The organism is Nonomuraea sp. NPDC050556 (assembly GCF_044457355.1).
In the GTDB taxonomy this organism is placed as follows: Bacteria; Actinomycetota; Actinomycetes; order Streptosporangiales; family Streptosporangiaceae; genus Nonomuraea.
This window is the reverse complement of sequence record NZ_JBITGU010000001.1, coordinates 2,660,950-2,716,643: the sequence shown is the minus strand read 5'-3', so window position 1 is coordinate 2,716,643 and position 55,694 is coordinate 2,660,950. Positions and strand designations below refer to the sequence as shown.

The 55,694-nt window shown below is 70.0% G+C and carries 51 protein-coding genes, 2 pseudogenes and 1 riboswitch (1 of these 54 running past the window's edge); of the genes and pseudogenes, 24 read left to right on the top strand and 29 right to left on the bottom strand.

From position 1 onward, the window contains the following. The 5 genes from ACIBG8_RS13150 to ACIBG8_RS13130 form a co-directional block, all read right to left on the bottom strand. Positions 1-470, bottom strand: the beginning of a protein-coding gene (locus ACIBG8_RS13150) for a LacI family DNA-binding transcriptional regulator (RefSeq protein ID WP_397342912.1). 529 nt of this gene lie to the left of the window's left edge; 470 of the gene's 999 nt are visible here — the first part of the coding sequence; its start codon is at positions 468-470; its stop codon lies beyond the left edge, outside the window. Beyond that, positions 451-1,827, bottom strand: a complete 1,377-nt coding sequence (locus ACIBG8_RS13145) for a GH1 family beta-glucosidase (protein WP_397342911.1) — start codon at positions 1,825-1,827, stop codon at positions 451-453. The genes ACIBG8_RS13150 and ACIBG8_RS13145 overlap by 20 nt, the downstream gene beginning before the upstream one ends. Then, positions 1,824-2,654, bottom strand: coding sequence for a carbohydrate ABC transporter permease (locus ACIBG8_RS13140; protein WP_397342910.1), 831 nt, complete (start codon positions 2,652-2,654; stop codon positions 1,824-1,826). The genes ACIBG8_RS13145 and ACIBG8_RS13140 overlap by 4 nt, the downstream gene beginning before the upstream one ends. Next, entirely contained in the window at positions 2,651-3,616 is a 966-nt protein-coding gene (locus ACIBG8_RS13135) for a carbohydrate ABC transporter permease (protein WP_397342909.1), read from the bottom strand. The genes ACIBG8_RS13140 and ACIBG8_RS13135 overlap by 4 nt, the downstream gene beginning before the upstream one ends. 68 nt (positions 3,617-3,684) lie before the next feature. Further along, complete coding sequence (locus ACIBG8_RS13130) at positions 3,685-5,022, bottom strand: extracellular solute-binding protein (RefSeq protein WP_397342908.1); 1,338 nt, start codon at positions 5,020-5,022, stop codon at positions 3,685-3,687. Positions 5,023-5,265: 243 nt separating this feature from the next. Between ACIBG8_RS13130 and ACIBG8_RS13125 the strand changes: the two genes are divergently transcribed. From ACIBG8_RS13125 to ACIBG8_RS13115, 3 genes are read left to right on the top strand one after another with little or no spacing between them, the layout of a single operon-like run. Continuing rightward, the gene (locus tag ACIBG8_RS13125) at positions 5,266-5,616 is read left to right on the top strand and encodes an RNA 2'-phosphotransferase (protein WP_397342907.1); all 351 of its coding nucleotides are present in this window, start codon (positions 5,266-5,268) and stop codon (positions 5,614-5,616) included. Continuing rightward, positions 5,592-5,795: an RNA 2'-phosphotransferase gene (locus tag ACIBG8_RS13120; RefSeq protein ID WP_397342905.1), complete on the top strand. Its 204-nt coding sequence runs from the start codon at positions 5,592-5,594 to the stop codon at positions 5,793-5,795. The genes ACIBG8_RS13125 and ACIBG8_RS13120 overlap by 25 nt, the downstream gene beginning before the upstream one ends. Positions 5,796-5,845: 50 nt before the next feature. Then, on the top strand, positions 5,846-6,256 hold the full coding sequence (locus ACIBG8_RS13115; protein WP_397342904.1) for a hypothetical protein: 411 nt from the start codon (positions 5,846-5,848) through the stop codon (positions 6,254-6,256). A gap of 75 nt (positions 6,257-6,331) precedes the next feature. On the opposite strand, the pseudogene ACIBG8_RS13110 reads toward ACIBG8_RS13115, so the two are convergent. The 4 genes and pseudogenes from ACIBG8_RS13110 to ACIBG8_RS13095 all read right to left on the bottom strand — a co-directional run. Further along, positions 6,332-6,643, bottom strand: a pseudogene (locus ACIBG8_RS13110) (DUF6185 family protein); the annotation flags it as partial. 261 nt (positions 6,644-6,904) lie between these two features. After that, positions 6,905-7,591 (bottom strand): CHAP domain-containing protein, encoded by a 687-nt coding sequence (locus ACIBG8_RS13105; RefSeq protein ID WP_397342903.1) that lies wholly within the window; start codon positions 7,589-7,591, stop codon positions 6,905-6,907. A gap of 12 nt (positions 7,592-7,603) precedes the next feature. Continuing rightward, a riboswitch (cyclic di-AMP (ydaO/yuaA leader) is annotated at positions 7,604-7,741 on the bottom strand. A 117-nt stretch (positions 7,742-7,858) separates the two neighbouring features. Next, positions 7,859-8,797 (bottom strand): Gfo/Idh/MocA family protein, encoded by a 939-nt coding sequence (locus ACIBG8_RS13100; RefSeq protein WP_397342902.1) that lies wholly within the window; start codon positions 8,795-8,797, stop codon positions 7,859-7,861. Between the two features lie 556 nt (positions 8,798-9,353). Next, on the bottom strand, positions 9,354-10,178 hold the full coding sequence (locus ACIBG8_RS13095; RefSeq protein ID WP_397342901.1) for an aldo/keto reductase: 825 nt from the start codon (positions 10,176-10,178) through the stop codon (positions 9,354-9,356). A gap of 63 nt (positions 10,179-10,241) precedes the next feature. On the opposite strand from ACIBG8_RS13095, the gene ACIBG8_RS13090 reads away from it, so the two are divergent. Beyond that, positions 10,242-11,246 carry a hypothetical protein gene (locus tag ACIBG8_RS13090; protein ID WP_397342900.1) on the top strand — a complete coding sequence of 335 codons (1,005 nt, stop codon included), beginning with the start codon at positions 10,242-10,244 and terminating at the stop codon, positions 11,244-11,246. After that, the gene (locus ACIBG8_RS13085; RefSeq protein WP_397342899.1) at positions 11,243-12,766 is read left to right on the top strand and encodes a DUF6716 putative glycosyltransferase; all 1,524 of its coding nucleotides are present in this window, start codon (positions 11,243-11,245) and stop codon (positions 12,764-12,766) included. The genes ACIBG8_RS13090 and ACIBG8_RS13085 overlap by 4 nt, the downstream gene beginning before the upstream one ends. On the opposite strand, the gene ACIBG8_RS13080 is transcribed toward ACIBG8_RS13085, so the two are convergent. The 7 genes and pseudogenes from ACIBG8_RS13080 to ACIBG8_RS13050 form a co-directional block, all read right to left on the bottom strand. Further along, positions 12,713-13,915, bottom strand: a complete 1,203-nt coding sequence (locus ACIBG8_RS13080; RefSeq protein ID WP_397343958.1) for a hypothetical protein — start codon at positions 13,913-13,915, stop codon at positions 12,713-12,715. The genes ACIBG8_RS13085 and ACIBG8_RS13080 overlap by 54 nt on opposite strands. Before the next feature lie 216 nt (positions 13,916-14,131). Then, positions 14,132-14,563: pseudogene (locus ACIBG8_RS13075) on the bottom strand (glycosyltransferase family 39 protein); the annotation flags it as partial. Between the two features lie 349 nt (positions 14,564-14,912). Further along, positions 14,913-16,160 carry an alpha-2,8-polysialyltransferase family protein gene (locus tag ACIBG8_RS13070; protein WP_397342898.1) on the bottom strand — a complete coding sequence of 416 codons (1,248 nt, stop codon included), beginning with the start codon at positions 16,158-16,160 and terminating at the stop codon, positions 14,913-14,915. Positions 16,161-16,197: 37 nt separating this feature from the next. Next, complete coding sequence (locus ACIBG8_RS13065; RefSeq protein ID WP_397342897.1) at positions 16,198-17,163, bottom strand: glycosyltransferase family 2 protein; 966 nt, start codon at positions 17,161-17,163, stop codon at positions 16,198-16,200. Beyond that, positions 17,163-19,208: an N-acetylneuraminate synthase family protein gene (locus ACIBG8_RS13060; RefSeq protein ID WP_397342896.1), complete on the bottom strand. Its 2,046-nt coding sequence runs from the start codon at positions 19,206-19,208 to the stop codon at positions 17,163-17,165. The genes ACIBG8_RS13065 and ACIBG8_RS13060 overlap by 1 nt, the downstream gene beginning before the upstream one ends. An 80-nt stretch (positions 19,209-19,288) precedes the next feature. After that, positions 19,289-19,954 carry a response regulator gene (locus tag ACIBG8_RS13055; protein ID WP_397342895.1) on the bottom strand — a complete coding sequence of 222 codons (666 nt, stop codon included), beginning with the start codon at positions 19,952-19,954 and terminating at the stop codon, positions 19,289-19,291. Beyond that, positions 19,951-21,396 (bottom strand): ATP-binding protein, encoded by a 1,446-nt coding sequence (locus tag ACIBG8_RS13050; protein WP_397342894.1) that lies wholly within the window; start codon positions 21,394-21,396, stop codon positions 19,951-19,953. Before ACIBG8_RS13050 ends, ACIBG8_RS13055 begins: the two co-directional genes overlap by 4 nt. A 104-nt stretch (positions 21,397-21,500) precedes the next feature. Between ACIBG8_RS13050 and ACIBG8_RS13045 the strand changes: the two genes are divergently transcribed. Further along, entirely contained in the window at positions 21,501-22,832 is a 1,332-nt protein-coding gene (locus ACIBG8_RS13045; protein WP_397342893.1) for a cation:dicarboxylate symporter family transporter, read from the top strand. A 42-nt stretch (positions 22,833-22,874) separates the two neighbouring features. Here ACIBG8_RS13045 and ACIBG8_RS13040 read toward each other — a convergent pair whose 3' ends face one another. The 6 genes from ACIBG8_RS13040 to ACIBG8_RS13015 form a co-directional block, all read right to left on the bottom strand. Further along, complete coding sequence (locus ACIBG8_RS13040; protein ID WP_397342892.1) at positions 22,875-23,333, bottom strand: hypothetical protein; 459 nt, start codon at positions 23,331-23,333, stop codon at positions 22,875-22,877. Positions 23,334-23,389: 56 nt separating this feature from the next. Then, a complete protein-coding gene (locus tag ACIBG8_RS13035; protein WP_397342891.1) occupies positions 23,390-24,733 on the bottom strand; it encodes a sensor histidine kinase in 1,344 nt (447 codons plus the stop codon). A gap of 217 nt (positions 24,734-24,950) precedes the next feature. After that, positions 24,951-25,295: a Cpe/LpqF family protein gene (locus ACIBG8_RS13030; protein WP_397342890.1), complete on the bottom strand. Its 345-nt coding sequence runs from the start codon at positions 25,293-25,295 to the stop codon at positions 24,951-24,953. A gap of 32 nt (positions 25,296-25,327) precedes the next feature. Next, positions 25,328-25,687 (bottom strand): hypothetical protein, encoded by a 360-nt coding sequence (locus ACIBG8_RS13025; RefSeq protein ID WP_397342888.1) that lies wholly within the window; start codon positions 25,685-25,687, stop codon positions 25,328-25,330. Between the two features lie 17 nt (positions 25,688-25,704). Then, the gene (locus tag ACIBG8_RS13020) at positions 25,705-26,646 is read right to left on the bottom strand and encodes an NAD-dependent epimerase/dehydratase family protein (protein ID WP_397342887.1); all 942 of its coding nucleotides are present in this window, start codon (positions 26,644-26,646) and stop codon (positions 25,705-25,707) included. A gap of 19 nt (positions 26,647-26,665) precedes the next feature. Further along, entirely contained in the window at positions 26,666-28,123 is a 1,458-nt protein-coding gene (locus tag ACIBG8_RS13015) for a glycoside hydrolase family 13 protein (protein WP_397342886.1), read from the bottom strand. Between the two features lie 265 nt (positions 28,124-28,388). Between ACIBG8_RS13015 and ACIBG8_RS13010 the strand changes: the two genes are divergently transcribed. The 9 genes from ACIBG8_RS13010 (at position 28,389) to ACIBG8_RS12970 (ending at position 42,296) form a co-directional block, all read left to right on the top strand. After that, on the top strand, positions 28,389-29,666 hold the full coding sequence (locus ACIBG8_RS13010) for an extracellular solute-binding protein (protein WP_397342885.1): 1,278 nt from the start codon (positions 28,389-28,391) through the stop codon (positions 29,664-29,666). 4 nt (positions 29,667-29,670) lie between these two features. Beyond that, complete coding sequence (locus ACIBG8_RS13005; RefSeq protein WP_397342884.1) at positions 29,671-31,242, top strand: ABC transporter permease subunit; 1,572 nt, start codon at positions 29,671-29,673, stop codon at positions 31,240-31,242. Beyond that, positions 31,239-32,078, top strand: coding sequence for a sugar ABC transporter permease (locus ACIBG8_RS13000; RefSeq protein WP_397342883.1), 840 nt, complete (start codon positions 31,239-31,241; stop codon positions 32,076-32,078). The genes ACIBG8_RS13005 and ACIBG8_RS13000 overlap by 4 nt, the downstream gene beginning before the upstream one ends. A gap of 13 nt (positions 32,079-32,091) precedes the next feature. Further along, a complete protein-coding gene (locus tag ACIBG8_RS12995) occupies positions 32,092-33,897 on the top strand; it encodes a glycoside hydrolase family 13 protein (protein ID WP_397342882.1) in 1,806 nt (601 codons plus the stop codon). A gap of 48 nt (positions 33,898-33,945) precedes the next feature. Then, a complete protein-coding gene (locus ACIBG8_RS12990; RefSeq protein ID WP_397342881.1) occupies positions 33,946-35,151 on the top strand; it encodes a right-handed parallel beta-helix repeat-containing protein in 1,206 nt (401 codons plus the stop codon). A gap of 260 nt (positions 35,152-35,411) precedes the next feature. Beyond that, positions 35,412-36,008, top strand: coding sequence for an amino acid-binding protein (locus ACIBG8_RS12985; RefSeq protein ID WP_397342880.1), 597 nt, complete (start codon positions 35,412-35,414; stop codon positions 36,006-36,008). 22 nt (positions 36,009-36,030) lie between these two features. Continuing rightward, positions 36,031-38,688, top strand: a complete 2,658-nt coding sequence (locus ACIBG8_RS12980) for an AAA family ATPase (RefSeq protein WP_397342879.1) — start codon at positions 36,031-36,033, stop codon at positions 38,686-38,688. 17 nt (positions 38,689-38,705) lie between these two features. Next, entirely contained in the window at positions 38,706-41,660 is a 2,955-nt protein-coding gene (locus ACIBG8_RS12975; RefSeq protein ID WP_397342878.1) for a BTAD domain-containing putative transcriptional regulator, read from the top strand. 129 nt (positions 41,661-41,789) lie between these two features. Further along, entirely contained in the window at positions 41,790-42,296 is a 507-nt protein-coding gene (locus ACIBG8_RS12970) for a hypothetical protein (RefSeq protein WP_397342877.1), read from the top strand. Positions 42,297-42,457: 161 nt separating this feature from the next. Here the strand turns inward: ACIBG8_RS12970 and ACIBG8_RS12965 are convergent, their stop codons facing one another. Next, entirely contained in the window at positions 42,458-43,072 is a 615-nt protein-coding gene (locus ACIBG8_RS12965) for an FMN-dependent NADH-azoreductase (protein WP_397342876.1), read from the bottom strand. 423 nt (positions 43,073-43,495) lie between these two features. Here ACIBG8_RS12965 and ACIBG8_RS12960 point away from each other — a divergent pair, with 423 nt between their 5' ends. Then, positions 43,496-43,876, top strand: coding sequence for a hypothetical protein (locus tag ACIBG8_RS12960; protein ID WP_397342875.1), 381 nt, complete (start codon positions 43,496-43,498; stop codon positions 43,874-43,876). Positions 43,877-44,240: 364 nt separating this feature from the next. Here ACIBG8_RS12960 and ACIBG8_RS12955 read toward each other — a convergent pair whose 3' ends face one another. Continuing rightward, positions 44,241-44,915: an acyltransferase gene (locus tag ACIBG8_RS12955; protein WP_397342874.1), complete on the bottom strand. Its 675-nt coding sequence runs from the start codon at positions 44,913-44,915 to the stop codon at positions 44,241-44,243. A gap of 482 nt (positions 44,916-45,397) precedes the next feature. On the opposite strand from ACIBG8_RS12955, the gene ACIBG8_RS12950 reads away from it, so the two are divergent. After that, positions 45,398-45,622, top strand: coding sequence for a hypothetical protein (locus ACIBG8_RS12950; RefSeq protein WP_397342873.1), 225 nt, complete (start codon positions 45,398-45,400; stop codon positions 45,620-45,622). 83 nt (positions 45,623-45,705) lie between these two features. Here the strand turns inward: ACIBG8_RS12950 and ACIBG8_RS12945 are convergent, their stop codons facing one another. Then, positions 45,706-46,386: a TetR/AcrR family transcriptional regulator gene (locus ACIBG8_RS12945; RefSeq protein ID WP_397342872.1), complete on the bottom strand. Its 681-nt coding sequence runs from the start codon at positions 46,384-46,386 to the stop codon at positions 45,706-45,708. 46 nt (positions 46,387-46,432) lie between these two features. Between ACIBG8_RS12945 and ACIBG8_RS12940 the strand changes: the two genes are divergently transcribed. From ACIBG8_RS12940 to ACIBG8_RS12930, 3 genes are all read left to right on the top strand, one after another. Next, positions 46,433-46,777, top strand: coding sequence for a DoxX family protein (locus ACIBG8_RS12940; protein WP_397342871.1), 345 nt, complete (start codon positions 46,433-46,435; stop codon positions 46,775-46,777). A 248-nt stretch (positions 46,778-47,025) separates the two neighbouring features. Then, positions 47,026-48,129, top strand: a complete 1,104-nt coding sequence (locus tag ACIBG8_RS12935; protein ID WP_397342869.1) for an epoxide hydrolase family protein — start codon at positions 47,026-47,028, stop codon at positions 48,127-48,129. Between the two features lie 38 nt (positions 48,130-48,167). Then, complete coding sequence (locus ACIBG8_RS12930) at positions 48,168-48,890, top strand: carbon-nitrogen hydrolase family protein (protein WP_397342868.1); 723 nt, start codon at positions 48,168-48,170, stop codon at positions 48,888-48,890. Here the strand turns inward: ACIBG8_RS12930 and ACIBG8_RS12925 are convergent. Continuing rightward, positions 48,850-50,130 carry an ABC transporter ATP-binding protein gene (locus tag ACIBG8_RS12925; protein ID WP_397342867.1) on the bottom strand — a complete coding sequence of 427 codons (1,281 nt, stop codon included), beginning with the start codon at positions 50,128-50,130 and terminating at the stop codon, positions 48,850-48,852. The genes ACIBG8_RS12930 and ACIBG8_RS12925 overlap by 41 nt on opposite strands. Before the next feature lie 228 nt (positions 50,131-50,358). Here ACIBG8_RS12925 and ACIBG8_RS12920 point away from each other — a divergent pair, with 228 nt between their 5' ends. The 3 genes from ACIBG8_RS12920 to ACIBG8_RS12910 are packed head-to-tail and all read left to right on the top strand — an operon-like array spanning position 50,359 to position 53,724. After that, positions 50,359-51,807: a glycoside hydrolase family 13 protein gene (locus ACIBG8_RS12920; protein ID WP_397342866.1), complete on the top strand. Its 1,449-nt coding sequence runs from the start codon at positions 50,359-50,361 to the stop codon at positions 51,805-51,807. 10 nt (positions 51,808-51,817) lie between these two features. Beyond that, the gene (locus tag ACIBG8_RS12915) at positions 51,818-52,843 is read left to right on the top strand and encodes a LacI family DNA-binding transcriptional regulator (RefSeq protein ID WP_397342865.1); all 1,026 of its coding nucleotides are present in this window, start codon (positions 51,818-51,820) and stop codon (positions 52,841-52,843) included. After that, a complete protein-coding gene (locus ACIBG8_RS12910) occupies positions 52,840-53,724 on the top strand; it encodes a carbohydrate kinase family protein (RefSeq protein ID WP_397342864.1) in 885 nt (294 codons plus the stop codon). The genes ACIBG8_RS12915 and ACIBG8_RS12910 overlap by 4 nt, the downstream gene beginning before the upstream one ends. On the opposite strand, the gene ACIBG8_RS12905 is transcribed toward ACIBG8_RS12910, so the two are convergent. Both ACIBG8_RS12905 and ACIBG8_RS12900 read right to left on the bottom strand, forming a co-directional pair. Then, positions 53,684-54,238, bottom strand: coding sequence for a hypothetical protein (locus ACIBG8_RS12905; protein WP_397342863.1), 555 nt, complete (start codon positions 54,236-54,238; stop codon positions 53,684-53,686). The genes ACIBG8_RS12910 and ACIBG8_RS12905 overlap by 41 nt on opposite strands. Positions 54,239-54,334: 96 nt before the next feature. Continuing rightward, the gene (locus ACIBG8_RS12900) at positions 54,335-54,724 is read right to left on the bottom strand and encodes a PPOX class F420-dependent oxidoreductase (protein WP_397342862.1); all 390 of its coding nucleotides are present in this window, start codon (positions 54,722-54,724) and stop codon (positions 54,335-54,337) included. A gap of 45 nt (positions 54,725-54,769) precedes the next feature. On the opposite strand from ACIBG8_RS12900, the gene ACIBG8_RS12895 reads away from it, so the two are divergent. Continuing rightward, positions 54,770-55,186: a MarR family winged helix-turn-helix transcriptional regulator gene (locus tag ACIBG8_RS12895; RefSeq protein WP_397342861.1), complete on the top strand. Its 417-nt coding sequence runs from the start codon at positions 54,770-54,772 to the stop codon at positions 55,184-55,186. Here the strand turns inward: ACIBG8_RS12895 and ACIBG8_RS12890 are convergent. Continuing rightward, on the bottom strand, positions 55,160-55,600 hold the full coding sequence (locus ACIBG8_RS12890) for a GNAT family N-acetyltransferase (protein WP_397342860.1): 441 nt from the start codon (positions 55,598-55,600) through the stop codon (positions 55,160-55,162). The two genes, ACIBG8_RS12895 and ACIBG8_RS12890, sit on opposite strands and share 27 nt — an antisense overlap. Positions 55,601-55,694: the final 94 nt, after the last annotated feature.

Here is a 55,694-nt window from a genome sequence, read left to right as displayed (position 1 = left end):
TCGAGCCCGACGGGCCTGCCGCCCAGCACGGTCGGCACGCCCATCGCCTCCAGCCTGCCCGGCAGCGGGTCTGCGCCGTGCAGCGACAGCATGAGCACGCCGTCGACGTGCTGGCCGGTCAGGTAGTGCTCCAGCCGCTCGTGCTCCTCGGGCGACTGCGCCATCGCCAGGATGAGCTGCAGCCCCGTCTCCGCCAGCGCCGAGCCGATGCCGCGGATCGTTCCCGCGAAGTACGGCTCGTCGAAGACGCGCAGCTCGGACTCGGACACCACCAGGGCCACCGTGTCGGTCCGCCTGGTCACCAGCGTGCGCGCCGCTCTGTTGGGCACGTAGCCGAGCTCGGCGATCGCCTGCTGCACCGCGTCTCTGGCCTTCGTGCTCACGTTGGGCGAGCCGTTGATGACCCTCGAAACCGTGCCACGGCCCACGCCGGCCAGAGCGGCGACCGCTTCAAGGGTCGGTCGGTTCATGGGGCCTATTGTGCCGGATCAATCGGGCGTACCAGTGCGCGCTGTCCTTGGGGATCCTGCGCTGGGTCGGGTAGTCGACGTAGACGAGCCCGAAACGCTTACCGTACCCCCACGCCCACTCGAAGTTGTCCATCAGCGACCAGGCGAAATAGCCCTCCAGGGGGACGCCCTGCGCGATGGCGTCGGCGCTCGCCTCCAGGTGGGCCTTCAGGTAGGCGGTCCTGCTGGGGTCGTGCACCTCACCGTCCACCTCCACGTCGTCGAAGGCGGAGCCGTTCTCCGAGATGACCAGCGGGACGCCCGGATACTCCCGCGCCACCCTGACCAGGATCTCGGTGAGGCCCTCGTCGTCGATCTCCCAGCCCATCGCGGTGACCGGGCGTCCGCCGTTCACGAACGACACGTGCTCGCTGCCGACCCAGGGCGAGGCGGTGTCCGTCGGCGCCGCCGCGGCCGACGCGGCACCGCCAGGCTTCCCTGAGACGGTGAAGCGGCTGTAGTAGTTGACGAGCAGCAGGTCGATCGGCGTGGAGATGATCTCCATGTCGCCGTCTTCCACCGGGATGTGCCCGACGTCCTCCAGCACGTCCCGCGGGTACTCGCCCTTGAGGAGCGCGTCCAGGAAGAACCTGTTCTGCAGGCCGTCGATGCGCCTGGCCGCGTCCAGGTCCTCGGGCGAGTCCGTCTCCGGGCTGACCCCGTAGAGGTTCACCGAGCCGCCGACCCGGATGGCCGGGTTCCTGATCGCCCGGGTGGCCAGGCCGTGCGCGAGGTTGAGGTGGTGGGCCGCCCGCATCGCGTTGGCCGGCTCGCGCCTGCCCGGCGCGTGCTCGCCGGAGGCGTAGCCGAGGAAGGCGGCGCACCAGGGCTCGTTGACGGTGCTCCAGGTGCGCACCCGGTCACCCAGGCCCTCGTGTACGGCTGCCGCGTAGTCGGCGAAGCGGTAGGCCGTGTCGCGGTTCGGCCAGCCACCGGCGTCCTCCAGCGCCTGGGGCAGGTCCCAGTGGTAGAGGGTCACCCAGGGGTCGATGCCCTGGCCGAGCAGCTCGTCGAGCAGCCGCTTGTAGAAGTCCAGGCCCTTGGTGTTGATCGCGCCACGGCCGTCGGGCTGCACGCGCGGCCAGGAGATGGAGAAGCGGTAGGCGGTCAGCCCCAGCTCCGCCATGATCTTGACGTCTTCCTGGTACCGGTTGTAGTGGTCGATCGTCACGTCGGCGTGGTCGCCGCCGAGCACCCGACCCGGCTGGCGGACGAAGCGGTCCCAGATCGACGGGCCCCGGCCGTCCGTGCTGGTCGCACCCTCGATCTGGTACGCGGAGGTTGCCGCCCCGAAGACAAAACCTTCCGGAAATTTCACGCCTTGACCGCACCTTCCATGATGCCGCCCACGATCTGGCGGCCGAACGCGATGAACACGAGGATGAGCGGGATGATGGACAGCGCCGTGCCCGCGAAGATCAACGTGTAGTTGGTGGAGAACCGCTGGTTGAGCGAGGTGATGGCGATCTGCACGGTCGGGTTGTCCGGCGTCAGCACGATCAGCGGCCACATGAAGTCGTTCCACAGCAGCATGAACGTGTTGATCCCCAGGACGGCCATGCCCGGCCGTACCGCTGGAAGGATGATGTTCCACCAGATCCGCAGCGTGCTCGCGCCGTCCACCCGCGACGCCTCGACCAGCTCGTGCGGCACGGCCTGCGCCGTGTACTGCGTCATCAGGAAGACGCCGAAGCCGTTGAGCAGGTAGGGCAGGATGACCGCCTTGAGGGTGCCGGTCCACTCCAGGTTGACCATGAGCCGGTAGAGCGGCACCACGCCCATCTGCTGCAGCGGCACCATCATCGTCAGCAGGATCGCGACCAGCAGGAAGCGCCTGCCCTTGAAGGTGAGGCGGGCGAAGGCGAACCCGGCCAGCGTCGAGATCAGCACCACCGAGACCGTCACCGTGGACGCCACGATGGCGGAGTTGATCAGGCCGTCGAGGAAGTGCGCGTCCTCGTTCTGCAGCACCTTGACGATGTTGTCGCCCAGGTTGCCGCCGGGCAGGAACGGCGGTGGCACGGCCACCGCGTCCGCGTTGGTGCGCGAGGCGATGACGATCATCCAGTAGAGCGGGAAGGCCGACACGACGAGCGTGAGCGTCAGCATCACCCTGGTCATCAGGGTGGCGTTCCAGTGTCTCATCGGGTGGTCCTCCTGATGATGAGGAAGTTGACGCCCGCCCCGATGAGGATGAGCAGGAACAGCAGCCAGGCGGCCGCCGCCGCGTAGCCGTAGTCGAACTCCCTGAAGCCCTGCTTGACGATGAACATGGCCACCGTCTGGAACTGGCCCTGCGAGCCGCCGTCGACGTTCCCGCTGTAGAAGGTGGTCGGCTCGGCGAACAGCGTCAGGCCGCCGATCGTGGAGTTGAGCACCACGAAGATCATCGTCGGGCGCAGCATCGGCAGCGTGATCTGCCAGAACTGCCTGCGCCTGGACGCCCCGTCGATCGCCGCCGCCTCGTAGAGGTCCTTCGGGATCGTCTGCATGCCGGCCAGGAAGATGATCGCGTTGTAGCCGGTCCACCGCCAGTCGACCATGGTGGCGATCGCGATCCAGGACGGCACGCGTTCCACCCGCCAGCTCACCGGATCGGCGCCGAACCAGCCGAGCACCCAGTTGACCAGGCCCCAGTCGCGGCCGTAGAGCTGGGTGAACACCACGGCGACCGCGACCACGGAGGTGACCAGCGGCAGCAGGACGCCCATCCGGATGAGCAGGCGGCCCCTGAGCTTCTTGTTCAGCGCGTTGGCCAGCAGGAGCGCCAGCACGATCTGCGGGACGGTGGCGAGGACGAACATGCCGAGGGTGTTGACGACGGCGTTCCAGAAGTCCTCGTCGGTCAGCAGGGCGGCGTAGTTGCCCAGGCCCGCCCACTCGGTGGTGCCGGCGAGGTCGTAGTCGTAGAGGGAGTACCAGAGGGTGAACGCCAGCGGGAAGAGCCCGAAGGCGGCGAAGAGCAAGAAATAGGGAGAGACCAGGAGGTACGGCATCGCTCGGAGGTCGAACGTGGACCGCCAGGGTCGGCCCGGGGCCCGGCGCCCGCGCCGCCGCCGGGGCGGCGTCGCACGCAGGGGAGTCCCTGGGTCGAGATGAACACTCATGACACGCCTTTCGCAGGCTTCCTGTACGGCGGGCCTGACCTCGCGCCGCCGTACAGGAAGAAGGTGGACTAGCCCGCGGCCTTGACGGCGTCGTCGATGAGCTGCTGCCAGGCCTTGTCGAGGCTCACGCTGCCGTCGTCCATGCCCTGCACCACCGACTCGATGGCGTTCTTGACCTGCGCGTGCTTCACGCCCAGGAACACCGGCTGCAGCGAGGCGGCCGACTTGGCGAAGATCTCGCCGATCGGGGCGTCGTCGAAGTAGGGGTTCTTGGCGCCCTGCACCGCCGGGTCGGCCTGCGCCTTGCTGTTGCTCGGCATGTTCCCGGCCGTGGTGAAGATCGAGGCTTCGGTCTCCGCGCTGGTCAGGTAGTCGGCGACCATCGCGGCCTCCTTCGGGTGCTTGGTCTGCTTCGGCACCGCGACCCACGAGCCGCCCCAGTTGCCGCCGCCGCCGGGCACCGCCGCGACGTCCCACTTGCCCTTGTTCGCGTCACCGGCGTTGCCGGACACGACGCCGAGCATCCACGACGGGCAGCCGAGCGTGGCGAAGGTGTCCTTCTGCATGCCGGCCGACCACTCGTCGGTGAAGTTGCGCAGCTTGGCGGTCAGTCCCTGGGTCGTCAGCTTCTGCGCGAAGTCGAACGCGTTCTTCACCGCCGGGTTCTTGTCGACGATGAGGTTGTTGTCCTTGTCGAAGTAGGTGACGTTGCCGTTCTTGGCCGCCTCCTGGACGAGGACCACGTTGTAGAGCGTGTTGGTGCCGTCGGTGAACTTGCTGCCCTTGGCCTTGGCCTGGAACTGCTGGCCGACCTTGAGGAAGTCGTCCCACGTCGGCCACAGGGCGCTGACCTTGTCGCGCTCGGTGGGCAGGCCGGCCTTCTTGAACAGGTCCTTGCGGTAGCAGAGGCTCATGCCGCCGATGTCGGTGCCGAGGCCGAACAGCTTGCCGTCGGCGGCGACGCCGTTCTCCCACTTCCAGGCGGGGAAGTCGCCCTGGCGGGAGGTCAGGCCCTGCTCGCCGAGGTCGGCCCACCACTCGGGGTGCGCCTTGGCCAGGCCCATGCCGCCCTCGTCGATGCCGATCACGTCACCGGCGCCGTTGCCGGACTGCAGGTACTGGATCATCTGCGGCCAGTACTGCTGCTCGAACTGGTCGGAGAGGTGCGCCTCCTTGATCTTGATGTCGGTGTGGGAGGCGTTCCACTTCTCGATCGGCTCCTTGTAGCCGAAGTTGGTGCCGCCGCCGAAGGTGTTGACCGTGATGGTGACCGGCTCGGGGGCGGAGGCTGCGGCGCTCTGTCCGGTCGACGGGGCGGGGGTGCCGCCCGAGCCACAGGACGTGATCGTCAGGGCGGTGGCCAGGACCGCCGCGCTCAGCGCGCCGCGGCGCATGCTGATAGTCATGGGGAGACCCCTCTCGTGGGGAGCTGGGAGGTGGCCGCGGCAGGCCGCGGGGGTTTTCGGGAATTTTGGGAGCGCTCCCAAACAGAGTGGCCATCCGTGTGCTCAGCCGTCAACTGCCTGAAACGCAACCGTTACCGAGAGAGCGTTCTCCCAGTTTGAAGTCGTATATACGGCGCAAACGGTCATTTGGGAGCGCTCCCATATCGATAGCCCCACAGACCACGCGTCTGGGAGGATGTCCCGATGAACTCCCAGCGGATGGTCCGGGTGTCCAAATACCTGGCCAGACACCTCAGGCACGCGCCGGAGGAGATCGGCATCTCGCTCGACCAGCACGGGTGGGTGGAGATCGACGACCTGGTGCGGGCGGCGGGCGCGCACGGCTTCGCCGTGACGCGCGACGAGCTCGAACAGGTGGTGGCGGAGAACGACAAGCGCAGGTACGTGATCGAGGGGACCCGCATCAGGGCGAGCCAGGGGCACTCGTCTCGGTGGACCTCGGGCTGGAGCCTGCCGTACCACCCGAGTTCCTCTACCACGGGACCGTCGGGCGCAGCGTCGCCGCGATCATGTCGTCGGGGTTGCTGCCGATGAGCCGGCAATACGTCCACCTGTCGGCGGACAGGGAGACCGCGGAGCGGGTGGGGGCCAGGCGGGGCAAGCCGGTGGTGCTCGTCGTCGCGTCCGGCGCGATGCACAGAGAGGGGCACGAGTTCCGGGTGAGCGCCAACGGCGTGTGGCTCACCGCCCACGTCCCGCCGCGGTTTTTGTGAGTACCCCCCTGCTCAGGTGATCCGCCGGTGATCGTCCGACGATGGGCGGCATGTACATCCAGCTGGCACTCGCCCTGGCTCTCACCCCGATCAGCTCATGGGGCCCCGTCACCACACCCGACGGGCACCTGAGCATGGACGGCGTGATCGAGCGAACCGTCACCTTCTCCCAGGGCCCCAACGGCCTGCCCGTCGCCCACCCCGCCTACGCGGTGAAGGGGTACGGCTGGCTGGACTTCGGCCACTGCGGCACCACTGCCGTGACCAGGCAGATGAAGGCGGGATTCGCCCTCAAGGACTGGGTCAAGCACCCTTGCAGGACGAGGCTCCAGCAGCCTCGGCCGCGGATCGACGTACCGCTGAACGCGCAGTTGAGGGACGTCGCCTTCATCGACGTGGAGGTCTGCTCGACGGGCGGGGCCACGGGGGACAGCTGCGCGACCACCAGGATCTACGGCTGAGTCAGCCGCGCCTGAACACCTGCAGGGGGTCGCTCTGCACGAGGCCCGCGTCGGGCTGCACGATGACGTAGACCATCAGCGCGACCGCCGTGAGCTGGGGGAGCAGGCCGACGAGCCGCGCCGGCCAGCCGCCGAGCCCGTAGAGGGGTGGCGAGGTCGTATCTGACGCTCGTCGGTTCGACCTCCAGCAGGCGCAGCGTCTTGACGTCGATGACGATCGCCGTGAGCGACAGCACTCCCCACACGAGGGTCCTGGCCGAGCAGTTGGGAGACCAGCAGGTGGCCCAGGGCGCTGACCACGTAGCTCAGGGCGATCGGCAGCACCTTGATCACACCGGCGCGGCCGGGCAGGTACCGCCACAGCAGGCCGAGCAGGAACCCGGGGACGAGCCAGAAGAGCGGCCCGCCGGCGTCGGACGGTGGGCGCGTCCACGGCCGTCCGCGAGAGGGCCGTGAACGCCAGGACGAGCCCCGCCATCGAGAGCGCGCACAACACCCACAACGCGCTCAGGGCGGAGGATCGGAGGGATCGGGAGGGACGCGGCCGGGCCTCGGCCCGGCCGCGCACTCGTCGAAGCATGCGTCCATGGTCGCTTCGGCGACCCTGGGCGTCGGAGGGGGTGGGAAAACTACTTCAAACCGTGACGGTCAGGCGTTGCCGTACTCGGGGTAGCCGTAGCCGACGACCTGGGACTTGGGACGCACGCGCTCCTCGACCTGGCCGTTGCCGGTGTTGCCCTCGATCGTGGTGATCGTGCCGTTGCCGTTGTCCTTCTCCACGAAGCCGACGTGCTGGATGGCGTCGAGGCTCTTGCTGCCGCTCCAGGAGAAGAACACCACGGAGCCCGGCTTGGCGGCGGTGCCCCAGCGCTTGTTGGCCTTGAACCACTTGGCGTGCGTCACGGTGTACGCGTCCCAGCCGACGGTCTTGCGCGCGCCGGTCTCCTCGCCGACCCAGGACACGAACATCGCGCACCAGGCGGCGTTGAGGTAGTCCTGCCTGCTGCCGCCGTCCCGCTTGACGGTCTCGGCGGCGCGCTGGGAGTTCACGTACCACTTCTGGAACTTGGTGCCGCCGCCCTTGGCGTCTTCCTTGGTGCCGATCTGCGCCTTCGCCAGCGAGAGGACCTTGGTGACCGAGGGCTTGGCCTCGACGGGCGCCTGCGCCTTGGGGGCCTGCAGTGCGGCGATGTGGGGGAGCTCTGGGAGGGGCTTCGGTGCGGTCTCGGCAGTGGCCGAGGTGTGGACGCCGAAGGCGGCGCTGAACACGCTCATGCCCAGGATTGCGTGCGAGTAGTTGAGCTTCGGGGTGCGCGTGCGACGGTGCTTGGCCATCGAGAGGGGAACTCCTTGCTTCCATGCCGCTTACCGAGTTAGCTGACGGGTTCGGGCGTGGAAGCTGCCCTATGGCACCGAAGTGCCGATTCACCCCAAAGGACGTGGGTCCCCGGCTCCGCCTCACGGCGGACTCAGCGGTCACAGGCGAGCCTGTGAATGTCTTGTGCGATGGTTTGGCAACGAACGGGTAGCCCGGACGTATACCTCGAGTGCCTTGAAGGTAATACATCGGGCAAGGAGATTACAAATCCGCAAATGACCAGGTCAGAGGAGGCGGTTCCTCGCGTCCTCCAGAAGCCGCATCATCGTGAGGGTGTCGTCGAGCGGCATGACCGCGCTCTCCGTGCGTCCCTCGCGCAGCGCGTCGCGCACTTCGCGCACCTCGTTGGCGTAGCCGTCCGAGGGGCCGGTGAACTCCTCGTCGCCGATGGTGAATCTGGTGGGAGCCCAGAAGGGGGCGTCGATGTCGACGCGGGCGAGGGTGCCGACGATGGTGGCGCTGTTGGCGTGCGGGCTGACCAGCGAGGTGTCCAGCAGAGCCCGCGCGCCGCCCTGGAACTCCATCAGCACCCCCGCCTCGGCGTCCACACCCGAGGGCGCCAGCGAACCGGCCACGTGGACTTTTTCCGGCTGGCCGAGGAAGAGCTGGGCCAGGGCGAACGGGTAGATCCCCAGGTCGAACAGGGCGCCGCCGCCGGTGGCCGGGTTCCAGAGACGGTGTTCCGGGTCGTACGGCTGCGCGAAGCCGAACGACGCCTGGACCAGCCGGATGTCGCCCAGCCTGCCGTCCTGGGCGAGCTTCGTGATGTGCTGGATCTGGGAGTTGAAGCGGGTCCACATGGCTTCCATGAGGAACACCTTGTTCTCCCGGGCCAGCTGGACCATGCGCTCGGCTTCGGCGACGCTGGCGGTGAGGGATTTCTCGCAGAGGACGGCTTTGCCGTTGGCGATGGCGTGCTCGGCGACCTCGAGGTGCTGGGCGTGGGGGGTGGCGATGTAGACGGCGTCTACCGACGGGTCTTCGCAGAGGGCTTTGTAGGAGCCGTGCGCGTGCTCGGCGCCGAGGTGCGCGGCGAGGTCCGCGGCCCTGGCCTGGTCGCGCGACCCTACGGCCGCGACCCGCATGGTGGGTTCAGCGGCGATCACCTCACCGACGGTGCGCGCGATGCCGCCGGTCGCCGCGATGCCCCACGCCAGTTCCATCACACCCGGTCCTCCCGATCAGTAAAGAGAACCCCACCTTAGAGCGAACCCCACAAAGACCACCAACCCCCCACCCAAACCCCCACGAATCCCCAAGAAGCCCCTCCAGCGCTCCATCCCTTCAGCGCTCCATCCCTTCAGCGCTCCATCCCTTCAGCGCTCCATCCCTTCAGCGCTCCATCCCTTCAGCGCTCCGCCCCTTCAGCGCTCCGCCCCTTCAGCGCTCCGCCCCTCCGCCCCCAACACGCCCATCCCTCAACGTCTCGAAGGAGACCTCTCCCCGGGAGACCCACACTCTGAGCCCACCCACCCCTGGGGCGCCCGCCCCGGCCGCTCGGTCGGATCCCTGGACCACCCGTGCACCCCGGCCACCCGTGCACCCCGGCCACTCCAGCGCTCACTGGGCGCCACCGGCAACCCCGGGGTCACCGCCTACGCACCCCCGCTCCCTGAGGGCGCGCGTCCTCAAAGGGACCCGCACTTAACGGCGGGCCCCACACCCTGCGCAGACCTCACCCCCAAGAAGCCTGGCCCGCGCCTCAAAAAGCCCTCGCCGTCACCCCACGCGGTTGAAGGTCGCCGGATCAGGCCCCAGCCGCGTGTCCGTGTTGAGCGCGCCGATGGCCGCCATGTCCTCCGGATCCAACGTGAACTCGAACACGTCGATGTTCTCCCGGATCCGCGAAGGCGTCACCGACTTGGGGATCACCACGTTCCCCAGCTGGATGTGCCACCGCAACACGATCTGCGCCGGCGTCCTCCCGTGCTTGGCCGCCAGCGTCCCCAACGCCGGCTCCTCCAGCAGCCCCTTCCCCTGCCCCAACGGACTCCAAGCCTCCGTGAGGATCCCGTTGGCCTCGTGGAACGCCCGCACCTCGGCCTGCGGAAAGTTCGGGTGCAGCTCGATCTGGTTGATCGACGGCACGATCTGCGTCTCCTCCATCAGCCGCTCGAGATTGCCGACCGTGAAGTTCGACACCCCGATCGCCCTGACCCGCCCGTCCTTGAACAGCCGCTCCAGCCCCCGCCACGCCTCGACGTACCTGTCCTGCTCCGGCACCGGCCAGTGGATCAGGTAAAGATCGAGGTAGTCGAGCCCCAGCAGCTTCAGACTCCCCTCGAACGCGGCCTCCACCCGATCGTGGTCGGAGTTCCACAGCTTGGTGGTGATGAACAACTTCTCCCGAGGTACGGCAGAGCCGGCGAGCGCCCGCCCCACCCCCGCCTCGTTCTGATAGAGCGTCGCGGTGTCGATGGACCGGTACCCCGCCTTCAGGGCCGCGGACACGGCGGTGGCGGCCTCGTCGTCGGGCACCCGCCAGACGCCGAACCCGAGTTGCGGTATCTGGACACCGTTGGTGTTGAGCAGCAGTGTGTTCATACTCTTCATTGTTCACTTCTGGTTCTCTACGCCTTAAGGCGGCACGGCTAGCTTGAAGCGGTCGTGAACGGGTCATCACCCGACGTGGGCATCGAGGGCCGCAGCCACGTCAGGAAGCAGGAATCGGCCTGGGTGGAGTCGCCGCTCCAGATGCTCTGCGCCGTCGAGGCGCACCACCGGGGCCTGCTCGGCCCCTCGACCCTGCTCGTGCCGCGTTCCGGCCTGCGCCCGCTGGCGGCGACCAGGCGCGAGCTCGTACGGCTGGGCCTGCCTTCCGGCCTAGAGCTGGCCAAACCGCGCGAGTCCATGCCGCGCGGCGCTCGCGCGGTCGGCGACGCGTTCTCCGGCAAGGTGCAGTTGCGCTGGCTCACCTCCCGTCCCAGCCGCATCGTGATCGTCGACGACGGGCTGGCCACGATCAGGCTGCTCGAACTCCTCGCGGCCGGTCCGGCGAAGCCCCTGCTCAGGGCGCGCGCCGAGCCGAGCGCGCTGCGCCGGGCGCTGGGCCTGGCCGCCGCGCTCCGGCTGCGGGTGGACGCGAAGCGGGTGACGATCTTCACGGCGCTCCCGGTGCCCGACAAGCTGGCGCAAGCCGTACGGAAAGCCGGATTTGAGCTGATAAATCATGACTTCGGGTGGCTGCGGAGCCAGCCGCTCGCCGAGCCAGGGCCGACCGAGCGGACCGTCGTCCTCGGCACCTCGCTGGTCAGGAACGGGCTCGTGCACCGCGAGCGCTACCTGCGCTGGCTGACCGCGCTCGCCGAGGAGGAGCCGCTCGCCTACTTCCCGCACCGCCGCGAGGACCCCGTCGACCTGGCGCTCATCCGCGAACGGCCCGGCATCACCGTCCACGACGGCGGCGCTCCGGCCGAGATGACGCTGCGCGGCCTGGACGCCGGGCAGCGGGTCATCAGCCTGCCGTCCACCGCGATCAGCTCGCTGCGCGTGCTGCTGGAGCCGCGCGGGGTGGAGGTCGAGCCGGTCGACGTGCCGGACGACTGGTGGACCAGCCGCGCGAAACCGTCCCTCCGAGACCACCTGCAAATGTTTTCTGGAGCCACCCGTTGAAGGTCCTGGCCGTCGCCGACTCCGATTCCTATCTCAAGTGGGCGGCCTGCCTGCTCGATGACCTGCCCGAGGGGTGCGTGAGTGACCTGGCCGTCGTCCGTACCCCGATCACCCCCTCACCAGGGCAGATACGCGCCGCAGTGGGCGATCGCCCACTCCCGCCGGTGGTTTCCGCGCGAGTACTCCGTCGTACCGCGGAACGTACGGCACCGGATGTGATCCTCGTGGCCTGCACGGGGCCGGTCGTGGACGTGCTGGTCGCCGACGTCCTGGACGGCCTGCGCCCGCGCCCGGTCTTCGTGACGGGGCTGCCTGGCATTTCCGTGCCCGCGACGGAGAAGGCGTGGCTGTTCCGCAGCGGCTGCGACGTGTTCGTGGTGCACAGCGGCAGGGAGGTGGCCGAGTTCGGACGCATCGCGGCCGAGCTGGGCGGGGGAGGCGCGATAGGCCTGGCCAGACTCCCCTTCCTCCACCACGTTGCCCGCCCCCAACTGCCGTCCACTAGTGGCGGCGAGCCAAGGAACCACAACCCCCAACCGCCGTCCACCACCGGCGACGAGGCAAAGGAGCGCACCACCTCAGCGGCGTCGGCCATTCGCGACCAGGCGGTGTTCGCCGTCGGCGACGAGGCGTCGGAGGGCAGCGCTCAGGCGGTGGCCGCCACTCGGGCTGACGTGGTTCGAGAACGCGAGGCGGTGGCGTCCGCCATCCGGGCCGAAGCGCTTGGGGAGGGTGAGCGGGTCCTGTCCGCCGGTCGCGCTGACGTGGTTGGAGAGCGTGAGCCGGTGGTGTCCGCCACCTGGGCCGAGGCGCCCAGAGTGAGTGAGCGGGGGGTGTTCGCCACTCAGGCTGAGGGACTTGCGCGGCGGGTGGTGTTTGCTACTCAGGCCAAGGTGCCCAGGGGGCGGGAGGAGCGGGAGCGGATCCTGCTTGCCCTGGCCAAGCTGGCCGACGAGCGGCCCGAGCTGGATGTGGTGGTCAAGCTGCGGGCGCGCGAGGACGAGCGGCAGACGCACAACGAGCGCCACCACTACGAGCGGCTGTGGCGGGAGATGGGCGCGCCGGGACGATTGCTGTTCGAGGCGGGGCCGATGCAGGAGCAGCTCGCCGACGCCGCCGGGTTTGTCACGGTCAGCTCCACGGCCGCGCTGGAGGCGATCGCCGCCGGGGTGCCGTCGCTGGTGCTGGCCGACTTCGGGGTGAGCGCTGAGATGATCAACCTGGTGTTCGAGGGCAGCGGGCTGCTCGGCACGCTGGACGAGCTGTCCGCAGGGGAGTTCCGTACGCCGGACGCGGCATGGTGCGCGGAGAACTACTTCCACGACAGCAGCGCGAGCGACTGGGTGTCGCTGCTGACGGCGCTGGTCATCGGGCCGCACAGCAGGGCGCGGTCGCTGCTGGACGGGCAGGAGCACGCGGGGGCCCGGCGGCGCGCGAGATTGCGGGTGGAGGTGCCGCCGAACCTGCTACGTGCCGGGTATCGGACCAAGAGACGGTTGATGAGGTACATCCGCGGGTGAGCGGGTGTACAGCGTCAACCGGACATCACCGAAGCTGCGCACCTCGCCCGGGGTGAACTCTGTTTGGAGTGCTTTGAGCCGCTCGTCGTCGGCGTATTTCTTGCCGATCCACGGCGAGACCAGCCAGACCCGCTCGACCCCTCGCAGCGCGGTTGTGGTCTGTTTCGCGGTGAAAGGCTGGTATTCGCCGGGCTTCCTGGTGACGTCGCGAAGGTGCTCGTACGGCTCGCCGTACACAGCGACGAACAGCCGGTAGCGCTGGGGGACGAACAGCACCGCGTCCCCTGGGCGGCGCTCGGCGGTGAGGGTGGCGGCAAGGGTGCGCAGGTCGTCGGGGCGGCTGCCCGGTTGCCGGATCCCTACCTGCACACTCATGGTGAGTACGGCCAGCAGCACGAGCCCCCCGGCCATCACCGCCCACGCCCGGGAAGAACGGACAGCTCGCGCCACCGGGCCCGGACGGGTGATGCGACCTGTTGTGGTGGTTGGGTCCTGTTGGGTGGCCCGGCCTGGTTGGGTGGCCCGGCCTGGTTGTGGGGTGCGGGTTGGTTGTGGGGTGCGGGTTGGTTGGGTGGTGCGGGTTGGTTGGGCGGCCTGGTCGGGCCGGGTCAGGTCCGGTTGGGTGATCGGAGCAGACGGGGCGGCAAGGTCGGGTGTGGTGTCTGGGTCCGATGGGGTGGACCGGCCTGCGCGGAAGGCTGCCAGTGTTGCGTGGGAGGCCTTCGTGGCCAGGTCGGATAGGCCGATGCCTGCGGCCAGTGCGATTCCCGGGACGGCGAAGAGCACATAGCGCGGGTGATAGATGGGCTCGACTTGCGAGATCGCGAAGGACAACGCGACAGGGACGAATGCCCACGCGGCCACGAGCGGGGTCCCGCAATGGGCCGCCGTCCCACGGCCCTTCGCCACTGGGGGCGTGAGCGGTCTCGTGCGCGATGTCGTCCACGCGCCCCAGATGGTCAGGGTCATCACGAGGATGGCCGCTGGTGTGCTGCCTGCGACCTCGACGGGGAAGGCGGCCAGGTCGGTGAGGCCGGGGGCTTTCAGCCACCACACCTGCGTGTCTCGCTGCCCGGCTGCCATCACGACGAGCGGTAGTAGCGCCACCCCGGCCACACCAACCGCAGCGCCCCAGCCCGCCAGCCGCACCCACGGAGCCCTGGCATCGTCACGGGTGCTGGTTTCAGGACGGGCACTGACGCTGGGACGGGGGGCCGTGGGACGACGGTCCGTGGGACGGGGGGCCGTGGGAGGAGGGGCCGTGGGAGGAGGGGCCGTGGGAGGAGGGGCCGTGGGAGGAGGGGCCGTGGGGCGGGAGGTGGTGGGGCGGGAGGTGGTGGGGTGGCGGGGAATTGTGGTGAGGAGGGCGATGGCGTGGGTGGGGAGGAGGAGTAAGGCGTACAGGTGGAGCCAGCCCAGCAGGGCCATGGAGAGGGTATACGCTGTATACTGCCACCACCTGGGGCGGTCCTGGGTCAGGAGGTTCAGCAGTAGGCAGGTTGCCAGCACCGCCACCGCGCTCACGAGTGCGTAGCTCCGCGCCTCCTGTGCGTATCGGGAGGCGATCGGGAGCAACGTGTACACCAGCCCCGCGCACAACCCCGCAGCCTGCCCCGCCAGCCGTTCCCCGAGCACGGCCACGCCATAGGCGGTGGCGACGAAGGCGATCAATGACGGGAGGCGCAGTACCAGCTCGGACGTACCCAAAACGGCCGCAAAAGGGCGTAGTAGCAGGTAGTGCAGCGCATGTACCGCGTCCAGGTCGCCGAGTAGCAACCGCAACTGCTTCAAAGGCATCGCGGCCGCGGAGGCCGAGACCGACTCGTCTCGCCACAACGACGGGACGGTGATCCCCCAGCCCCCGACGACCAAAGCGGCAAACGCCGCGAACCCCGGTGAACGCGGCACATACCCTCCCCAGGCGTGAAAAAGCCGGAAGAGGTGAGCTTAGAGCTCCCAGCAGGATGACCCCTCATTCCGAGAGTGCTCACGACCCTCCGTAGAGGAGACCCTCCCCTCTGCTCCTCTTCCTCGTGAGAGGAGCAGAGGGGAGTCGTTCAGGGTGAGAGGAGGCGGGAGGTCGTTCAGGGTGAGAAGAGGCGGTAGGTCATTCAGGGTGAGAGGAGAGATCTGTGCGGGAGGTCAATCAAGGCAGTGCGCGGGCCAGGCGTCGGCGGATCTTCGACAGTGTGCTCGGCTGCTCCGACCGGGGCAGCAACCCGACCGCCCCCAGACGCTGCTTCTTGAAATACCGCCCACTGCCGTACTCCGTGATGAACGCCTCGGCGGCAGGGCGCAACCCCGGCAACGCCTCGGGCTGCATGCAATAGCCAACAGCCTTCACCAACGAGCCCACGTCGGGCCGGGGACGGGAGTCGGCGACGAGCGGCGGAAGCAGCGCGTCCACGATGGTGACCGGGATCCGGTTGCTGTTCTCGTAAGGCGTGAGCCGGTCCAGCACGAGATCGGTCCCCAGCGTGGCGACCGGCAGCCCGAAGAACCGCTGCGCCGTCAGCAACCCCGTCGAGAAACACCCCACCACCAACCGGGGCTTGAGCGCGGCGAAACACGCCTCGGCCGGCACGCTCTCACCCACCACGACCAGCTCGGCGCCCAGCTCCTGCGCGCTCTGCCTGAGCAACTGCGCGTGCCGCCGCCCGGCGGCGGGATGCGGTTTGAAGGCGACGCTGGTGTACCCGAGCGTGGCGAGGTGGCGCAACATCGAGGCGTGCAGCTCCGCCTCCTCCTCGACGGAGACGATGCCGAGCGAGGACAGGTACTGCCCCAGGATCAGCGCGTCGCACGCGGGCAGGTCAGGCGACGGCAGCGCGTCCACGATCCTGAGGAACGGCTCCGCGCGCAGGTGCGTGGCGGCCACGCCGTACTCGGACAGCAGCAGGGGCTCCAGGCCGGGCACGAGGTCGAGGTGGATCAGCCGGGTGATGCGCCGGTGGATCTCGGCGGGCAGCGGGTCGCGGGTGGGGCCGTAGCTCATCAGGCCGTCGGAGTAGACGGTGATGGGGCAGTCACGGATCAGCCCGGCGATCGTCCTCGCCGGGGGGACCGCGATGGACTCCAGGACGAGCTCCTCCACCTCATCGAGGCGCAGAAAAAGGCGTAGAAAACGCTCCATCATCGGGACCTCGATGATGCGCGCCTTCCAGTCAGAGGGGTGCAGCGGCGCGATGATCGAGTTCCACGACACCACCTCGTCGAACCGGTCGCGCAGCGACGCGAACCCCGGCGCCTCGTCGAGCGGCACGGCGACCTCGGGGATCGAGGCGTTGTTCGACACGATGAGCAGCCTGCGCCCCTCGCCGAACCGCCCGTCGTCGATCGCCGCCGCCAGCGACATCGCCCCGAAAAGCGTGGAAGCGTAGAAAACCCTGGTCATGTGCCCTCCTTCGTCGGGTGGGAGCCCCAGGGATCACTCACGACAGCTCCTCGCGTTCGCGGCGGACCCGGGCGCTGGGCGCGAGCTCGGGGACAAGGTCGCGCAGTACGGCTTCGCGCTCGACCGACATGCCGGAAACCGCCGCCACGACCAGCTCGGCGGGCAACCCCCGCACCATCCCCGCCCCACGCTCCACGAAGCGGGCCCGCAGATCCGGCGTGAACCGGTCGGCCAGCTCCAGGTGATGGCCGAGCAGCGCGCAGAAGTTGCGCACCGCCTTGGCCAGGAACTCCTCCTCGACGTCCTTGAACACCAGCTCGAAGGCGTCGAAGAAGTGCAGCTGCCGCTCGTCGCCCACCTGCGTGAGCGACCCGGCCACCTGGCGGCGGTAGAACAGCCCGGCCAGCGACACCACCGCGAACGACGCCGCCTCCCGGTGCAGCCGCCAGATCCACGGCCGGTCCTCCGCGGTGTGCAGCGAGCCGGGGAAGCGCAGCAGGTCGCCCAGGGAGCGCCGGTAGACGCCCGCCCAGGCGTACGGGTAGTCCACCATGGTCCGCACGTCGGCTGGCAGGATGTGCTCGCGGGGGACGAGCGGCGTGCCCCGGTGCGACAGCGGGGCCCGGTGCACGACCCGCTTCCTGCCCTCCACCTGCACGTGGTCCACCCGGACGAAGTCGCAGCCGAGCCCGTCGATCGCGTCGACCAGCTGCGTCAGGTACCCGGGGGCGACCCAGTCGTCGCCGTCCATGAACGTGACGTAGCGGCCCGAGGCCAGGGTCAGCCCGGCGTTGCGCGCGTCGGCGAGACCCACCGGGGTGTCGTGGCGCACCACGGACACCCCGGCGAAGTCGGCGGCGATCTGCCCGGTCGCGTCCACCGAGCCGTCGTCCACGACGATGACCTCGAGGTCACGCCGCGCGTTGCGGGCCAGCGAGGAGAGCGCGTCGGCGATGTAGCGCTCGCCGTCGCGCACCGGGACGATGACGGACAGGGCGATCATCAGACGGTGACGCGCCGCAGCCTGGCCTTGGGCGCCTGCTCGCCCGGGAAGACCCGCTTCACGCCGTCGCCCATGGCCTGCTCGATGATCCGGATGTCGCGCACCAGGTGCTCCAGCCCGGACGGTTCGAGGGAGGCGGCGTGGTCGGAGCCCCACATGGTGCGGTCGAGGGTGATGTGACGCTCGACGGTGACCGCGCCGAGCGTCACGGCGGCCAGCGAGATCTGCAGGCCGCGCTCGTGGCCCGAGTAGCCGACCGGCACGCCGTACCGCTCCTTGAGCGTCGTGATCGTGCGCAGGTTCGCCTCCTCGGGGGGGAGGGGGTACGTCGAGGTCGCGTGCATCATGATCAGCTTGGACGTGCCGAGGATCTCGACCGCCTGGTCGATCTCCGACAGCGTCGACATGCCGGTCGACAGGATGAGCGGCTTGTTCGTGGCGGCGAGGGCGCGCAGGAGCTCGTGGTCGGCGACGCTGGCGCTGGCCACCTTGTGCACCAGGACGTTCATCTCCTCCAGGAACTCCACCGACGGCACGTCCCACGGCGAGGCGAACCAGTGCAGGCCGCGCTCGTCGCAGTATTTGGCGATCTCGTGGTACTCGTCGTGGCCGAACTCGGTGCGGATCTTGTAGTCGAGATAGGTCATCTCGCCCCACGGCGTCTGCCTGATCTGGTCGCGCTGCTCCACCGGCACGCAGATCTCCGGCGTGCGCTTCTGGAACTTCACCGCCTGGCAACCGGCCTCGGCCGCCACGTCGATCAGCCGCTTGGCGATCTCGACGTCGCCGTTGTGGTTGATGCCGATCTCACCGATCACGTAGACCGGCTCGCCGTCGCCGACCAGCACGTCGCCGATCGCGACGGGCTTCTTGGCCAGCCGCAGCGGAGCCTGCGGCTCCGGCTCTGCGACCTGCACGGGCCGCGCGGCCGCGACCCGGTCACACAGCTCGCGTACGGCTCCCGCACCGCCGGGCCTGGTCAGCACCACCCGGGCGGCAGCGCGCACGCGAGGGTGCGCGTCGGGCACCGCGATCGGCCAGCCCACCTCGGCCATCGGCCCCAGGTCGTTGACGTCGTTGCCCACGTAGGCGACGCGCGCCGGGTCGAGGCCCTCGATGGTCAGCCAGTCGCGCAGCACCGTGCGCTTCTCGGCCAGGCCCTGCAGCACCGGCACGCCCAGCTTGCGCGCGCGGGCGGCGACGACCGGGTTCTGCTCGGTCGACATCACCAGCACCTTGACCCCGGCCTTGCGCAGCAGCGAGACGCCCATGCCGTCGGAGCGGCTGACCAGCACCATCTCGCGGCCGTCCGAGTCGACGTAGGCCTTGTCGTCGGTGTGCACGCCGTCGAAGTCGGTGATGACCGCGTCGACGTCGATCGGCTCCGGCTCGTCCACGAACGGGGCGAGCGCGCGGACGATCTCCAGGTCCTCCGGCTCGTCGATCTGGATGGCGTGCCTGGACGGCACCGGCTGCACGGCGACCTCGCCGAAGAAGCGGTGACCGTGCTCCAGCAGGCCCGCCGTACGCATGACGTAGAAGGCGCCGGTCTCGCGCACCTGCGCCTCGAGCTCCTGGCGCATCGGGCGCACGGCCGGGTCGTGGTTGATGCCCACCCCGGCCGTCGTCCACAGGAAGTCGTGGGTCGGCAGCCCCGAGAAGACCGCGTCGGCCTCGCCGTCCAGCACCCGGGCCACTGCGGCGTCCAGGTCTGCTGCGTCGATGAACGCGCTCGTGCACTGCACCAGGACGACGACCTCGGGCTCCTCGGTGAGGGCGTCGAGGGCGTGCAGCACGGCTGCCTCGCTGGAGGCGCTCCCCCCGCTGATCTCGGCAGGACGCTCCACGACCTGGGCTCCCGCCTCCCGGGCCACCTGAGCGATGCCCTCGTGGTCGGTGCTGACCACCACCCCGTCGATCAGGTCGGCGCGCAGGCAGGCGCGCACGGCACGGGTGACCAGGGGGATTCCGCCCACGGGGGCGAGGTTCTTCAGGGGGATGCCCGCCGAACCTCCGCGGGCGGGAATGACGGCCAGGACTCGCAAGGTGACTCCTCAAACACTTGGGTGCCAAGGAACCTAGCCACGCAAACCGACCTCGCCGGGTGTCCGGGCTGAACGACCCGTTAACTCTCCGTGGGCATCCGGTAGAGCAGCTCCGGCCGTCCCACCCCGCCGTACTGCGGCACCCGGTCGGCCGCGCCCGACTCCACCAGGTGTTCCAGATACCGTCGGGCCGTCACCCGCGAGACCCCGACCGCGGTGGCCACGGCCTGCGCGGACAGCCCCTCCCGACCACCCCGCAGCTGCGTGGTCACCGCGTCGAGGGTGTCCTGCGTCATGCCCTTGGGCAGCCGCGCGTCGCCGCGCAGACCGGCCAGCGCCCGGTCCACGTCGGCCTGCCCGGTCACCTCCCCCTCAGACGCCCGGAAGGCGGCGTAGCGGTTGAGTTTCTCGCGGAGTGTCGCGAAGGTGAACGGCTTGAGCAGGTACTGCGCCACCCCCATCGACACCGCGGACCGCACCATCGCCAGGTCGCGCGCCGAGGTCACCACGATGACGTCGCAGGTCAGCCCGGCCGCCCTGATCGCCCGGCACACCTCCAGCCCGTGCAGGTCGGGCAGATGGAGATCCAGCAGGACAAGGTCCACCTTCTTCCCACGCAGGAACCTCAGGGCCTCCGAACCCGACCTGGCCACCCCGGCGACCTCGAACCCCGGCACCCGCCCGACGAACACCCGGTTGGCCTCGGCGGTGATCTCCTCGTCCTCCACCACCAGTACGGAGATCATCGTGACAACCTGACCGTGAACACCGCGCCCCGGTCGGTGTCCACCTCGATGGTCCCGCCCAGCCTGCGTACGGCCTGGCCGACCATGGCCAGCCCCAGCCCCCTGCCGTCGCCCTTGGTCGTCCACCCCTTCTCGAACGCCGCCTGCGACACCAGCCCAGGCCCGTCGTCGGAGACCCGGATGAGGTCGGACCTGACCAGTACCCGCACCCGGCCCGCCCCCGCCTCCACCGCGTTGTCGATGAGGTTGCCGACGATCGTCACCAGCGCCCCCGCGTCCAGCGCCACGTCGCCCAGCTCGCTGTTCTCGTCGACGACCAGCTCCACGCCGCGCTCCGCCGCCTCGGCCGACTTGCCGAGCAGCAGCGCGGCCAGAACCGGCTCGCGCACCGCGCCGATCACCCGGTCGGTCAGCTCCTGCGCCGTGCGCAGCTCGGCCGTGCCGAACGCCACAGCCTGCTCCGGCTTGCCCAGCTCCACCAGCGTGATCACGGTGTGCAGCCGGTTGGCCGCCTCGTGCGCCGCCGCGCGCAGCGAGTCGGCGAAGCCGCGCTCGGCGTCGAGCTGCCCGGTCAGCGCCTGCAGCTCCGTACGGTCCCGTACGGTGACCACGGTGCCGAGCCTGCTGGGCGCCGTGTCGACAGCCAGCACCCGGTCGCCGACGAGGTGGACGCCCTCCTCCATCGGGGTCATGGGCTGACCCTCCTCGGGCAGGTCGAGCAGCGTGCGGGCGGCGTCGTTGCAGAGGATGAGCGTGCCGTCCTCGCCGACCAGCAGCAACCCCTCCCTGACCGTGTGCAGGACGGCGTCGTGGTGGTCGTGGATGCGGGCCAGCTCGACCGGGCCGAGCCCGTGCGTCTGGCGGCGCAGCCGCGCCGACACCAGCCACGTGCCGCCCGCGCCGATCGCGAGGGCGAGCGCGGCGATCAGTCCGTCCCAGCCGAGCTGCTCGCGCAGCCGCGCGCTCACCCTGTCGACCTTGATGCCCGCGCTGACCAGCGCCACCACCCGGCCGCCCGCCTTGACCGGGGCGACGGCGCGCACCGACGGGCCGAGCGTGCCGGTGTAGGTCTCGGTGAAGGCGTCACCGCGCAGGGCGGGCTCGATGGTGCCGAGGAACCGGCCGCCGATCTGGGCCGGGTTCGGGTGGGTGTAGCGGCGGCCCGCCGGGTCCATGATGGTGATGAAGTCGACGCCCGTCTCGTGCCTGACCTGCTCCGCGTACGGCTGCAGCCGTACAGAAGGGTTGGGGTCCTTCAGCGCCGACAGGAGGTCGGGCGAGGCGGCGACGCTCGTCGCCACCGCCCTGGCGCTGCCCGCCGCCTCCTCGGTCAGCAGCTCGCCCGCCTGGAACAGCGCCAGCCCGGCGCCGCCCGCGACGGTCACCGCGACGACCAGTAACTGCAGGACCTGCATCTGCGCGGCGAGGCTCCACTTGCGCACGATCGGCCTTCCTCGCTGTGAACGAAACTTACGCAATAGTGACGCACGTCACTCATCGCCGCACTATCGGGGCATCCGCATCTTCCTTTTCGTAGGAGCCCCCCATGCGTGATCGCACGCGCTACCTCTATCTGGCCGTCATCGTGGCGGTCCTGGCCGGGATCGCCGTCGGCTTCCTCTGGCCCGACGTCGGCAAGGAGCTCAAGCCGCTCGGCACCGGCTTCGTCAACCTCATCAAGATGATGATCAGCCCGATCATCTTCTGCACCATCGTGCTCGGCGTCGGCTCGGTCACCAGGGCGGCCAAGGTCGGCAAGGTCGGCGGCCTGGCGCTCGGCTACTTCCTCGTCATGTCGACCGTCGCCCTGGCCATCGGGTTGCTCGTCGGCAACCTCATCGACCCGGGCACCGGCCTGCAGATCACCGACGCGGGCAAGCAGGCCGCGGCGGCGGAGGCCGCCAAGGGCGGCGAGGCGGGCAGCGGCGCCGACTTCGTGCTCGGCATCATCCCCACCACCCTGGTGTCGGCGTTCACCTCAGGCCAGGTACTGCAGACGCTGCTCGTGGCGCTGCTTGCCGGGTTCGCCCTCCAGGCCATGGGGACCAAGGGCGCGCCCATCCTGGTCGCCGTCGAGTACATCCAGCGGCTCGTCTTCCGCATCCTCGGCGTGGTCATGTGGGCCGCGCCCGTCGGCGCCTTCGGCGCGATCGCGGCCGTCGTCGGGTCCACCGGGGTGAAGGCGCTGCAGTCACTGGCGATCGTCATGCTCGCCTTCTATGTGACCTGCCTGCTGTTCGTCGGCGTCATCCTCGGCCCGCTCCTGTGGCTGGTGGCCCGGGTGAACCTGTGGTCGCTGCTGCGCTACCTCGGCCGCGAGTTCCTGCTCATCCTGTCCACCTCGTCGTCGGAGACGGCCTTCCCGCGGCTGATCGCCAAGATGGAACACCTGGGCGTCAGCCGTCCCGTGGTCGGCATCACCGTGCCGACCGGCTACTCCTTCAACCTCGACGGCACCGCCATCTACCTGACCATGGCCACGCTGTTCATCGGCTCGGCCACGGGGCGGCCGCTGGCGGTGGGGGAGCAGATCTCGCTGCTCCTGTTCATGATGATCGCGTCGAAGGGGGCGGCGGGCGTCACGGGGGCCGGTCTGGCGACCCTCGCGGGCGGGCTGCAGTCGCACCGGCCCGACCTGGTGGACGGCGTGGGCATCATCGTGGGTATCGACCGCTTCATGTCGGAGGCCAGGGCGCTGACCAACTTCGCGGGGAACGCGGTCGCGACCGTCCTGGTCGGGAAGTGGACGGGCGAGTTCGACCGGGACCGGTGCTCTGCCGTGCTCGCGGGGGACTTCCCGTTCGACGAGGCCACGCTGCTGGACGAGGAGGAGGAGCCGCCGCCTCCCGCTGCCGAGCAGGAACTGGCCAAGGTCTGACCTGACGATCCGGTACGGCGGCGCCGTACCGGATCGTTCTTCCTAGCGGTGCAGCTGCCACAGGTTGTGCGCGTCCCTGTTGGTGCCGCACGGCGAGGGGACCACGCCGGCGGCGGATCCGCTGTAGACGTACCCGACGCACGCGGCCTTGGACCAGGCGTTTGTGGCCTGCGTGCGGATCTCGGTCCAGTCCTTGCCCCAGTTGTAGGCGAAGCCCTTGTACGTCCACTTCTGGTAGATCGTGCCGTCACAGGTGGCGAGGTAGGGCTTGGTGTTGTCCAGCACGAGGCACCGTCCCGTGCGCAGGTGCTTGATCTCGCCGTTGGCGGTGCCGTTCCAGCTGCCACACGGGCCCGTGGCGAACGGCACCAGCCGCAGGGTGCGGCCGTCCGTGGAAGCCAGGCACAGGTCCTCGCCCGTCGTGATCCGGTATCCGGACGCCGCCTGCGCCTGGCCGGGAAACACGGCGAGGACGAGGGCGGCGACTGCGATGATTCTCATGGGAGCAGACTCTCCCGACGATCATGGGTGGGCCACAAGCGCAGTCGCTGCCAACGTCACGATGCTGCTAGCGGGAGGCGCAGGACGAAACGGGCGCCGCGCTCGCTGTCCTCCACGCTGAGCGTGCCGCCGTGCGCCACCGCCACGTCCCTGGCGATCGCCAGCCCCAGCCCGGTGCCACCGGCGTCGCGGCTGCGGGCGGCGTCCAGGCGGGTGAACCGCTCGAAGATGCGCTCGCGGTCCTCGCCGTCGATCGGCGCGCCGTCGTTCTCCAGGGCCAGTACGGCCTGGCCGTCCTCTACCGCCACGCGCAGGTCGATCATGCTGTCGGCGTGGCGCTGGGCGTTGTCGAGGAGGTTGGCGAGCATCCGGTCGAGCTGGAAGCGCACCCCCTCGACCACGGCGCCCTCGCCCAGCTCCAGCCGTACGGGGATCTTGTCCTTGCGCCCGGCCAGCCCCTCGTCGACCAGCTCGGCCAGGTTGACCGGCTCCTTCACCACGTCCACCCGCGAGCCGATCCTCGCCAGCAGCAGCAGGTCGGTGATGATCGCCTCCACCCGGTCGGTGTCGCGCAGGGCGCTGTCGGCCAGGGTCTCGACGTCGGTGTCCTCGGGGTAGAGCTGGGCGCTCTCCAGCTGGGCGCGCAGGCCCGCCAGCGGGGTGCGCAGCTCGTGCGAGGCGTCGGAGGCGAACTGGCGCTGCTGCTCGGCGGAGCGCTCCAGCCTGGCCAGCGTGCCGTTGATCGACCTGGCTAGCTGCGCCACCTCGTCGTCGCCCGGCGGCTGGCTGACCCTGCTGCCCATGTCGCTGGCGTTGACGGCGTCCAGCTGGGTGCGCATCGCGGCCACCGGCCTCAGCGCCCTTCCCGTGACCAGCCATGTGGCCCAGGCGGCCAGGCCGATGAGCAGCGCCACCTGGGTGCCGACGATGATCTCCAGCAGGCGGGTGGACAGGACGCCCGGGGTCTTGCGCGCCGCGTAGACGACGACGGACTCGGGGCTGGTGGAGACCCGGATGCCGGTGATGTGCAGGCAGCCGACGTCCAGGCAGTTGGTGGTGCTGACGACGCGCTGGTCCGCCGAGGGCCAGACGTCGCTGAGCGGGGGCAGGCTCTGGGCGGCGGGGGTGGCGGCGACGATCTGGCGTGCGGGCGTGACGATCTGGATGAGGTCGACCGACGGGTCCCTCACCGTGATTTCGTTGCCTACGATGTCACCGCCGCGGATCTGGCCGGTGACGATGGAGGCTGCGTCTCTCGTCTCCTTCCACACGCTCGCGGTCACCACGTACCTGGCCACCGCCACACCGGCGACCCCAACGGGGATCAGAACGATCGCGGCGACCGCTGTCGCAATGAGCGTGACCCGTGCGCGGAGGGATCTCGCCCATATGCGTGCCACGGTCCGAGGCTACTCACCGCGATCTACACCGAAAGTCGTGTAATCGGAAAAACTGGTCAATGCTTTCCGTCGCGCCTGCGCTGTCCAGCCCCGCCCGCCCTCCGCCCGCCCCCGCTCCTGCTGTGGCTGGCCACCTCTCTCCTGTGAACGCTTGCCCCTGAGTGGCGGCCTGTCGCTTCCGGCGCTTGGGCAACTGGCGTTGAAGGCGTTTGAGCGTCTAGGGCTTGGGTTCCCAATGCAGGGTGGCGATCTTGCCGGTGTCGTCGACCGTCAGGGAGAAGCTGAGCGGGCCCGTGTCGGTGGAGAAGACGCCTTGCATCGCGCCCGGCTGGACGCCGGTGATGCGGGTCAGCTTCACACCCGGGAGGCCTGCCTTTAGGTGCTTCGCCAGCACTGGGTCCGCCACGTGGCTGGTCAGGGCGGTGTCCGGGATGGGTGGGGTGGGGGCGGCGGAGAGGAACCAGGTCAGTTGCCTGCCCACGGGGGTCGTGGGGATCGTCGAGCGGCCCTGGTCGCAGGCGGCGGTCATGAGGAGCACGATCAGCCAGACGCGGAATCGCATGCCTGTTCAGTCGTACGGCGGACCCGCCAGGTTCACTGGCCAAAGGAAAAGCGCAGCGACGCGTTGATCAGGTAGTTCAGGCGGTGCCGTAGATGACCCAGGGTTTCCGGGGGAGGAGGGGGCCCGGGGGTGAGGAGGGTCCAGCGGAGGGCGCAGCCGCCGTCAGAAGAGGGGCGGAGGGTGAAGACGATCACGTCGTCCGGCCGTGCGGGCCACAGGGAGGACCATGTCACCCCGGTCGTCGGGGTCGAGGCCAGGATGCGGGGGTCGTGTTCGTCGTCGTGCAAATCCAGCCACGGGCGGCCGCCGGGGCGGTGGGGGTTGGTGAGGCATTCCCAGACGATCCCCGGCGGGGCGGGCTGCTTCCGTTCCCGCGAGCCCAGTTCGATCATGACCGCACGATACCCGCTCACCCCAGCCCCTTGGCGAACCCCTCCCTCCAGCTCGCATACCGCGGCCGCCAGCCGAGCTCCCGCTTGGCCTTGGCGTTCGACGCGCCGCGCACCTCGGTCATCATGACCGCACCCGCCTCGCCCGCCGCCAGCCGTCCCAGCCACCGCGGCACCCGCAGCGGCGGCTTCGCGCCCAGCGCGTCGGCCAGCGCGGGCAGCCACTCGCGCACCGGAGCCGGCTCGTCGTCGACGATGTTGTAGATGCCGTCGGCCCCGCCCTGGACGGCGGCGACGGTCGCGGTGGCCGCGTCCTCGATGTGGATGAACGACCACACCCCGCCACCCCCGCCGACCAGCGGGAACTGCCGCTTGCGCACCGGGACGGCCATGGGGGAGTCGGCTGCGCGGCTGAGCCCGGTCCCGGGACCGTAGAAGCCGCCGTAACGCAGCACCACCCCGCCGGGCTGCGCGGTGACCGCCTCCTCCACGTGGCGGATCGCCGCCAGCGTGGTCCGCAGGGCAGCGGGCGGGTCGGGGTCGAGCGGGTCGCTTTCCGTCTTGACCGGCCCGCCCGTGCGCGCGTACGGCCAGCCGGCGTAGCTCTGCGCCACCACCCGGCGCACCCCGGCAGCGCGCCCCGCGGCGAGGAGGTGGTCGGTGCCCTCGGTGCGCAACCGGTTGGTCATCGCGAAGTAGCGGTCGGGGTGCCGGAGGTCGGGCGCGCCGGACAGGGCGGTGAGCTGGTGCACGATGACGTCGGGCACCGTCTCGCCCACCGCGCGGGCCACCGCGTCCCGGTCGAGGGCGTCGGCCAGGGCGGTCCTGGCGCCGAGGGCGTGGAGCGCGCCCTCCTTGGACGGTGACCTGACCATGGCCACGACCTCGTGACCGGCGGCGAGGAGTTGGGGGATCAGCTGCGTACCGAGCGCTCCTGAAGCGCCTGCGACGAAAACTCTCATGTAAGGGGGACGAGATGACCTACTCCCCTGTGACAAGCCACACGGTCGTGTCGGGCGGCAGCGACCCGTCCGCCCCCAGCGGCCCACTGGCCAGCAGGACCTGACCGTCGATGGGAACAGGGGTCTCGCCGGTGTTCATCACGACCGTGATGCCCCGGCGCATCGCCAGCACGTCCTTGGGGGAGTCGAGCCACGTCACCTCGTCGCCGCTCAGTCCCCGGCGCAGCCGCAGCGCGGCGCGGTAGAACTCCAGCGTCGAGCCGGGGTCGCCCTCCTGCGCCTCGACGCTCAGCTCGCCCCAGGAAGCCGGGATCGGCAGCCAGGGGTTCGTCCAGCCCAGGTCGCGCGTCCACGGCAGCGGCACCCGGCACCCGTCGCGCGACTCGCCCGTGCGCAGGAACGCCGGGTCCTCGCGCAGCTCGTCCGGCAGGTCGAGCACCTCGGGCAGGCCGAGCTCCTCGCCGTTGTAGAGGTAGGCGGAACCGGGCAGGGCCAGCATCAGCAGCGTGGCGGCCCGCGCCCTGGCGAGCGAGCCGTGCCTGGTGACGTGGCGGGGTTTGTCGTGGTTGGACAGCACCCACGTGGTCGGCGCGCCCACCACGCGCGCCTCGGCCAGCGACTTGTCGATCACGTCGCGGAACGACTTGGCACCGTACGAGGCCATCATGAACTCGAAGTTGAACGCCTGGTGCAGCTCGTCGGGGCCGATGTAGCGGGCCAGCCGCTCGGGGGAGGCCACCCACGCCTCGGCCACGGCCATCCGCCCGCCCGGGTAGGAGTCGAGGATCGGGCGCCACTCGCGGTAGATGTCGTGCACGCCGTCCTGGTCGAAGTACGGCACGTCCGCGTCGTCCAGCATCTCCACGGACGACGCGGTCCCGACCGACGGCAGCCCGGCGGCCTTGACCATGCCGTGCGCCACGTCGATCCTGAACCCGTCGACCCCCCGGTCCAGCCAGAACCGCAGGATGTCGCGGAACTCGGCGCGCACGTCTGGGTTGTCCCAGTTGAGGTCGGGCTGCGAGGGGTCGAACAGGTGCAGGTACCACTGCCCGTCGGACACCTGTGTCCACGCCGGCCCGCCGAAGATCGACTGCCAGTCGTTCGGCTCGTCGCGGAAGATGTAGCGCTCGCGCAGCCCGTCGCGGAACCACGGGTGCGCCGAGGAGGTGTGGTTCGGCACGATGTCGACGATCACCCTGATGCCGAGCGCGTGCGCGTCAGCGACCAGCGCGTCGAAGTCGGCCAGCGTGCCGAACCTCGGGTCCACGTCGCGGTAGTCGGCGACGTCGTAACCTCCGTCGGCCAGGGGCGAGGTGTAGAAGGGGCTCAGCCAGATCGCGTCGACTCCGAGGTCGGACAGGTAGCCGAGCTTGCCGCGCACCCCTTGCAGATCCCCGACGCCGTCGCCGCTGGCGTCGGCGAAGCTGCGGGGGTAGACCTGGTACACAACGGCATCACGCCACCAGTCGAGCATCTGGTTCCTCCATGTCCTCGATGTCCCGATGCAGGATGGCGCGGGAGGTTACCCATGGTCAAGCGAAACTTGCGGAAAGCTTGCAAACCCACGCCATGCAGTGTGAATACCCCGTGCGAGGACGCCTGAGAGGTCGCAGTCCGGTAAAGAGGCTTCGCAAGTTCTTCCAATTCTTGCAATGACCCGCTAACGTCCCGGAAACATACGCCGCATAGCAGGTCATGCCCCCGTGTACGTGGCGAATCATCATCAACCAGGAGGATTCATGCGCATCCGAGCTCTGGGTGTGGCCGCCCTCGCGACCGTGGCCTTCGGCGCCACCGCGTGTGGCGGCGGCAGCGGCACGGCCGCCCCCTCGCCCAGCCAGGCTGCGACGTCGGCAGCGCCCTCGGCCACCCAGGCCGCCGGCAAGCTCGTGATCTGGGCCGACCCGAACAGGACCAAGGCGCTCAAGCCCTTCGCCGAGAAGTTCGGCACGGAGAACGGCGTGACCGTCGAGGTCAAGGAGATCAGCGACAACAACCAGCAGGTCTTCGTCACCGCCTCCCAGCAGGGCAGCGGCCCCGACATCATGATCGGCGCGCACGACTGGATCGGCAACCTCGTCCAGAACGGCGCCATCGACCCGGTCAACCTCACCGCCGAGCAGAAGGCGTCCTTCTCGGAGATCGCCATGAAGGCGGTTACCTTCAACGGCCAGGTGTACGGCGCGCCGTACGCGGTCGAGAACATCGCGCTGATCCGCAACACCAAGCTCGCCCCGGAAGCCCCCGCCACCATCGAGGACCTCGTCAAGAGCGGCAAGGCGCTCAAGGCGGCCGGCAAGGTCAAGGAGATCCTCTGCCTGCCCGTCACCCAGAAGGGCGACGCGTTCCACGTCTACCCGATCTTCGCCTCGGGCGGCGGCTCGCTGTTCGGCACCACGGCCACCGGCGACCCCGACCCCAAGAAGGTCATGCTCGGCTCCGAGGGCTCGGTCAAGGCGTTCGGCAAGCTCAAGGACCTCGGCGAGAAGGGTGACGGCGCGCTCAAGACGTCGATCACCAACGAGAACTACATCTCCAGCTTCGCCGGCGGCAAGTGCGCCTACCTCATCTCCGGCCCCTGGGCGATGGGCGACATCAAGAAGGCCGGCGTCGACGTCGACATCACCGCCGTGCCCGGCTTCAAGGACGGCCAGCCCGCCACCCCGTTCGTCGGCGTGCAGTCGTTCTTCGTCGCCTCCAAGGGCAAGAGCAAGGCGCTCGCGCAGGAGTTCGTCACCAACTACGTGACCAACGAGGACGTCGCCAAGGCCCTCTACGACGCCGACCCGCGTCCCCCGGCCCTGACCGCCGCGCTCGAGACCGTCAAGGCCGCCGACCCGAACGCCGCCAAGTTCATGGAGGCGGGCAAGAACGGCTTCCCCATGCCGGCCATTCCCGAGATGTCGGCCATCTGGGAGCCGTTCGGCATCGCCGAGGCCTCGGTCGTCAAGGGCGGCGACGGCGCCAAGGCCGCAGCGGCCGCGCAGTCGGCCATCGAGAAGTCGCTGAAGAACTGACCTGATGCCCCTCGCGACGAACAAGGCCCCGGGCACCGCCCCGGGGCCCCGGCGGAGGAACGTCACCACGGCCTTCGTGGTGACGAGGATCGCGGTGCTCGCGATCACCGCGGCGATCCTGCTGTTCGTGGTGCCGCCGCTGGTGGCGGAGCAGTCGTGGCCCGCGCTCACGCTCGTGGGCGTGGTGGCCGCCGCCACCTGCTACCTGTATCTCACGCCGCGCCACATCCCGGCCAAGTACCTGGTGCCCGGCACGATCTTCCTGATCGCCTTCCAGGTCTTCCCGGTGATCTATACGGTCACCACCGCCTTCACCAACTTCGGCGACGGGCACAGGGGAGACAAGCAGGCGGCCATCACCGCGATCGAGACGGGTTCCGTACGGCAGGTGCCCGGCTCGCCGGAGTACAACCTGACCGCCGGGGTCAAGGACGGCACGCTCGTCTTCCTGCTCGCCGACACCAAGACCAAGCAGGTCCAGGTCGGCACTCCGCAGGGCGTGTCCCCGCTGCCCGGCGCCAAGGTCGGCATCACCGGCAAGGTGATCGAGGCCCCCGGCTACACGGTGCTCAAGGCGCCCGAGGCGGCCGCGCGGCAGAAGGAGATCCAGGAGCTTGCCGTACCCACCCCGGGTGGGGCGATCAAGGCCAACGGGCTGAGCCGCGCCTTCGAGGGCAAGGCAGCCAAGAGCTACTCGGCGGACTGCGACTGCGTCACCGACGCAGACACCGGCGAAAAATACCGCGCCAACGCAGACACCGGCTTCTTCGTCGACGCCAAGGGCCAGCACCTCACCCAGGGCTGGCAGGTCAACGTCGGACTGTCCAACTTCACTCGCGTGCTGACCGACCCGACGATCTCCGGCTACTTCTTCGGCGTCTTCACCTGGAACGTCGTCTTCGCGCTCCTGTCGGTGGCCGGCACGTTCGCCCTCGGCATGGCCGTGGCGCTGGCGCTGCACCACCCGAAGATGCGCGGCACCAAGATCTACCGGATCGCGCTGATCCTGCCCTACGCCATGCCGTCGTTCGCGATGCTGCTCATCTGGCGTGACATGTTCAACCGCGACTTCGGCCTCATCAACCAGCTGCTCGGGCTGAACGTCGACTGGCTGGGCACCCCGTCCACCGCCAGGTTCGCCGTCATCCTGGTCAACCTGTGGCTCGGCTTCCCCTACATGTTCCTGGTGACCACGGGCGCGCTGCAGGCGATCCCGAGGGAGCTGACCGAGGCGGCCAGCATCGACGGCGCGCCGCCGTGGCACGCCTTCCGCAAGGTGACGCTGCCCCTGCTGCTGGTCGCGCTGACGCCGCTGCTGATCTCGTCGTTCGCGTTCAACTTCAACAACTTCAACGCGATCCGGCTGACCACGGACGGCGGGCCGTTCTCCGTGGACAGCGTCCAGGTCGGCGCCACCGACCTGCTCATCACCTACACCTTCAGGCTGGCCTTCGGCACCGGCTCCGCGCAGTTCGGCTTCGCCGCGGCGATCTCGGTCTTCATCTTCGCCATCGTGGCGTTGATCTCGGCCGTCGCGTTCAGGAGGACACGCAAGCAGGAGGAGGTCTACGCATGAAACTCGCGCTCAGGCACGTTTTCCTGCTGGTCGTGGTGGTCTTCGCGCTCTTCCCGATCGTGTTCGTGGTCTCGGCGGCGCTCAACCCGCTCGGCACGCTGTCCTCCTCGCAGCTGATCCCCAGCGGGGTGAGCCTGCACAACGTGGCCGAACTGTTCAGCTCCGACCGCTACCCGTTCGCCAGGTGGTTCTTCAACTCGGTGTTCATCGCGCTGGTGTCGTCGTTCGCCAGCCTGCTGCTCAGCCTGTTCGCCGCCTACGCGTTCAGCCGCATGCGTTTCGCCGGGCGCCGCGTCGGGCTGCTGGCGCTGCTGCTCATCCAGATGTTCCCGCAGTTCCTGGCCATCGTGGCGATCTTCATGATCTTCACCAGGGTGACCGAGCTGTACCCGGCGTTCGGCTTCGACACCGTGTGGGGCCTGCTGCTGCTCTACCTGGGCGGCGCGCTGGGCGTGAACACCTGGCTGATGAAGGGCTTCCTCGACACCGTGCCGAAGGAGCTGGACGAGTCGGCCACCGTGGACGGCGCCTCGCACGTGCAGATCTTCTGGAAGATCATCCTGCCGCTGGTGACGCCGATCCTCGCGGTCACCGCGCTGCTGGCGTTCATCGGCATCATGAACGAGTTCATCCTCGCCAACGTCTTCCTCAAGGACGCCGACGCCAAGACGCTCGCCGTCGGCATGTTCGGGATGATCGCCGGTGACCGGCGCAACGAGAACTTCGGGATGTTCGCCGTTGCCACCCTCATCACCGCCGTCCCCACCGTCGGCGTCTTCATGTGGCTGCAGAAATACATCGTCTCCGGCCTCACCGCCGGCGCCGTCAAGGGCTGAAAGGGCTCCACCTGTGCGTTTCGTCGACCAGCCGCATCACGACGGCTCGGCCCTCTACGTCTCGACCCTCGAACCCGAGCTCGGCGGGCACGTCGTCGTGCGGGCGCGGGTGCCCCTGGCAGCCGAGGTGACCGCGGTCCACGTCCGCACGGTCTACGACGGCGAACCCCGCTTCACCGAGGCGCGCCGTACGTCTTTCCAGGCAGGTGGGTACGGCGCGGCGGACGAGTGGTGGGAGGCGGAGATCACCGCCGTCGACCACGTCACGCCGTACCGCTTCCTGCTGCACACGGCGTACGGCCAGGCCTGGCTGACGGCGGCGGGCCTGGTCGAGCACGACGTGACGGACGCCACCGACTTCCGGCTGGTCGCGCACGAGGCCCCGCCCGCCTGGACGAAGGACGCGGTGGTCTACCAGATCTTCCCCGACCGCTTCGCCCAGTCCAAGCCGCTCGACCGCGACGCGCTGCCCGAATGGGCGCTTGCCCGCGACTGGGACGGCGACGCGGTCATCCCCAGCGGCCCCGGTACGGCGGAGCAGTTCTTCGGCGGCGACCTCGACGGCGTCATCGAGCACCTTGACCACATCCAGGAGCTCGGGGTGGACACCGTATACCTGACGCCGATCTTCCCCGGGCGGTCCAACCACCGCTACAACGCCTCCAGCTTCGACCACGTCGACCCGCTGCTCGGCGGCGACGCGGCCCTGCTGCGGCTGTCGACGGCGCTGCGCGAGCGCGGCATGCGGCTGCTGGGCGACATCACGACCAACCACTGCGGCGACGCCCACGAGTGGTTCACCGCCGCCGTGTCCGACGTGAACGCCCCGGAACGGGAGATGTTCTACTTCGACCCCGACACCGGCGACTACGAGGCGTGGTTCGGCGTCAAGACGCTGCCCAAGTTCAACTGGGGCAGCCCGCTGGTGCGCGAGCGGATGACGGCCGTGCTGACGAAGTGGCTGGACGTGCTGGACGGCTGGCGCGTCGACGTGGCCAACATGACCGGCAGGCGCGGCGCAGACGACTTCAACCACGAGGTGGCCGCCTCCCTCAGGCGAGCCGTCAGCTCCACGCGCCCCGACGCCGCCTTCATCGCCGAGCACAACCACGACGCCACCACCGACCTGGACAGGGACGGCTGGCAGGGCACCATGAACTACGGCGGCTTCACCAGGCCCGTCTGGACCTGGCTGCGCGGCGACGACCTCGACCTGGAGCACTTCCTCGGCGTGCCGGGCGGCGTGCCGTCCCGCGACGGCGGCCAGGCGCTCGCCTCGTTCCAGGCGTTCTCCGCGCACATGTCGTGGCGCTCGTTCACCCACTCGTGGCAGCTCCTCGACTCCCACGACTCCCCACGCGCCCGTACGGTCACCGGAACGCAGGAGCGCCACCTGGTGGCCGCCGGGCTGCAGGCCACGCTTCCCGGAGTGCCGATGATCTTCGCGGGCAGCGAGTTCGGGCTCACCGGCGTCAACGGCGAGCACTCCAGGACCCCGATGCCCTGGAACCGCCCGCAGGACAGGGACGAGAGCACCCACGAGGCGTACAAGACGCTGTTCGCCCTGCGCAGGGCCGAGCCCGCGCTGCGCCACGGCGGCCTGCGGTGGCTGCACGCGGACGCCGACTGCCTGGTGTTCCTCCGCGAGACGGCGGAGGAGTCGCTGCTGGTGTGCGCGCGGCGGGCGCCGGGTGAGCCGCTGGCGCTGCCGTTCGACACCCGTGCTTTGGGGGTCTATAACGCCACGGACCTGGACGATCTAGTCATTCCGGGCGATGGTCCGGGCCTTCGGGTCTGGCGTCTCGCCACGGGCACCTGATCACGCTACGGTGGGCCTTTTCCGTCCTATTTTCAACTAGGTGTGCCCATGAGGTTCCTCTCCATGGCCGTGGTCCTGCTGGCCCCCGCCGTACCCCAAGCCGTGGCGGGAACCACGTACTACGTGGACTCCAAGGCGGGCGACGACGCGGCGGCCGGAACCTCGGCGACCAAGCCGTGGAAGTCGCTGGAGAAGGTCAGCGGGCACGACTTCAAGCCGGGCGACGCGGTCAGCTTCAAGCGCGGCAGCAGCTGGAGCGGGACGCTCACCCTGTCGGCCAAGGGCACGGCGGCCAAGCCGATCGTCGTGCAGGCGTACGGGACCGGGGCCACGCCGAAGATCAGCGGGGGCGAGCCCGCGTGCGTGTCGATCAGCGGGAACTACTGGCGGGTCACCGATGTGCGGGCGTCGTCGTGCGCCTGGTCGGGGTTCGAGGTGGCCGGGGACGGCAACCAGCTCGTCGGGGTCGAGGCGGACCACAACATCGCGGGCGTCTGGGTCACTCCGGACGGGCGGCGGAACGTGATCAGGGACTCCAGGCTGACCGACAACAACAAGATGAGCGTGGACACCGAGGGCGGCGACGACGACTCCGGCGCGTTCGGGGTGCTTCTCAACGGGGACGACAACCTGGTCACCGGGAACACGATCTCCGGTAGTTACGCGTCGAGCCACGACTACAAGACCGACGGGGCCGCTGTCGAGATCTTCAACGGGGATCGGAACCGGGTGACGCGCAACTTCTCGCGCAACAACGAGACGTTCACGGAGCTGGGGGCGGAGAAGGGGAAGACGGCCGCTGGGAACGTGTTCGCGTTCAACGTGGTGACCTCCAGCCGTTCGCGTGGATCGTTCCTCGTCACCCGGGGGCCCCGGCACGTGGTGGGGCCGGTGAAGGGGACGGTGGCGGTGCACAACTCGGTGTACCTGACGGCTCGGGACACGATCGGGTGGTCGTGTCATGACGGGTGCTCGCCGTCGATCCTGCGGCTGCGCAACAACGTGATCGTGGTGGGGGGGAAGATGGGGTACGAGGACGGGTCGGGGGCCGACGAGGCGGGGAACGTGTACCTGGGGCGGTCGAAGCAGTTCAAGCTCGGCCCCAAGTCGGTGATCGCCGACCCCCTTTATGTCTCCAAGTCCGACCTCCACCTGCGTCCCGGGTCGCCCGCGCTGGGGCATGCGGTCTCCTTGAAGGCCTCCTGGTACGGCGGCGCCGCCTCGTCCGCGCCGAACGCGGGCGCCTACCAGTAGACGGCTGGCCTTTCCCGGTGAAGACCGGTTTGGCCGACACCGCCCCTTGCGCCGACGGTGGCTGGATCTCCCTGAGGACGCTCGCCATGAGACGCGCGAGCTCTCTTCGGGGAGGCGCCCGCCGTCCCTGGATCTCCTGGGGCTGGTGGGGGTGGGTGGTGGACATGTCGAGTAATCGGCCCTCATCCTGGGGAAATATCCGTGGAACGTGCCGGAAATGTTGACCCGGCATCGTGGATCCCCAGGAAAGGGGAGGCCCAATGTTGCTGCGTTTGAGGGTGTCGCTGCCCGACCGCCCGGGGGCTCTGGGACAGGTGGCGAGGGCGCTGGGGGTGCTCGGCGCCGACATTCTGCAGGTGACCGTACTCGAACGAGAGTCTGGCAGGGCCGTCGACGACTTCACCGTCTCCTGGCCTGGCCAGACCACGGCAGAGTCCGTACGGGAGCGTATGTCGGCTGTTCCCGGGGTCCGCGTGGAGGGGGTCTGGCCGACCAGGGAGGTGCCCGGGTCGGCGCCTGACTACGACCTGTTGCTGCACGTCGCCGCCGACCCGGCGCGCGGGTTCGCCACGCTCGTGGACGCCCTGCCCGGGTTGTGCGGAGCGGAGTGGGCGGCCGCCCTCGACGGCGACGACCGGGTGCACGGCAGTATGGGCGCGCCGGAGCAGGTCAAGCTCCCCGCGCCGTCGCCGCCCCGGCCGTCCGCGTACACGGAGGGCGACCTGCGCCTGCTCGTCGTCCCCGCCGGACGTTTCCAGGTGGTCGTCGGTCGGGTGGAGGGCCCGTTGTTCCACCGCGCGGAGGTCGACCGCGCGGGCCGCATCGTGGAGCTCGTCGGCCGCATGGCCACCCCCTGAGCTTGGTGTAGCCTCTCGGCTCGTGTTGCATGGGCGTACGGCTGAGCTGGCTCGGATCCACCGGCTGATCGAGGAGGCGGCGACCGGCGTCAGCGGGGCGCTGGTGCTGCGCGGCGAGCCGGGCGTGGGCAAGACCGCCCTCCTGGACGCGGCGGCCGAGCACGCGCGGGAGCTTCCCGTGCTGCGCGGCGCCGGGGTGGAGACCGAGGCGGAGCTGCCGTTCGGCGCGCTGCACTTCGTGCTGCGTCCCCTGCTGGACCGGCTCGACGCCCTGCCTGGACCGCAGGCCGACGCCCTGCGCGGGGCGTTCGGGCTGGCGGCCGGGGGAGCCGACCGGTTCCTCATCGGGGTGGCCACGCTCACCCTGCTCGCCGAGAGCGGGCCGCTGCTCTGCCTGGTCGACGACGCTCAATGGCTGGACCAGGCGTCGGCTGACGCGCTCCTGTTCGCCGCCCGCAGGCTGCACGCCGAGGGCGTGGCGATGCTCTTTTCGGCGCGTGCCGAGTTCACCGCTCCGGGGTTGGAAGAACTGCAGGTCGGCGGGCTCGACCGGGAGTCGGCGAGCGAGCTGCTCGCCCAGCGGGCGCCGGGACTGCCCCAGCACGTGCGCGACCGGGTGGTCGAGGAGTCCGGCGGCAACCCACTCGCGCTGATCGAGCTCCCCGCTGCTCAGCTCGAGGACATGGGGCCGTTGCCGCTGCCGCGCAAGTTGCAGGAAGCCTTCGAGAAGCGCATCGCCGTACTCCCGCCCCAGGCCCGCAGCGCGCTCGTGGTGGCCGCGGCCGAGGAGAGCGGCGAGCTCGGCACGATCCTGGCGGCGGCGAAGGAGCTCGGGCTGTCGCTGGAGGCGCTGCGGGAGGCGGACGGGCTGGTCACCGTCACCGGGTCCACGCTCACCTTCCGCCACTCGCTGACCAGGGCGGCCGCCTACCAGAGCGCCGGGTTCGTGGAACGGCTTGCCGTACACCGTGCGCTGGCTCACGTGGTCGGCGACCAGGACAGGCGCGCCTGGCACCTGGCTGCCGCCGCGACCGGTCCCGACGAGGAGGCGGCGGCGGGGCTGGAGTCGGCGGCCGAGCGGGCCAGGGAACGCACCGGCTACGCTACGGCCGCGACGGCGCTGGAGCGGGCGGCGCGGCTCACCCCCGACGCGACCGGCCGCGCGCGGCGGCTGCTCGCCGCCGCCACGACCGCCGTCGACGCGGGCCAGCCCGACCGCGCCCGCACCCTCGCCGACCAGGCAGCCACCACCGCAGCCGACGCGGGCCGCGAAGAAACCGACGACAGGCTCCCGAGGATCTTCGCCGAGCTGGCACACGTGCGGGCCAGGATCGAGTTCGAGCACGGCACCCCGGGCCTCGTCCCCGAGATCCTCCTCGAAGCCGCGGCCCAGGCGCCGGACATCCGGACCGCCACGGCGATGCTGGCCGACGCCGCCCGCGCCGCCTGGTCGGCGGGCGACACCGAGGGCCTGCGCACCGTCTGCGCCCGCCTCAGAGCCGTGCCCGTCCCGGACGACGACCCCATGCTCCTCACCCTCCAAGGCGCCATCGAGCTGTCCGCCGGCGACCCGGGCACCGGCCTGAGACTGCTGACGCGCAAGGCCGCCGACGTCCCGAGGAGGCGCGAGGGCGACCAGGGCCTGCGGCTGAGCGACACCGCCCAGGCCATGCTCACCGGCGACTTCGCCACCGCCCGCCAGAGCATGGTCAAGCTGGTCGGCGAGGTCCGCGCCAAGGGCATGATCGGCTGGCTGCCCCCGGCCCTCGGCCAGCTCGCCGAGACCGAGCTCCACCTGGGCCTCTTCCGCGACGCGGCCGGCACGGCCGAGGAGGCGCTGCGCATCGCCGAGGACACCGGCCAGCGGCACAGGGCCGCCCACCTCGCGGGCGTCCTCGCCTACCTGGCCGCCGTCGCCGGAGACGAGGCCAGGTGTCGCGACCTGGCGGAGCGCAACCTGCGCCACTTCGCCGCAGCGGGCAACGCCAGCGGCGCGGCCTGGGGCGAGTACGCCCTGGCCATGCTCGACCTGGGCCTCGGGCACTGGGAGGCCGCGCTCGACCGGTTCGAGAAGGCCGCTGACCAGGTGCAGGCGCTGTACTTCGCCCCCGACCAGGTCGAGGCCGCCTTCCGGCTGGGCGCCCCGGACCGGGCGAAGAAGCCCCTGGCCCGCTTCGACAGCTGGGCGGACGCCTCCGGCCAGGCGTGGGCAACCGCGGCGAGCGACCGCTGCCACGCGTTGCCGGGCGACGAGCGGCTCTTCGAGCGTGCCGTACAGAACCAGGACCGGCCCTTCGAGCAGGCCCGCGCCCGCCTCCTCTACGGCGAGTGGCTGCGCAGGGAGCGGCGCATCACCGACGCCCGCGCGCAGCTCAGGGACGCCCTGGAGGCGTTCGAACGGCTGGGCGCCGCCCCCTGGGCCGAGCACGCCCGCGCCGAGCTGCGCGCGGCGGGGGAGACGGCCGCGCGGCCCGTCCCCGACGCGCTGGCCGCGCTCACCCCGCAAGAACTGCAGGTCGTACGGCTGGCCGCCACGGGAGCCACGAACAAGGAGATCGGCGCGCAGCTCTTCCTCAGCCCCAAGACCGTCAGCCACCACCTCTACCGCGCCTTCCCCAAACTCGGCGTGGCGACCAGGACGGAACTGGCCAGGTTTAGTCTTGACCCGGGGGTCCGTTAAGGACTGGGGACGACGACATGGCAAAGCTCCGTTTTCAGGTGCTAGGCCCGTTACGTGTGTGGCGCGGGGGCGAGGAGGTCGAGGTGGGGCCCGCCATGCAGCGGGCCGTCCTGGGCATGCTCCTGCTCTCCGCCGGGAGACCCGTGCCGCGCACGGAGATCATCAACGCGTTGTGGGGCGACGACCCGCCCGCCTCGTGCGTCAACGTCGTCCAGACCTACGTCAAACGCCTGCGCAGCCGCCTCGAACCCGACCCCGCGCAACGCTTCGCCCGCCTGGCCACCACCCCCACCGGCTACCTGTTCAGCGCCCGCCCCGACGAGCTCGACCTGCTGCGCTTCCGCGAGCACGCGGCGCGGGCGACGGGCGGGCCTGAGCGCGTCGTCGACGAGGGGTTGGCGGCGCTGGCCTGCTGGCAGGGCGGCTGCCTCGCCGACTTCGACCGCGACTTACCCGGCGTGCGCGCCGTCGAGGCGGAACGCACCGCGCTGCTGCTGACCTGCTCGGGGGCGGCGCTGGAGTGCGGCAGGAGCGCCCAGGTGCTGCCCGCGCTCCGCACGGCCGCCGCCGGGGAACCGCTGCACGAGGCCCTGCACGCCGAGCTGATGCTCACGCTGGCGAGCGCGGGCACCCAGGCGGAGGCCGTCGCCGTCTACCACGCCATGCGCGCCAGGCTCGACGAGGAGCTCGGCGTCGACCCTGGGCCGCTGCTGCGCGAGGCGTTCACGCGGGTGCTGCGCCAGGATCTGCCCGCCGTACGTGCCAGGGTTCCCGCGCAGCTCCCGCCGGCCGTCGCCCGGTTCGTGGGGCGGGACGAGCTGTGCGAGCTGCTGCTGAAGGAGGAGAGCCGGGTGTCGGCCATCGCCGGACGGGGCGGGGTCGGCAAGAGCGCGCTGGCCGTCCACGTGGCGCACCGGCTGGCCGAGCGCTATCCCGACGGTCAGCTCTACGCGACCCTGCGCGGCGCCGACCCGGCGCAGGTGGCCGCCGGGTTCCTGCGCGCGCTCGGCGTCGAGGGCCCCGCCGTACCCGCGGGTCTGGAGGAGGTGTCCGGGCTGCTGCGCAGCCGCCTGGCCGGGCGCAGGGTCCTCATGGTGCTCGACGACGCCCGCTCCGAGGCCCAGGTGCGGCACCTGCTGCCCGGCAGCCCCACCTGCCGGGTGCTGGTGACCAGCAGGACCGTGCTCGGCGGGCTCGACGGCGCCCGGCTGCTCGACCTCGACATCTTCGAACCGGACCAGGCCGTCGAGCTCCTGGCCACGATCGCCGGGGGCGAGCGGGTGGCGGCGGAGCCCGAGGCGGCCAGGGAGCTCGCCGGGCTCTGCGGGCACCTGCCGCTCGCCGTACGCATCGCCGCGGCCAAGCTCGTGGCCAGGCCCCGCTGGAGCCTGGCCCACCTGGCCGTACGGCTGGCCGACCGCAGGCGGCGCCTGGACGAGCTGGCCATCGGCGACCTGGAGGTCCGCGCCTCCCTCGACCTCAGCTACCGCGACCTGCCCGCCAAGGCGCAGCAGCTGCTGCGCCTGCTGTCCCTGCCCCGCGTCGGCGACTTCCCCGGCTGGATCGCCTCAGCCCTGCTCGACGCCGAGGCGGACGCCCAGGTCGAGGCGCTCGTCGACGCCCGGCTGCTGGACGAGTCCGGGCTCGACGCCACCGGCCACATGCGCTACCGGCTGCACGACCTGGTCCGCCTGTTCGCCGAGGAGCGGGCGGCGGAGGAGCCGCGCCAGGTTCGCGAGGCGGCGCTGGCGCGCGCGTTCGGCGGCTGGCTGGCGCTGGCGGAGACCGCGCAGGAGGTCACGCCGTACCGGTCGATCTGGCCCGCGAGAGGCACGACCCGCAGGTACGGCTGGACCGGTATGGAACGCCTCGTCGCCGACCCCAACGCCTGGTACCTCGCGGAACGCGCCAACCTGGTCGCGGTCGGCAAGCAGGCGTGCGCCGAAGGGCTGGACGAGTTCGCCTGGGAGCTGGCCGCCGAGTCGATGAAGTTCTGGAGCAGGGAGGGCGACTTCGACAGCGGCCGCATGGCCCACCTGGCCGCCCTGGAGCTGTGCAGGCGCACCGGCAACCTGCGCGGGCAGGCCGTCATGCTGCGCGACCTGGCCGAGTCCGCCATGGTCGACGGGCGCTGCCGCCTGGCGCGCGGCTTCGTCGAGGAGTCCGTGCGGCTGTTCCAGCGCCTGGACGAGCCCGCGCCTCTGGTCGAGGCGCTGCAGCAGCAGGCCCAGGTCCACCTGCACGACGGCAGGGGGCAGGAGGCGCTCGCCGCCATGGGCGAGGCGTTGCGCCTCGCCGTCGAGAAGGGCATGCGCGAGGTCGAGGAGACGCTGATGCGCGACCTCAGCCTGGCCCACTACCTGCAGGGGGACCTGGACCGGGCGCTGGCCGACCTGCGCCGGGGGACGCCGCGCGGGGCGCGGGCGGTGAACGTCCAACGCAGGCTGGGCAGGATCCTGCGCGAGCGGGGCGACTACGTGCGGAGCGGGGCGGTGCTGTCCGAGGCGCTGGAGACCGTGCGGGCGCTGGGCGACCGGCTGCGCGAGTCAGCCCTGCTGTACGAGATCGGCGAGCTGTACGCGGACGAGGGGCTGCCCGAGGCGGCCGACATGGGCAGGCGGGCGCTGGCCATCGCCCGCGAGTTCGACCTGTCCTACCTGAAGGCCGCGCCGCTGCGGCTGCTCAGCCGGCTGGCCCGTGAGGCGGGGGACGTGTCCCGCGCGCTGGCGCTGGCGCGGGAGGCGGTGCAGCACGCCCGATCCTGCGGCGCCGCGCACGAGCTGGCCGCCGTGCTGACCGAGGCGGGGCGGGCGCAGGAGGCTTCTGGCGACCGCGCGGCGGCGGTGCTGTCCTGGAAGGAGGCGGTCGAGCTGTACGGCGGGCTCGGCAACGCGCCGCGGATCGCCGGGCTGGAGACGCTCCTGCTACGGTCCCTGGCGGCGGAACGGGTGCTCCCTTCCTGGTCCCGCTGACTCGGGAGCGCTCGCACCACCTCGCAGACGACCTCGAACGGCGTCGCGGAACGACTCTTCACCCTCGACGGCGTCACCGGCGCCCTGTGGACCCCCGTCGGCGCGGTCGGCGACCTGCCGCTGATCCTCGTGGGCCATGGCGGCGGGCTGGACGGCGTGGTGGCTCGCGCCCATCACTACGCGGCGAACGGCTTCGCGGCTGTCGACGCTCCCGGTCATGGGGACCGGCCCGACCTTGGCGCGCTCGTCGCCCGGTTCACCCTGGTGCTGACCGAGCAGGCCGTGCCCGAGTGGCGCTCGGTCCTGGACGGGCTGCTGAAGCTGGACGGGATCGGCGGTGGGGTGGGTTACTGCGGGCTGTCGCTGCTGGCGACCGAGCCGCGCATCACCGCCGGTGTGCTGGGGTTGTTCGGGCTCTTCGGTCTGGCGGAGGTGGCCGGGCGGGTCACCGTACCGGTCGAGTTCGTCCTCCAGTGGGACGACCCCATGGTCCCTCGGGAGAGGGGGGCTGGCCCTGTTCGACGCGCTGGGGTCGGTGGAGAAGACGCTGCACGTGAACCCGGGTGGGCACGGGGCGTGCCCGCCTTCGAGGTGGACAGCTCGGCCCGCGTCTTCACCCGCCACCTGATCGCGTAACCACCACTGACGGCGTAACCACCACTGATCGTGTAACCACCCCGCCCGGCGAGCCGACCGGCTTCGGCATCGACGGCCGATAGGCTCGAACCTCGCACCTTCTCTTTTCGAGGTGCCGCCGGTGACGGGGGTGCAACCCCGTCACCGGCGATTTCTCGTCCCTAGAAGGTCCCAGCGACACGTCGAGCCTGCTCGTCCGCCAGCTTCCCCTCCACCTCGTAGTCGCCGGTCAGCGTCGGGTGGTGCCTGATCTCCTGGATGTCCGTGATGCCCGCCCACCGCAGCCAGTCCGCGAAAAACGTCGAGTGGAAGTCGTTGCCGAACTCACTGCCCAGCCCGGGACCCCACACGGCGCTCGTGTAGATCACCGCCGCCCGCTTCCCCCGCAGCAGCCCGCTGTACCCCGTCTCGGGGTGCACACCGAACACCATCGCAGGCTGACTGACGACGTCGATGAACTGCTTCAGCTTGTACGGCACGCCGGCGTTCCACATAGGCACGCTGAACAGGTAGCGGTCGTAGGAGTCGAACCGCTCGAACGTCCGAACAGCGTCATCCCACTCCTCACTCTCCGGCACACCACCCCCGAAGACAGTCATCTTGGCCTTGGCAGCCGCAGGCCCGAACTCGGGCAACGTCCCATCCCAGAGATCGAAGTGATCGACCGTGTCCCCTGGGTGCGTGGCGCGATATTCCGCCAGGAACGTCTCCGCGATCCCCAGCGAGATCGACTCGTCCCCACGCGGCGACGACGAGATGTGCAGCAAACGACTCATATCCATGCCTCCCCATCAACTTTCCGGACCGCAGTCCGTTTCATGAGGTAAAGATACGGACCACAGTCCGCTTAGTCAACCCCCACCCCCGCCCCAAACCCCCCAGAGCCTCAACCAGCCAGCGATGCCGAAGTCCTGGCGGCGTCGGGGGCTTCGCAGGGGGGCGTGCGCCAGAGGCCCGTCGGCAGTGTGTTGTCGAGTGCCGTCATTGGGTGTGCGCCAGGAGGGCTGCGTGCCGCAACGGCGATACAGCATTGGGCGCGGGGGAGTCCACAACGGCGATACAGCATTGGGCGCGGGGGAGTCCACAACGGCGATATAGCAACGAAGTGCCAGGGAAGCAGCAGTGGCGATGCAGCAAAGAAGTGTGGGAAGCCGCGACGACGATGTCACAACGAGAGGACGTCGCCTCGTCCTCGTGGCATGCGAACCCAACGCTTCGTCGTCGCCGTCCTCGTGCTCGCCGCCGCCTTCATGATCGTCGCAGGAGCCTGGTGCTGGCTCGACCCAGCGGGCTTCGCCAAGATGACCAACTGGCCCGTCCACGAGCACTTCCTGCACGACGCAGGCGTCTTCCAGATCGGCATCGGCCTCATGCTGCTGTTCGCCCTACGGTGGCGTGACGTCATAGCAGTAGTGCTCGCAGGCTTCCTCATCACCAACACCCTCCACGCCCTCAACCACTGGCTCGACCTGGCACACGGCGGCCACGCCTCCGACCCCTGGGCCCTACTGGCCATGTCAGCCCTCGCCGCAGCAGCCCTCACCATACGCCTCCGTATGGTCAAGAGGGCGGCACCCTGAGCCGAGTAACACACCAACAACCCCTCCCCATACGCCCCCGTACGGTTGCCCACACGGCGCTGACAACTCTCGCCGCAAGGCTTTGTGCGGTGAGCCGAACAACACGCCGACGGCCCTCGCTGTACGCCTGCGTATGGTGAGCCGGGCGGGGTGCCGACGGCCCTGCCGTACGGCTCCGCATGGTGTACCGGGCAACGCGCCGGGGCCCTCGCCGTACGGCTTCGCGCGGCGAGTCAGTCGGCGCACGCCGACGACCCTCGCCGTACGGCTCCGTATGGTCAGTCTGGGTCAGCGCTTGTCGGGGAGCCCCTGGCTGTGCGGTTGCGCAGGGTGTCGGCGGGCTGTGCCGTGCGGATACGTATGGTTAGTCGGGGACGGCTCTGATGGTTCTTCTGGGTGGGTGCCAGCCGGTGCCTGGTAGGTAGCGGCGGATGATTCTCGCGGGAGCGCCGGCTATCACGCAGTGGCTCGGGAATTCGCCGCGGACCACGGAACCGGCGGCTACGGCGACGTTTCTGCCCAGGTGGGTGCCGGGCAGGATGATGGCGCCCGTGCCGATCCAGCAGCCGTCGCCGATCGACACCGGCTGGTTCTCCGCCCACTGCCTGCCGATGGGGGTGTACGGGTCGGCGTAGCTGTGGTTCTGGTCGGTGATGTAGACGTTTGGGGAGATGACCACGTCGGCGCCGACGATGATGCACTCGTGGCCGACCAGGTGGCTGCCTCGGCCTATGGTGCAACCGCTGCCGATCGCGATGACCAGCTCGGGGCCCAGGTCGAGTCCGGGGACGAGGCCCGCGCTGACCGTGACGTGGGCGCCGATCAGGGTGTGCGGGCCGATGCAGATCCATGGCTCGCCATAGATGGCGCCCTGCGGGAAGGCGATGCGCGCACCCTCGCCGAAGCGGGCGAAGCGGCGGCTGAGCGGGGTTCCCGGCGTGATGGCGGCGCTGTCCTGGACCCAGTTCCAGCCCCGGTGGAGGGCGCGCGCGGCGGTGGCCTTCGCGGTGGCTCGCAGGATGTCTACGGTGTGCGACATATTCATTACGTTACGTAGTTGTTTTGGGGTGTCACATATCCGTAATGGCAAGTCGATGGTGGCCCCTGATCTGCCCCCGTGGCGTACTTACTGCGATATGTCGGACCATCCTCCCGCTTGACGGGTCTATGGCGTGTAGTCGCCCTTCCCGTCGCTTGTCGCCCGTCGCCCGTCGCCCGTCGCCCGTCGCCTGTCGTCGGACGAAGGGCGCAGGTCGATGATGATGTCTTGCTTGATGGGCGTCGGGTCTGTGTGGGTTGTGGCAGGGGCGGCTTGGACGGCTCAGGCGGTGAAGGTGGTTTGGGCGATCTGGGTGGTGTGGGCGGGCTGAGGAGCCTGGGGTGCTTGTCTGGCATCGCATCGCATCGCGGCGTGGGCGGCGTGGGGCCGTGCGTCGTGGGGCGGGGCGGCGTGGCGTGGCGTTGGGTGGCGTGGGGCGGGGCGGGGCGTGGGGCGGGGCGGGGCGTGGCGTGGGGCGGGGCGTGGGGCGGCGTGTGGGGCGGCGCGGCGTGTGGGGCGGCGTGGTGTGGGGCGGGCCCGCGCGGGGCGTGGGGCGGCAGGGCACGGCAGGGCGCAGGGCGTGGCGGGTGGGGGAAGGGTGGGGCGGCGTGTGGGGCGGCGCGGCGTGTGGGGCGGCGTGGCGTGGGGCGGGCCCGCGCGGGGCGTGGGGCGGCAGGGCACGGCAGGGCGCAGGGCGCGGCGGGTGAGGTGGCGGAAGGGTGGGGCGGGGCGCGGCTGGGTGGGGTGCGGTCGGGTGGGCTCGGGTTGCAGGGCTGGGTTGGGTGGGGGTCTAGGAGGGGGTGGCGGGTAGGGCGGTTAGGAGTCGGAGTTGTGCGCGCTCCAGTCGTTCTCCCTCCACTGCCAGTGCGGGGTCCATCAGGGCTTGGAACAGCAGGCCGTTGAAGAGGGCGACCACCAGGGCGCCCGCGTCCGTGCCTGTCTCGTCTTCGCCCAGGTCCAGCAACCTGGCGACGTTCACTCTGGTGCGGGCGAAGCCGTCGGCCAGCAGTTCTCTGACTCGCTCGTCGTGCTGTGCTCGTGACAGGGCGGCGAGGAAGTTTCGGGCCAGGCCTGTATGTGCGCTGCTGCTACGCCTCACCGCTTCAGCCGCCTGGTGGAATCTTGCGCTTGAAGACGTCAGGGCTGGGGGTTCCGTGGGGGTGGTGGGTTCGAGGGCTGAGGGTTCCGCGGGGGTGGTGGGTTTGAGGGGTGGGGGTTCCGTGGGGGTGGTGGGTTCGGGGGATGGGGGTTCCATGGAGGTGGCGATGTCGGTGAGCCAGCGGTCGAGGCCTGCGATCACCGCTTCGGTCACCAGGTTGTCCTTGGAGCCGAAGTGGTACGTGATCGATGCCAGGTTTGCGCCGGACTCCTCCGCGATCACCCGGGCCGTGACGCGTTCCAGTGGCAAGCGCTCCAGGCAGCGGAGGGTGCCGTCGATCAGCTGCGACCGGTTGCTGCGCTGCGGGCTCATGGGCCTCCTTCTTGAACGATATTGTACAAGCGTTTAGATTGGCGGCATGGTCGTCGCCACGGTCATCGTGTCCGTTCTGCTTGCCGCGCTCATGGCATACGCCGCCGTACGGAAGCTCTCCCACCGGGAGGAGGTGGTGGCGGCCTATGCCAGGGCGGGTGTTCCCGAGGAGCGGCTCAATCTGCTGGCGGTCATCCTGCTCGCCGGTGCCGCCGGGCTGCTTGCCGGGCTCGTGTGGGCGCCCCTGGGAATCGCGGCCGCCATCGGAACGATCGGGTACTTCGCCGTTGCCTGTGCCGCTCACATACGCTCCGGCGACACGAGCCACATGCTCACTCCGGCCGTGCTCCTGGCGCTGGCCGTGGCTGTGCTCGTGCTGCTCGTCGTCTAGAGCGTCAGGGCTGAGCCGTATGGCGGAGCGCATCACGGCAGGCAGGCGCCAGACCGTGCTTTGGCGGTCAGCGCCTTGGCCCCTGGCGATCGGTGCAGTCCGCTCCAAGAAGGGTATGATCGTCAACGTTGATCCACGCGAGGAGGTGAGCCCGTTGACCGAGAACCGTCCCGTCCGGGTGTCCCTTGCCGCTGCGTCTGTCTGACCAGCAGGTTCGGGAGCACCATGTGCTCTTGATCGAAGGAATCATGACAGCTGAAGCTTTCCGCATCGCCGTACCGGAAGAGACCCTCGCCGACCTCAGGACCCGCCTGAAGCGCACCCTCTTCACCACCCCCTCCGACTCCACCTACTGGGCAGCCGGCGTCGACCCCGCCTACCTGCGCGACCTCGTGGCCTACTGGGCCGACGGCTTCGACTGGCGCGCCGCGGAGGCGCGTCTCAACACCTTCCCCCACTACCGTGCCGAGGTGGACGGACGCCAGGTGCACTTCGTCCACCTGCGCAGCGAGAACTCCGGCGCGCTCCCGCTGGTCCTCACCCACGGCTGGCCGAGCAGCTTCGTCGAGATGCTGCGCGTCGCGCCCCTGCTGACCGCCGACTTCGACGTGGTCATCCCGTCCCTGCCCGGTTTCCTGTACTCCGACCTGCCCCGCGAGCCGTACACCAGGCGCCGCGTGGCCGAGATCTGGCATTCCCTCATGACCGAAACCCTCGGCTACCGGCGTTTCGGCGCTTTCGGCGGGGACATCGGCGGCGGCGTGACCCAGTGGCTGGGCGCGCTGTTCCCGGACGTCGTGGCGGGCGTCCAGGTGACCTCGGCGGTGATCACCACCGACTTCACGCAGGAGCCCGCGACGCCGGAGGAGCAGGCCTACCTCGACCGCCTGGCCGCCTACGACGAGCGCGACCAGGGGTACAGCGAGATCATGTGGTCGCGTCCCGACACGATCGCCGCCGCCCTCGCGGACTCGCCGTCGGGGCTGGTGGCGTGGATCATCGACAAGTACCGCGACTGGAGCGACTGCGGCGGCGACGTGGAGCGCCGGTGGGACAAGGACACCATCCTCACCGTCGCCACCCTCTACTGGGCGACCGGCACGATCGGCACATCATTCCGGCAGTACTACGACTACCCGCACAACAAGCCGGTCCCCCCGATCACGGTCCCGTCCGCGGTCACGCTGAGCAACGAGCCCGCATTCAAGGGCCTCCCGCGCAGCCTGACCGAGCGGGTGTGCAAGGACCTGCGTCATTGGAGTACGCCGGAGCGGGGCGGACACTTCATGGCACACGAGGAACCTGAGCAGGTGGCCGCGGAGATCCGCACTTTCTTCGGCCCCCTGGCGTGACCCCCGGCGCCGTCCCCGCATCCGTGGGGACGGCGCGCGTGGGAGCGTGCCAGCCACCCGAGATCCTCGGCGACCGTACGGCGGCGCTGGCGTGCATCGAGCGCTTCGCCGCCCAGGCGTACGGCGTAAACCTGCTCCTCTTCCCGGAGTGCTTCCTCCAGGGCTACCTGGTCGAGGAGCACCATGTGCGCACCCAGGCGCTCGCCCTCACCTCACCCGCCTTCACCGCGATCCGCGAGCGCCTGAGCCACATCGGCCCGACCCTCGTCTTCGGCCTGATCGAGCTCCATGAGGGCCGGTATTTCAACTCGGCCGTGGTCCTCACGAAGGGCGAGCTCGGAGGCGTCTACCGCAAGACCCACCTGACCGCGGGGGAGTCGCTCTTCACCCCGGGAGACGCCTATCCCACCTTCGGGCAGTACGGCATCAACATCTGCTCCGACACCCGCCACCCGGAGGCCGCCGCCGCGATCGCCGCCCAGGGCGCGACGATCCTGCTCGTCCCCAGCCAGAACATGATGAAACGACAGGCAGCCGAACGCTTGAAGGACCTGCACCACCAGGTCAGAGCGGAGCGGGCGCGGGAGACCGGCATGTGGGTGATCTCCGCCGACGTGACCGGCGCACGCGACCCCCACCGCATCGCCTACGGCCCGACCAGCGTGATGAACCCCGACGGGGACGTCGTGGCGCAAGTGCCGACGGGCCGGGAGGGAATGGTTATCGCCGAGGTGGGTCGATGCGGGCGCCGTCCTGGGTGAACAGCATCAACCGGCTCAAGTCCACCGCGATCTTCGCCGGGTCCCCGGCGCGCCACGACGGCCGGACGCCCAGCCGTACGATCAGGTCCGCCCGCCGGTGGAACCCGCTCCCCACGTGCTGCCCCACCTGCTCCTGGTCCTGCGGCTCCTGGTGGTTGCCGAACATGCGCCGCATCACCCGCCGCAGCCCGCCCTCCGTGTGCCCCAGCGCCTCGGCGCGCCCCCGCGGGTCCGGCGGCTCGGGCACGGGTACGGCCGGCACGCCGCACTCGGCGTACGCCAGCCACTCGTGCCCGTGGTACTCCAGCGCCCGCACCCGCCCGTAGAACGACGGCCCCTCGTAGGACTCGGGAGCGGGAGCGAGCCCGTCGGGACGCAGGCCCACGATGATCTGCGTCCCCACGTGCTGCGACACCGCGTAGGCCCTTGGGTCGTTCCACGGCATGATCAGCTGGTGCGGCCCGAAGTCGAGCATCACGTACTGGTTCTGCGGCGTGCGCACGGTCGCCGCCAGCAGGTTGAGCTGCTGCGAGCTCAGGAACGCGGCGGTGAACGCGGTGGCCGGGTCGTTGTAGATCTGCCCCGGCGTCCCGATGTCCTGCAGCACCCCGCGGTTGAGTATCGCGATCCTGTCGGCCAGGGTGAGCGCCTCCACCTGGTCGTGCGTGACGTAGATGGTGGTGACGCCGAGCGAGCGCACCAGCGAGGAGATCTCCATGCGCAGCTCGGTCCGCATGCCCGCGTCGAGGTTGGACAGCGGCTCGTCCATGAGGAAGAGCTTCGGCTGGCGCACTATCGCGCGCCCCATCGCCACCCGCTGGCGCTGGCCGCCGGACAGGGTGGCCGGCCGCCGGTCGAGCTGCTCGTCGATGTGCAGCGCCTTGGACAGTTCCGTCACTCTGGCGCGTACGGTGGCCGGATCCTCCTTGGCGATCTCCAGCGGGAACGCCATGTTGCCGCGCACCGTGCGGTGCGGGTAGAGGGCGCCGTTCTGGAACACCATGGCCACGTCGCGGTCGCGCGGGGCGAGGTGGTTGGCGATCTGGCCGTCCAGCCAGAGGTCACCCTCGGTAATTTCTTCGAGCCCGGCGATCATGCGGAGGAGCGTCGACTTGCCGCAACCGGACGGGCCGAGCAGGACGAGGAACTCACCGTCTTCCGCACGCAGGCTGAGGCGGTCGACGGCCAGGTAGCCGCCCGGATACACCTTGGACACCTTGTCGAGGACGACAGAGCTCATGGGCCCACACCTTGGGAAGTTCGAGCCGGTGGTGGCGTGTGACGTCACCTGTGACCTGGCTGATTGCTGAGGTAGTACATCGCGGGTTAACGCACCATGTCCAGCCTTGACATCAAAAATCTATAACCGTCACGGTTCGGCCACATGTTTCCGTCAAGAGTGGAATGACTTGCGCAATTTTGCTGAAACGTCTTTCATGTGCGGAGGTACCAGAGTTTCGGGGGAGATATGGCAGAGCGTGACTGGTGGCGTGACGCGGTGATCTACCAGGTCTACGTCCGCAGCTTCGCGGACGGCAACGGCGACGGGATCGGCGACCTCATCGGCGCCAGGGAACGCCTGCCGTACCTCAAGGATCTGGGCGTGGACGCGGTCTGGCTGACGCCCTTCTTCGCCTCGCCCATGGCCGACTTCGGCTACGACGTGGCCGACTACCGCGACGTCGACCCGATCTTCGGCCAGCTCTCCGACGCCAAGGCGCTGATCGACGAGGCGCACGGCCTGGGCCTCAGGGTGATCGTGGACGTCGTGCCCAACCACACCTCCGACCAGCACCCGTGGTTCCTCGAGAACAAGAGGGACCGCTACATCTTCCGCGACGAGCCGAACGACTGGGAGTCGATCTTCGGCGGCTCGGCGTGGACGCAGGTCGAGGACGGGCAGTGGTACCTGCACCTGTTCGCCAAGGAGCAGCCCGACCTCAACTGGGAGCACCCGGCGGTCCGCGAGGAGTTCGACGCGATCCTCCGCTTCTGGCTCGACCTGGGCGTGGACGGCTTCCGCATCGACGTCGCGCACGGCATGGTCAAGCCGCGGGACCTGCCCGACATCGGCCACCCCGACCAGGTGCGGATGATCGGCACCGAGGTCGTGCCGTACTTCGACCAGGACGGCGTGCACGACATCCACCGCCACTGGCGCAAGATCCTCGACTCCTACCCGGGCGAGCGCATCGGCGTGGCCGAGGCGTGGGCGCCGACGCCCGAGCGGCTGGCCCGTTATGTCCGCCCCGACGAGCTTCACCAGGCCTTCAACTTCCACTTCCTCAGCGCGCCGTGGGACGCGGCGAAGCTGAAGTCCGTGATCACCGAGTCGCTCGCGACGGCCGAGTCCGTCGGCGCGCCGTCCACCTGGGTGCTGTCGAACCACGACGTCAGGCGGCACGTCACCCGCTACGGCAGCCTCGACAGGGCCAGGGCGGCGACGCTGCTCATGCTGGCGCTGCCCGGCTCCGCCTACCTCTACAACGGCGAGGAGCTCGGCCTGCCCGAGGTGCTCGACCTGCCGGAGGAGGTCAAGCAGGACCCGCAGCGGCTGCGCGACCCCGACAGCGGGCGCGACGGCTGCCGGGTGCCGCTGCCGTGGACCCGCGACCTGGGCTGGCGCGACCCGTGGCTGCCGATTCCCGCCTCATGGGACGGGCTGAGCGTCGAGGCGCAGATCGGCGACGAGACCTCCACCTTGGAGCTCTACCGGCGGGCACTGAAGATCCGCAGGACCTTCGACGGTCCTCTGGAATGGCACGACTCCCCGGAGGGCACGCTCGTCTTCCGGCGCGGCGACCTGGTCTGCACGGTCAACCTCACCGACCGGCCCATCGACTTCGGCGTGGACGGCGAGCTCCTGATCAGCTCCGGCCCGCTGGGAGCCGCTTGGTGGAGCGGAAAGGTTGCGTAAAGTGTCCACCATGACAGGCCATGCCCGACTCGCCGACATCGCCGCCCAGGCCGGCGTCAGCGAAGCCACGGTCAGCCGGGTGCTGAACGGCAAGCCGGGCGTCTCGAACGCCACGAGGGAAGCGGTCATGACCGCGCTCGACCTCATGGGCTACGAGCGGCCGCAACGGCTGCGCCAGCGCAGCAACGGGCTCATCGGCCTGGTGACCCCCGAGCTGGACAACCCGATCTTCCCCGCCTTCGCCCAGGCGATCGAGAAGGCGCTGACGCAGCACGGCTACACCCCGGTGCTGTGTACGCAGATGCCGGGCGGCGCGCCGGAGGACGAGTTCACCGAGCTCCTCGTGGACCGGGGCGTCAGCGGCATCGTGTTCGTGTCGGGGTTGCACGCCGACACCACGGCCAGGATGGACCGTTACACCCGGCTGACGGATCGCGGGCTGCCGATCGTGCTGGTTGACGGGTTCAACGAGCAGATCGACGCGCCCTTCATCTCACCCGACGACCGGCTGTCGTCGCGGCTCGCCGTACAACATCTGGTGGACCTCGGGCACGAGCGGATCGGGCTGGCCGTCGGGCCACGCAGGTTCGTGCCGGTGATCAGGAAGATCGAGGGCTACAAGCAGGCGATGGCGCAGCTTCTCGGCGCCGGGGACGTGGACGAGCTGATCGCGCACTCGCTGTTCTCGGTGGAGGGCGGGCAGGCGGCGGCGACGCAGCTGCTCATGCGCGGCTGCACCGGCATCGTCTGCGCCAGCGACCTCATGGCGCTCGGCGCGATCCGGGCGTGCAGGGAGCGCGGGCTGTCGGTGCCTGGGGAGGTGTCGGTGGTCGGGTTCGACGACTCGCCGCTGATCGCGTTCACCGACCCGCCGCTGACGACCGTGCGCAAGCCGATCGGCGCGATGGCCTCGGCCGCCGTGGCGACGCTGCTCGAGGAGGTCAACGGGGTGTCGTCCAAGCGGGTGGAGCTGATGTTCCAGCCCGAGTTGGTCGTGCGCGGCTCCACCGGTTCAGGGCCGCTGGTCAACCGGTGACCTACGACGTTCTGGTGATCGGCGGGGCGGGCGTCGACACGACCGCTTACGTGCCCGCGCTGCCGCTGCCGTACAAGGACACCTACCACGTGCCGCCGGTGGTCGACCGGATCGGCAACACCGGCGCGGGCGTCGCGCTCGGCTGCGCGGCGCTCGGCCTCAGGACCCGCTTCGCCGACCTGATCGGCGACGACCTGCAGGGGCAGCTCATCGTCGACAGGCTGCGGCATCTGGACTTCGCCTGGGCTCGCGCCGAGGCGGGCACCCGGCGCAGCGTCCTCATGGTCGGTCCCGACGGGCGCCGCACCTCCCTCCACGACCCCAGGGCCACCCCCGGCGAACGGCTGCCGCGCGAGCTCTACCAGGTGCCCGCGCGCCACGCGCACGTGTCGATCATGGACTTCTGCCGCGACGTCCTCCCCGACCTCGACGGCATGACGATCTCCACGGACCTGCACGACTGGGACGGCTCGGCCGACTATCACAAGGACTTCGCTTATGGCGCGGACCTGGTGTTCCTGTCCGCGACCGCTCTTGACGACCCCGCTGCCGTCATGCGGTCGATCCTCTCCGAGGGTCGCGCGCACACCGTCGTGTGCACCCGGGGCGCTGACGGCTGCCTGGTGCTGACGCGCGAGGGTGATCTCCGGACATTTCCCGCCAGCCCCCTGCCCGCCGCCGTGGCCGACAGCAACGGCGCGGGCGACGCTTTCGTCTCCGGCTTCCTGTACGGCACGCTGAACGGCAGGCCGCTGGAGGAATGCGTGTCCTACGGCTCCATAGCCGGGGCGCACGCCTGCACCAGCGCGGGCACCCACGAGGCACCCATCACCGAGGACGTCATGCTCGCGCGGGCAGCAGGCCACCCATCAGCGCGGTGACGAACGCGCACGCCACCCACATGGCCGGATGCGCCTCCCTCGGCGTGAACTCCAGCAGCAACCGCACCACCGCGCACGGCACCGCCACCACGGCGGCCACCTTGGCCTTCGCCGCCCAGGGGAGGGCGAAGAACTCCGGATAGGCGCCCGACAAGGCCCGCGCAGCCGTACCACCTGCGACAACAGTCGGTACGGCCAGCACCAGCGGCGCCGCGATCGCACCGAGCCCGGCCACCGCCACCCAGGCCGCGCTCCCGGCCCACACGGCGACCAGTGCGATCACGAGCACCACCACGAGCCCCGTGACGAGCAGGGCGACCAGCGCGGGCATCCTTTTCAGCGCGACGCGCAACGCCTTCGCGGCGCCGAGCACCCTGCCCTCCCGCGCCGCGCTCGCCACCTCGACGGTCGCCGCCAGCACGACGGCCCAGGCCAGGAGCCACAGCAGCACGGTCAGCGCCGCCGTACGCTCCCAGCCACGCTCCACCAGCACCGGCCACACCAGGACCGTCACCACGCCCAAGGGTGCGAAAACCACCGCACTGGGCACCACCAACCGCATGATCACGCCGCCCATCACACCAGCGGCGGATTACAGATCGCTAAACGTTCACTGGCTGGTGCAGCGGGTGGGGCGCATGACGATGACCACGCGGCGGTCCTTGTCGCCCACCGGGGCCTGGTAGTCGAGGTCGTAGCGCTTGGCCAGCACGTCGAAGAACGCGCCCTCGGGGTCGGGGTCCATCCGCTCCACAACTCCGCGAACCTCCAGATAGCGGTACGGCTGAGCCGGGTCGTTGATGGAGATCGCGACGTTCGGGCGGGATGCGGCGTTCCTGCCCTTCTGGCGGTCCGTGGTGGTGGTGAAGCGCAGGAACTCGCCGTCCCAGATCGTCCAGACGGGGGTGACCTGAGGGGTTCCGTCGGGCATGAGGGTCGTCAGGTGGGCGAAGAGGGGGCGGGTGAGCAGGTCGAGGTGGCTCTCGGGAATCACTGTCATAGTTTGGAACTCTATCAAAGCTTTTATAGTGATAAAGTGCTGTATATGGAGCCAGAGGACCGGCTGGGGCTGGACGTCAAGCGCGCGGAGCAGACCCTGATGGCGGCCAAGCACGCGGCCGTCAAGGGGGCGGGGCTGACCGTGCCGCAGTACGCCGCGCTGATGGTGCTCTCCGCGAACCCCGGTATTTCGGCGGCGGCGCTGGCCCGCGCGTGCCTGGTGACGCCGCAGGCGATGACGGTCGTGCTGAAGAACCTCCTCGACCACGATCTGATCGAACGCACCCCGCACCCGTGGCACCGCCAGATGCTCGAAACCCACCTGACGTCGTCGGGACGGCAGGCCCTGGCACAGGCGGACGCGGCGGCCGTGATCATCGAACGCCGCATCGCCGATGCCTTCACCGCCTCGGAACGAGCGGTGCTGCGTGACCTGCTAGCCCGGTTCACCGCTGCTATTTAGCGCTTTCGTCATGAAGACGCGGCTGGTGCCGGGCGGGTCGCACGGCACCTCTCCCAACCGCTCCCAGCCCTGTTTCAGGTAGAAGCCGGGGGCCTGGAAGCTGATCGTGTAGAGCACGGCAGAGCGGCAGCCCCGGGCGCGCGCCTCTTCTTCCGCCCGACGCAGAACCTCCGCCCCCAGCCCGCCGCCCCGCAGCTCAGGAGGAAGAAAGAAGAGATCGACGAAGAACAGCCCGAGCGAGGTCCGCCCGGTGAGCCCGCCGACCACCTGGTTTGAGTCGGGATCCCGGACAAGGACCGCGAGCGGCCGCTGATCCTCGACCCCGGTGCTGTCGACGTTGAACCGATCGAGCGCATCGGAGATGAGCGCAACGTGGGCCGGATCCGGAGCGTCGGTGATCACAAGGTCAGGCATGGTTTCCTCCAGCACGCAGTAGACCCGCGATGCTAGGCCCCAAACCCTTCGCCCAACACCAAACCATGCCCACCGACCCCCTGCCCCACCGCCT

Excerpts from the sequence above, each read along its gene's own strand:
- ACIBG8_RS13140 (WP_397342910.1), bottom strand. The coding sequence starts at position 2,654 with ATGAGACACTGGAACGCCACCCTGATGACCAGGGTGATGCTGACGCTC.
- ACIBG8_RS13135 (WP_397342909.1), bottom strand. The coding sequence starts at position 3,616 with ATGAGTGTTCATCTCGACCCAGGGACTCCCCTGCGTGCGACGCCGCCC.
- ACIBG8_RS13130 (WP_397342908.1), bottom strand. The coding sequence starts at position 5,022 with ATGACTATCAGCATGCGCCGCGGCGCGCTGAGCGCGGCGGTCCTGGCC.
- ACIBG8_RS13125 (WP_397342907.1), top strand. The coding sequence starts at position 5,266 with ATGAACTCCCAGCGGATGGTCCGGGTGTCCAAATACCTGGCCAGACAC.
- ACIBG8_RS13120 (WP_397342905.1), top strand. The coding sequence starts at position 5,592 with ATGTCGTCGGGGTTGCTGCCGATGAGCCGGCAATACGTCCACCTGTCG.
- ACIBG8_RS13115 (WP_397342904.1), top strand. The coding sequence starts at position 5,846 with ATGTACATCCAGCTGGCACTCGCCCTGGCTCTCACCCCGATCAGCTCA.
- ACIBG8_RS13105 (WP_397342903.1), bottom strand. The coding sequence starts at position 7,591 with ATGGCCAAGCACCGTCGCACGCGCACCCCGAAGCTCAACTACTCGCAC.
- ACIBG8_RS13100 (WP_397342902.1), bottom strand. The coding sequence starts at position 8,797 with ATGGAACTGGCGTGGGGCATCGCGGCGACCGGCGGCATCGCGCGCACC.
- ACIBG8_RS13095 (WP_397342901.1), bottom strand. The coding sequence starts at position 10,178 with ATGAACACACTGCTGCTCAACACCAACGGTGTCCAGATACCGCAACTC.
- ACIBG8_RS13070 (WP_397342898.1), bottom strand. The coding sequence starts at position 16,160 with ATGACCAGGGTTTTCTACGCTTCCACGCTTTTCGGGGCGATGTCGCTG.
- ACIBG8_RS13065 (WP_397342897.1), bottom strand. The coding sequence starts at position 17,163 with ATGATCGCCCTGTCCGTCATCGTCCCGGTGCGCGACGGCGAGCGCTAC.
- ACIBG8_RS13055 (WP_397342895.1), bottom strand. The coding sequence starts at position 19,954 with ATGATCTCCGTACTGGTGGTGGAGGACGAGGAGATCACCGCCGAGGCC.
- ACIBG8_RS13045 (WP_397342893.1), top strand. The coding sequence starts at position 21,501 with ATGCGTGATCGCACGCGCTACCTCTATCTGGCCGTCATCGTGGCGGTC.
- ACIBG8_RS13040 (WP_397342892.1), bottom strand. The coding sequence starts at position 23,333 with ATGAGAATCATCGCAGTCGCCGCCCTCGTCCTCGCCGTGTTTCCCGGC.
- ACIBG8_RS13030 (WP_397342890.1), bottom strand. The coding sequence starts at position 25,295 with ATGCGATTCCGCGTCTGGCTGATCGTGCTCCTCATGACCGCCGCCTGC.
- ACIBG8_RS13025 (WP_397342888.1), bottom strand. The coding sequence starts at position 25,687 with ATGATCGAACTGGGCTCGCGGGAACGGAAGCAGCCCGCCCCGCCGGGG.
- ACIBG8_RS13020 (WP_397342887.1), bottom strand. The coding sequence starts at position 26,646 with ATGAGAGTTTTCGTCGCAGGCGCTTCAGGAGCGCTCGGTACGCAGCTG.
- ACIBG8_RS13015 (WP_397342886.1), bottom strand. The coding sequence starts at position 28,123 with ATGCTCGACTGGTGGCGTGATGCCGTTGTGTACCAGGTCTACCCCCGC.
- ACIBG8_RS13010 (WP_397342885.1), top strand. The coding sequence starts at position 28,389 with ATGCGCATCCGAGCTCTGGGTGTGGCCGCCCTCGCGACCGTGGCCTTC.
- ACIBG8_RS13005 (WP_397342884.1), top strand. The coding sequence starts at position 29,671 with ATGCCCCTCGCGACGAACAAGGCCCCGGGCACCGCCCCGGGGCCCCGG.
- ACIBG8_RS13000 (WP_397342883.1), top strand. The coding sequence starts at position 31,239 with ATGAAACTCGCGCTCAGGCACGTTTTCCTGCTGGTCGTGGTGGTCTTC.
- ACIBG8_RS12990 (WP_397342881.1), top strand. The coding sequence starts at position 33,946 with ATGAGGTTCCTCTCCATGGCCGTGGTCCTGCTGGCCCCCGCCGTACCC.
- ACIBG8_RS12985 (WP_397342880.1), top strand. The coding sequence starts at position 35,412 with ATGTTGCTGCGTTTGAGGGTGTCGCTGCCCGACCGCCCGGGGGCTCTG.
- ACIBG8_RS12975 (WP_397342878.1), top strand. The coding sequence starts at position 38,706 with ATGGCAAAGCTCCGTTTTCAGGTGCTAGGCCCGTTACGTGTGTGGCGC.
- ACIBG8_RS12965 (WP_397342876.1), bottom strand. The coding sequence starts at position 43,072 with ATGAGTCGTTTGCTGCACATCTCGTCGTCGCCGCGTGGGGACGAGTCG.
- ACIBG8_RS12960 (WP_397342875.1), top strand. The coding sequence starts at position 43,496 with ATGCGAACCCAACGCTTCGTCGTCGCCGTCCTCGTGCTCGCCGCCGCC.
- ACIBG8_RS12955 (WP_397342874.1), bottom strand. The coding sequence starts at position 44,915 with ATGTCGCACACCGTAGACATCCTGCGAGCCACCGCGAAGGCCACCGCC.
- ACIBG8_RS12945 (WP_397342872.1), bottom strand. The coding sequence starts at position 46,386 with ATGAGCCCGCAGCGCAGCAACCGGTCGCAGCTGATCGACGGCACCCTC.
- ACIBG8_RS12940 (WP_397342871.1), top strand. The coding sequence starts at position 46,433 with ATGGTCGTCGCCACGGTCATCGTGTCCGTTCTGCTTGCCGCGCTCATG.
- ACIBG8_RS12935 (WP_397342869.1), top strand. The coding sequence starts at position 47,026 with ATGACAGCTGAAGCTTTCCGCATCGCCGTACCGGAAGAGACCCTCGCC.
- ACIBG8_RS12925 (WP_397342867.1), bottom strand. The coding sequence starts at position 50,130 with ATGAGCTCTGTCGTCCTCGACAAGGTGTCCAAGGTGTATCCGGGCGGC.
- ACIBG8_RS12920 (WP_397342866.1), top strand. The coding sequence starts at position 50,359 with ATGGCAGAGCGTGACTGGTGGCGTGACGCGGTGATCTACCAGGTCTAC.
- ACIBG8_RS12915 (WP_397342865.1), top strand. The coding sequence starts at position 51,818 with ATGACAGGCCATGCCCGACTCGCCGACATCGCCGCCCAGGCCGGCGTC.
- ACIBG8_RS12900 (WP_397342862.1), bottom strand. The coding sequence starts at position 54,724 with ATGACAGTGATTCCCGAGAGCCACCTCGACCTGCTCACCCGCCCCCTC.
- ACIBG8_RS12895 (WP_397342861.1), top strand. The coding sequence starts at position 54,770 with ATGGAGCCAGAGGACCGGCTGGGGCTGGACGTCAAGCGCGCGGAGCAG.
- ACIBG8_RS12890 (WP_397342860.1), bottom strand. The coding sequence starts at position 55,600 with ATGCCTGACCTTGTGATCACCGACGCTCCGGATCCGGCCCACGTTGCG.